Raw genomic sequence first — 41,258 nt, forward strand, 5'->3', positions numbered from 1 at the left:
CAGTACCCAGTCGGGACGCGCCTTGGCGAGGACCGGAGCGAGCCCGGCCAGCATCCGGGAGGTCTGCTCCGCGTGCGGGGCCGAGCCGACTTCCAGGTTCACGTCCGGCGCGGGGAGGCCGAGGTCGTCCAGGAATGCCTGGGACAGCAGGTGGTCATAGTGCTGTCCGGTGTGCACGATCAGGTGGTCGTCGCCGCGCGCGGCCAGCTCCCATGCGATCGGGGCCAGCTTGATGAGCTGTGGACGCGTGCCGACCACGCTGAGCACCTTCACGATGGCTTCTCCCTGTCGCGCCGATCACTTGTGCCGGTGCGCCACCCGGTGGCACACGGCTGTGCCCCGGCTCGCCCGGCAGCCGAAAACAAATGCTACGGTGCGTGTTCGTGCTATGACAGTGTGTACACGCCGAGGGAATACCCGTCGGCTTTCCTGCTCCTGTCCCCGATGACGATTCCGGAGGCCATTTCCTGGTGCGGCGAATCATCGAGAACCTGCGCTGCCGGCTGCCCGGGATGAGCCCCGCCGTGCTCGGCGGTACGCTGACGACCCGTCTGCTGGCCACGGCGATGAGCTTCGCGGCGGGCGTGATCGCCGCCCGGGGCCTGGAGGTGCAGGACCGGGCAATGCTCGCCCTCATGGTCTCCGCTCCGGCCGTTCTCAGCATTCTGACGGTCCTCGGCGTGGACAACGCCAATGCCCGGTTCGCCGGCACCTCGCACACGGCGTTCCGTCAGATCGTCCGGGGGAGCCTGGCGTTCTCCCTGATCGCCGGTTCGGCAGCCGCCGGGCTCTGGCTGCTGCTCGGTCATCGCTGGCCGGTGCTGCTGCTCGGCCTGCCGTTCCGGTTCGCGTTGCTCGCGGCGGCCATGTGCCCGGTGACCCTGCTGACCACGCTGCTCGGCACCGCGGAGATCGGCCGCGGCCGGGTCATGACGTACTACCTCGCGACCGCGCTCCCCTCGCTCTGCTACCTCGCCGGAGTCGTCGGCCTGCGGGCAACCGGATCGCTGACCGTCACCAGCTGCTTCCTGGCGGCACTCGCCGGGCATCTGGTGGCGGCGATCGCGCTCCTGGTCGCCGCCACCGTACGCGTGCACCCCGACGGCGAACGAGTGCCGGCCCGGGCCTTCGGCAGCTTCGCGCTGAGGGCCTATCTGCCGAATCTCATTCACTACGGGATGCTGCGCCTCGACGTGCCGGTGATCCAGCTCCTGGCCGGGTCCACGGCGGTCGCGATGTACGTGGTGGCGTTGCCGGTGGCCGAGGGAATGCTCCTGATGCCGACCACGGTGGCGCTGATGATCTTTCCCCAGGTGACGTCGGGTTCGGTGGACGTGCGCGCGGTGACCCGGATCACCCGGACCGTCCTCGGCGTCGCCGCCGTAACGGCCGCCGCGGCGGCGGTGGCCGCGCCCTTCGTGGTTCCCGCGGTCTACGGGGCACCGTACGCCGCGGCGGTTCCGGTGATCTGGGTCGTCCTGCCCGGGTTGGTGCTGTTCAGCGCGGGTCGCCCACTCCAGGCCTATCTGGCGGCCACGGACCTGCTCCGGCCGGTGATCATCGCGACCGCGCTGGGTGCCGTCGTCAACGTCGTGCTGCTCGGGGCGTTGACCGCCTCCTTCGGTGCGGTGGGTGCCGGTGCCGCCGACTCGGCCGGATTCCTGGTGTTCACCGTGTTGCTCGGCCGCGCCGTGCGGTCGCGAGTCCGCTCCGGGCACGCCGCCGGGAAGCGGCCGGCGGCCGTTCGGACGCCGGCCCCGTCGGTACGGCGAGAACAGCGGGAGCCGAGAACCCGACCGGCTTGGGCCGCGCTGACCGGGCTGGTCGGCGAGGGACGCCGGCGCGCGCACTCGTGGCGGGCGGCGGGCGTCCTGGCCGGCAGGGCGCCGCTGGCCGCGGCGGCGCTGCTGGCCGCGGCGACGGTCGGATATCTGGCGACCGCACCCAGCCCCGTAACCATCGCGAGCGGGCTGACGGTCCTCGTGCTGACCTGCGCGCTGACCCCGAACGTGGGCCTCTACACACTCGCGGCCGCGATCCCGCTGTCGCAGTCCGCCGTCGGGTCTTCGCTCATCACCTCGAACCGGCTGGTCGCGCTGATGCTCGTCTGCCTGCTCAACCGCGCCCTCACGGGCCGGGAGATCGTCAGGCCGAGGCCGGCCGGCGCACTGATCGCCGTCGGCACGGTCGGCTGCCTGGTCGCCGCCACCGCCGTGGCCGGCGGCACCACTCGGTTGGGCACCGGGACCTGGCAGTACCTGCTGCTGGCCTGCGCGCCGCTGCTGCTGCTGCCGCTCGTCGCCGGACCCGGGCCGGCACTCGACCGGGCGCTCTTGGTGTTCTGCGGCGGCAGCGTGGTCCTTGCCGTGATCGAGATCGTACGGACCGACTCCGTCTTCGCGGCCCGCACGGACCTCGCCGCGGCGGACAGCGCCGTCCTGGCCATCACCCAGCCGGGCATCGCCAACCACAACGCCGTGGGCGCGCTGTTCGTCATGGCGGCGGCCGTTCTGCTGGCGCGCTTCCAGACGATCCAGCCGCGCCTGCACAGGTGGGCGATCGGCGGCGGAATCGTCGTGCTCACCATCGGGATCGCGTACTCGTTGAGCCGCGCGGCGTATCTCGCCGGCATTGCGATGATGGTGGTCTACACCTATCGCCGGGCGCTGCGCGGCGTCCTGGCGCTGGGATTCGGCGCGGCCTGCCTGGTACCGCTGATGCCCGCCGCGATCGCGGCCCGGTTCGGCCTGGTGCTCGGTGGCAGCACGCTGGACACCGACTCCGCGGTGCGGCTCGATCTGTGGAGCAGCGCGCTGCGGATGTTCGACGCGCACCCGCTCTTCGGCGTCGGCTATCTGAACTTCGCCGGACAACTACCCGCCTTCTATCACGCTACGGGTCACTACAACGTGATGTTCCTTCAGTTCCCCCTCCTCGACTTCGCCCACAACACCTACCTGACGGTGCTCTCGCAGACCGGACTGGTGGGCGCGGCCGGCTTCGGCTCACTGGTCGCGCTCGGCGTCCGCCGGGCGTGGACCGCGCTCCGATCGGGTGATCATGCGGGTGAGGCGGCGCTCCTGGCCATGGTCGGCACGGGGATCTGCTCGATGTTCGGCGAGGTGTTGCTGGTCCCGACCCTGCTGTCCGGTCTCGTGCTGATCGTCCTCGCCGCGAAGCCGGCAGCGGCCGGCGAACCGGTGACGGCCGGCAGACTGGTGCCGGCCGACAGATCGGCAGCGGCCGGCAGACCGGTGACAGCCGGCAGACCGGTGACGGCCGACGGACTGGTGCCGGCTCCTGGTCAGGTGACGCGATGAGGCGGCCGGAGAGCGGGAAGCCGCCGCTGCGGATCCTGCAGATCACCTCCACGGCGGTCGGCGGCAGCTGGTTTCACGACCAGGTGCGGGGCCTGGCCGAGCTCGGCAACGAGGTGTGCGCGGTGTTGCCGCGCGAGGGTCCGCTCGCCGACCGGCTGCGCGAGATCAGCGGTGTACGGGTGGAAATCATTCCGTTCGGCCTTTCCCGACGGATCAGGCAACTGCCCGGTCTGCTCCGCGCGCAGTGGCAGCTGACGCGATTCGTCAGGGAGTACCGGCCGGACGTCATCCACTCGCATCTGATCATCGCGGTGCTGGCCGGTCGGGTGGCCTCGGTCGGCTGGCGGTCCGCGCTCGTGGTGTCCCAGATCCCGGGCCTGGTGCATCTGCGGATGGCGCCGTTCCGCATCCTGGACCGGCTCTCGCTGCACCGGGACGACCTGGTGCTCGGATCGTGCCAGGAGATCGCACGGCGCTATCGGGCGATGGGCGCGCGGACGGTCGCGGTCAGCTACTACGGCTGCGACGTGCACCGGTTCGATCCGGCCATGCCGCCGGAACCGTTCCGCCGGGAGTTCGAGATCAGCGACGGCACACCGACGGTCGGCATGGTCGCCTACATGTACCCGAGCACGTTCCGGGACTTCCGGGAGATCGGCGTCAAGGGGCACGAGGTCTTCATCGACGCCGTCCCGCTGATTCTCCGTCAGCATCCGGGCGCCAGGTTCTTCGTGGTCGGCGACGAACTGATCGGGGACGGGAAGTACCGGCGAGAGCTGGAGCGCCGCGCCGCCCGGCTCGGCGTCGCCGACCGGATCCGGTTCACCGGCTTCCGTTCCGACGTCAGCTCGGTCATGGCCGGGCTGGACGTACTGGTGAACCCGTCGATGGACGAGTCCGCGTGCTACACGGTGGTGGAGGCGTTGCTGATGCTCAAGGGCGTCGTCGCGACCAATGTCGGCGGCCTGCCGGACACCGTCCGGCACGGGAAGACCGGCCTGCTGGTCCCGCCGGCCGATCCGGTCGCCCTGGCGCAGGCCGTAGGCGAGCTGATCGCCGACCCTGCGGCGCGGCGCCAGCTGGCCGACCGCGGCCGTGAACTCGCACTCCGCCAGTTCGACATCGCCGGGACGGTGAACCAGGTGAACGAGCTCTACCATCGGATGTCGGCCACGCCGGCGGCACGCAGGCGGCTGCGCCGCCCGGAGCACCCGGCATGAGGGGCCCGACGGCGGGGCCGACGCTGGCGGGACTCGCCCGCAAGGCGGCGCGCGACCTGCGACGCCCGAGCTTCCCGGTCGACGCGCCCGCGCGGCCGGGCGGAATGCCGCCGGGCTTGCCGGACAGGTACCCGCTCGACCTGAGGCCGATGACCGCCGGATCCCTGCTCGACCACGAGGGCTTGGTCGTGACGCGCACCGCGACCGGCGATACGTACCGCAACCCCGTCTCGATCAGCCTGTACGCGCTCGGCCGGCACACCGGCGCACTCGCCGCCGACCGGTCCCCCGCCGACCGGTCCCCGGCCCTCCAGCCGCTGCTGACCCAGGCCGCCTGGTTGCGGGCCGCACAGGACGGCAACGGCGGCTGGCGCTACCCGGTACCGGTACCCCGATACGGGGTGCGCCCCGGGTGGTACTCCGCAATGGCCCAAGGCCTGGCGGTATCCGTGCTGCTACGCGCGCACGCGGTCACCGGCGAGCGCTCCCTCCTCGACGCGAGTGAGGGCGCGACAGAGCTGATGCTCCGGCCGCTGGCCGACGGTGGCTGCGCGGACTACGACCGGCAGGGCCGCCCGTTCCCCGAGGAGTGTCCGTCGGACCCGGCCAGCCACATTCTCAACGGCGCCGTCTTCGCGCTCTTCGGCCTCCTCGAACTCGGCCGGGCCCAGCACCGCCACGCCCACCAACCGATGGCCGACCGGCTCCGCGACTCGCTGACCGACTTCGACCTGGGGTACTGGACGAGATACGACCTCCGACACAGTGCGCCCGCCACTCTCGCCTACCACTGCCTGCACGCCGCGCTGCTGACCGCCGCCGGAAGGGTGCTCGCCGACCCGCAATGGCTGACCGTGGCAGCGCGCTGGGATCGCTACACCCGCAGCCCGGCCGGACGGCTACGGGCCGCAATGGGCAAAGGCCGCTTCGTACTGAGGGAGTACCGTGCCGGATCCTGACCGAGGCCGGCAGCGCCCCGGTGGCGGCCCCGCGCCGACCGCACCGCTGCGCATCCTCCTGCTCGCGCCGGCCGCCTCGGCGCACACACGCCGCTGGGCCGACGATCTGGTCGCGCGCGGGCACACGGTGTCCGTGTGCAGCTGGCACGATCCGGGTCCCCGTCCCGCCGGCTGGCGAGTCGCGACGGCACCCGCGGCCGGATCATGGTGGCCGTGGCGGGCGGTGCGCGCGGTCGGCTGGTTGCGCCGCGAGGCGCGCAGGGCGCGTCCGGACGTCATCCACGTGCACTCCCTCGGCATCCACGGCGCGATGTCCCTCGCACTACCCGCACGGACCGCACCGCGCCTGATCACTCCCTGGGGTTCCGAACTCCGCGCAGCGAACCGGCATCCCGGCCGGACGCTCGTGGCCTGGCTGGCCCTTCGCAGGGCCGCCCGGGTCGTGCCGACCTCCCACGAGGTCGCCCGGCACGTGGAGCGCCGGTACCGCATCCCCCGAGCCCGGATCACGACCCTGTCCTGGGGAGTACCAGACGCACTGCTGGACGCCCAGAACGACACCGGCCCGGGACCGGTTCGCGCCAGGTACGGCATTCCAGCAGGTGCCACGGTCGCCCTGTCAATCCGCAGCACGGCCGAGGTCTACCGAACGCACGAGATCGCGGCGGCCTTCACCCGCGCCGCCCGCGTCCGGTCCGACCTCTTCCTCGTGGTGCTCGCCGGTCACCGGCCCGCCGACGCCGAAGCCAGACGCGCACAGCACCACTACCTCGCGAGGGTGCGTAAGCGCATGGCAGAACAGGCCGGCCGGGCCATTCTGATCGAACAGCCGCTCAGTCACGCCGAGATGTTCGGCCTGATGCGCGCAAGCCACTTCGCGATCTCGGTACCCCGGAGCGACCAACGCAGTTCATCGGTCCTGGAAGCGGCGGCTGCCGGCTGCCGCCTGCTGCTCTCCGACATCGCGCCCTACCGCGAACTGGCAGCGGACGGCCTGCTCACGGACCCGCTCCACGACCCGCTGGAAGCCACACTGGCCGACGCGCTGACACATGCACAGCCGCTGACCGCCGACGACCGGCGGGCGAACCGGGAACTGATCGGCCAAACCGAACGCGGCTCAGTGAAGATCGCGCAACTGGAGCGGCTGTACCGCGACTTGGCCCGGCCGTCAACTTGACCCAACCCTGATGTGGAGCGTTTTGCCAAGAGGGCATGCTTGTTCTGTGCTTCCCCTCGTGCGCAGGGTGGTGCCGTCGGGCAGGTCAGTGGTCAGGGTCTTCCCCGCACAGGGGTCGGCGACGAGGACGACCTAGTTGGGGCTGTGCCACGTCTGCGGCAACCAGGGGCGGCTGTGGGGGAGCGGGGTGGGGTCGGCGAGGGTGATGCGGATGCCGACGGTGCCGGCGAGGCCGACCCGGAGGCGGCTGCGGGTGAGGGCGAGCACGGCGGTGAGGCCGTACTTGTCGATCAGGGAGCTGCGGTAGCGGGCGGTGCGGTCGGGGTCGCAGAGCACTGCGCGGGCGGGCAGCCGCAGGCCGGCCGGGCGGCCGTACGGGTCGCAGACGGCGACCAGCACGTGGGACCTGCGGCGGACCTGGCGGACGGCGTCGGAGTCGACGGGTGCCCAGATGCCGAGGGCGGGGCCGTCCGGGACGACCCAGGTGGCGGCGGTGGCGGTGGTGCCGTCCGGGCCGAAGGTGGTGAGCAGGAGGCGCCTGGCGTCGGCGAGGCGGTCGGGCGGGTGGCTCATCGTTCCCCCTTCGTCGCTGCGTGTCGCAGGCTCAGTGCCCGGCGATCTCGCGGTACTCCTCGGCGGTGGGCTTGGTGATCTGGCCGCCGGGCCCGTACCAGCTGCGGGAGAGGGCGGTGCGGAGCCGGGCGGGTGCGCCGGCCCGGCGGGGGAGGCCGTCGGCGTCGGTGCGGGGCGGGAGTTCGGCCGGCCGGTGCTGGTGGTGGGCGGTGAGCCGGTGGCGTTCGGCGGGCGTCAGCGGGGTGTGCGACTCGGTGTACTCGCCGTGCGGCAGCCGTACGACGATGCCGGTCTCCCGGCCGTGCAGCACCTTGTCCCGGTCGCGGCGCTGCAGCCCGAGGCACCAGCGGCGGGTGACGGCGAAGACCGCGACCGGCACCACGAGGACGCCGACCCGCACCGCGTAGGTGATGGTGTTCAGCGACAGGTGGAGGTGGGTGGCGATGAGGTCGTTGCCGCCACCGGCCAGCAGGACCAGGTAGAGGCTGATCCAGGCGGCGCCGAGGGCGGTGCGGACCGGGGCGTTGCGCGGCCGGTCCAGCAGGTGGCGCTCGCGCCGGTCGCGGGTGATCCAGCCCTCGAGGAACGGGTACGCGGCGATCGCGCCGAGCACCACGGGCAGGCCCAGCAGCGGGACGAGGACGCCCGGGTTGAGCGTGTGCCCCCACAGACCGATCTCCCGGCCGGGCATGATGCGGATCAGGCCCTCGGCAAAGCCCATGTACCAGTCGGGCTGGGCGTCGGTGGACACCTGGTCGGGGCGGTACGGGCCGTACGCCCAGATCGGGTTGACGGTGGCGATCGCGGAGACGGCGGCGATGACGCCGAGCACCAGGAAGAAGAACCCGCCGGCCTTGGCCAGGTAGACCGGCATCAGCGGCATGCCGACGACGTTTTGCTCGGTGCGGCCGGGCCCGGCCCACTGGGTGTGCTTGTGGTGGAAGACCAGGATCAGGTGTGCCACCAGCAGCGCCAGCATGATGCCGGGGATCAGCAGCACGTGGAGGGTGAAGAACCGCGGCACGACGTCCGTCCCCGGGAACTCCCCGCCGAACAGGAACATCTGCAGGTACGTGCCGGCCAGCGGGACGGCGAGGACCGCGCCCTCCATGAAGCGGACGCCGGTGCCGGACAGCAGGTCGTCCGGCAGCGAGTAGCCGAAGAAGCCGTCGAACATGCCGAGGGCCAGCAGCAGGAAGCCGAACAGCCAGTTGATCTCGCGCGGCTTGCGGAAGGCGCCGGTGAAGAACACCCGCATCATGTGGACGAACATCGCGGCGACGAACACCAGTGCCGCCCAGTGGTGGATCTGACGGATCAACAGGCCGCCGCGCACCTCGAAGCTGATGTCCAGGGCGGAGGCGTACGCCTCCGACATCCGGACGCCCTGCAGCGGAGCGTACGGGCCCCGGTAGACCGTCTCGGCCATGCTCGGCTCGAAGAACAGCGTCAGGTACACCCCCGTCAGGAGGATCACGACGAAGCTGTAGAGGCATATCTCGCCGAGCATGAACGACCAGTGGTCCGGGAACACCTTGCGGATGTTCGACCGGGCGAGGGCGTAGAGCCCGAGGCGGCCGTCCGCCCAGTCCGTGGCGCGCTGCGCCCGGCCGGGTGCCCCGATGGCGCCGCGCCGGTCGGTGGTCTGAGGGTGGGTCATGGCGTCTCCCCGTGGGCGAGCGGGCGTGGTCCGGCGCTTAAACGGGGAGTGTTCCCCGCTTGGCGGTCACACCATAGCAGTAACGGGGAGTGCTCCCCGTTTCTGCTTGTTAGGGTGGTGCGCATGGCAGACGCAGGGCGGCCGGCGCCGCAGCGGAGGGACGCGCGGCGCAATCGCGAGGCACTGGTCGCAGCCGCCGCCGATGTCTTCGCCGAACTCGGCCTCGACGCCCCGCTCGACGTCATCGCCCGCCGCGCCGGCGTCGGCAACGCCACGCTCTACCGGAACTTCCCGACCCGCGGGGACCTGCTCGGCGAGGTCTTCCGGTCGGCGGCCGCCGTCCTCGTGGAGGCGGGCGACGAGGCCCTGGCGGTCGAGGACGCCTGGACGGCGATCGAGGGCTACTTCACCCGGATCTTCGACCTCGTCGACGCCAATCCCGGCTTCAACGACCTGGTCACGATGGCCATCCCGAGCGTCCCGGTGCTCGCCGAGATGAGCCGCCGCAATGCGGAGACCGTCGGCACCCTGGTCGCCCGGGCCCAGGAACAGGGCACCATGCGGCGCGACGTCGTCCCGATGGACCTGCTCTTCCTGCTCGGCCCGCTCTGCCGCGCCGTGCCCGCCGCCTCGGGCCTCCGTCCGGGCCTGTGGCGGCGCTACCTCGCCCTGCTGCTGGACGGCTTCCGCACTCCCGCCGCCCATCCGCTCCCCGAACCCCCGATCGGCGACGACCGGCTCGACCAGCTCTTCGCCGACCTCTGGGAGGCCGGCGAGGAGGGCTGACCGGCCGCCAGTACGGCGGTCGGGCCCGAACGGCTGACGCCCGGTCATGCGGGAGGGCCGCGGGTGGCAGGCCGTCCCGGAACTCGGGCGCCGCCTGCTAGAATGCTCCCGTTGCCTTCGGCGCACCCAGTGGATGCGTTCGGAGGCTTTTTTCATGCCCACCGACACCCCTGCAACCCTCCCGCCCACCACCCCCGGCTACCGCGCCCTGCTCCGCAACCGCCAATTCGCCGGGCTCTGCACCGGCTTCACCCTCACCGTCGCCGCAAGCACCCTGTCGGGCCTCGCACTCGGCACGCTCGTCCAGCACCGCACCGGCTCCCCGTTCCTGACCGCCGTGAGCATGTACGGCGCCACCTTCGCCACGGTGCTCGGTGCCCTCACGCTGATGTCGCTCGCGGACGGCGCCCGGCCCCGCCGCACCCTGGTCGCACTCCAGGGCGCAGCGGCGGCCGGCGCGGCACTCCAGGCGGCCCCCGGACTGCCGCTGGCGGCCAGGTTCGGCCTGCTCCTGGTGCTGGGACTCCTCCAGTCCCTCGGCACGGGCACCCGGATGGGGCTGCTCGCCGAGACCGTGCCGTCCTCCGCGTACGCGCCCGCGCGGTCGCTGATGAACATCACCTCGGGCGTCACGGCGATCCTCGGCTTCGCCGCCGGCGCCCTGCTGCTGCGCTCCCTGGAGCCGCAGGGCCTCTTCCTCCTCGCCGCCGCCCTCACCGGGCTCGGCGCGGCGGTCACGGCGGCGACCGTCCGCGAGCGCCCGATCCGTCCGACCCGCCGCCCCGGACTCCGCACGACGTGGACCACCAACACCGCACTCCTCGCCGACCCCGCGCGGCGGGTACTGCTGGTCAACCTGTGGGTCCCCAACGGCCTGGTCGTCGGCTGCGAGGCCCTGTTCATCACCTGGGCCCCGGACCACGCCGGCGCGCTGCTGGCCGCCGGATCGGCCGGCATGCTCCTCGGCGACCTCGTGGTCGGCCGGCTGCTCACCGCCGGACAGCGACGCCGCCACGCCTTCGCCCTGCGGCTGCTGCTCGCCGTCCCGTTCCTCCTCTTCGCGGCCCACCCCGCGCTGCCCGTCGCGGCCGCCGCGGTCTTCGTCGCCAGTACCGGCTTCGCGGCGACCCTGCCGCTGCAGGAGCAGTTGCTCGCCCTGACCCCTGCTCAGGTCCGGGGACAGGTCCAGGGCGTCGAGTCCGCGGGCCGCCTGGCCTGGCAGGGCATCGGCGCCGCACTCGCCGGCGCACTCGCCCAGTACCTGACCCCGGGCCCCACGATGGCCGCCCTCGCCGCGGTCTCCGTCCTCCTCACCGTCACCACCCGCCCGTCCGTGGCCCGGGCAGGCGTCGCCCCGGCCGTCACGGTGGAAGCCGGGTGACGGAGGCCCGGGCGGCGGCTCACAGGGCGATCGGACGGTACGCCAGTGCCGCGTCCACGACGGCCTCCGCCGAATCGCCGACCCCGGCGGGCGGATGGAACACCAGGTCGCCGATGCCCGGATGCGGCAGGCTCGCGGACAGCAGTCGGAGGTAGTACTCGGTGTCCGGCCCGCAGACTCGGACACGCCGGACGAGCTCCACCGCCTCGTCCCGGGTGAGGTCCGGCACCCGGGGCCAGGCCGGGCGGGCGGCCTCCCGTGCGAACTCCTCCAGGCTCCGCCACCCCTCGTACTCGGCGAAGTCGGCGGCCCGGTAGGTGTGTCCCGTCCGCTCGTTGAAGGCGGCGATCGCCGCCGCGGCCTCCGCCCGGCGGCCACCGAGCACCAGGTCGCCGATCCGCTCGATCGCTGCCGAGAGCTCGCGCAGGCGCTCGGCCGGGACGGACGGTGGCAGGAGTTCCGGACGGAGTTTCACCCGGTCATCATCCAGTACTCAGGAGGGGCCGGGCAGACCGGTGGAATAACCGATTGCCGGGCGGGGAGTCCGGCCGGGATGATCGTCCGCATGTGTGACCACGACCGGAAGGGCGGCTGCCGCCCCCACCGATGACCGCCGCCGTGCCGCCGCCCCGGAGGGTGGCCGGCACCGCGTGCGACCCGCCGTCGGACCTGCCGTCGGCGTGCCGTCGTGTCCCCGTTCCCGCCGCGAGGCCCACCCCGGCGGGACGGGACGTGCCCGCCCGTCGACCCCGAGGAGCAGCATGAACAAGGAACTGTCCGAGGCCCGGGAGCTGTTCGAGTCCGGCGATGTGCCCGGCGCGATCCGTACGCTCCGCCGCGCCGCCGACTCGCTCGCACCCGCCGAGTACGCACCGCTGACCGGCCGGCTCGCCGAGGCGACCGGCTTCGACGACCTCACCGAGGCGGCGGCCGGTGTCACGGCCTCGCCCGACCGGCCCGAGGCGCTCTACGCCTTCGGCTACGCCTGCATCGAGCGCGGTGTGTCGGCGCTCGCCGTCCCCGCCCTGCGCGAGGCCCTGCGGCTGGCCCTGGTGCCGCGCCGCAGTGGACTGTTCGGCCGGGCGGCCCGCCGCGGCATAGAGCCGCAGCAGGTCCTGCTGGAGCTGGCCGTCGCGCTGGAGGACGAGCAGCGGCACGCCACCGCGGTGGAGCTGCTGGCCGAGCACGACGGCCTGCTGACCGACTGGCCGGGCCGCTACCTGCTGGTGCACAACGCGCTGATGGACGGCCGGACGGACGCCGCCGCACGGGTGTTCGCGGCGCTCGGCGAGCCCTCGGACACCTGGCGCCCCGCCGCGGACCGGGTCCGCCGGACCCTCGACCGTGCCCGGGACGCCGCCCCGGCCGACCGCCGCGACCTCCGCGGCTGGCACTACACGCTGACCGGGGGAGTGCTGGCCACCCTCTCGCCGTACGGCTTCGAGGCCGGCATGACCGGCCGGTGGGCGTACTACGGGGACGGCTTCGACGCCTGCCGCCGCGGGCTGGACCGGCTGGGCGTGATCCTGACGGCGGCCGGACATCGCCCGGGCAGCGTCGCCCTGCTGCCCGACCGCGGCAGCCGCGCGCTCGGCCTCGCCGCCGCCCGGTTGCTCGGCCTGCCCGCCGCGCCCTACCGGCCCGGCACGCCGGATGCCCTGGTGGTGGCGTACGACCTGAACGAGTGCGACCAGGACCTCGCCCGCGGGCTGCGCGAACGCGCCCCGGGCGAGGTGCTGTTCGAGCACGCCACCTGCTGGACGGACACCCCGGCGGTCTCCGCCGACGTGTCGACGCTGCTGGTGCAGCACGTGGTCGCGCCCTGGGAGCCGTCCCTGCGGATCGGTGAGAACGGCACTCCCGAGCGGACCCCGGCCGACGGGCGTTCGGCCGAGGAGCTGGCCGAGGAGATCTGCGCGGCCGACCCGGAGCCGGACGAGGGCGACGGCGAGACCCCGGCCGATCCGGACGAACTGCTCGCGGCCTTCACCGCCAAGGTCCGCGGCAGCTGGCTGAGCGGGGCCCGGGACCGCATCCGCTCGGCGGGCCCGGTGGGCAGCTCGAAGTTCGGCTGACGCCGGGGTCGTACGCAGTCGGGTTCCCCGCGCCCCGGGTGGCCCGACTGCGTCGACGGCACGTCCTGGGTCAGTGCACCGGCTCGTGCGTGCGGGGCGCCGGCCGGGCTTCGGCCGGGGCCGGGTGGCCTTCCTCCCGGCGGGCCGGCCTGCGGGTGCGGAGCAGGATCCAGGAGGTGGCGGCGGCGGTCAGGAGCAGGGCGGCGGCCAGCCAGGCGGCGGTGTTGACGCCGTGGACGAAGGCGAGCTCGGCGCCGTCCAGGAGCCGGGTGCCGAGCGGGCCGGGCAGGGCGGCTGCGACGTCGACGGCGCCGCCGATCGACTCCCGGGCCTGGGCGGCGCCCTCGGCGGACACCCCTTCGGGGACGGTCAGGGCGCCCGCGTAGATGGCGGTGACGGCCGAGCCGACCAGCGCGATGCCGAGGGCGGTGCCGAGTTCGTAGGCGGTCTCGGAGACGGCCGAGGCCGCTCCGGACTTCTCGGCCGGTGCCGAGCCGAGGACGAGGTCGGAGGCGAGCGTGTAGACGACGCCCTCGGCGGTGCCGGCGGCCAGGAACGAGGTGCCCAGCAGCAGGTAGGCGCTGTCCCGGTGCAGTAGGCCGAGGACGGCGATGCCCGCGCCCATGGCGAGCAGGCCGGCCGTGAGGGTGGCCCGGGTGCCGAACCGGCGGGCGGCCCGGGCGGTCAGCAGGCCGCCGGCCACGGCGCCGGCGAAGGCGGGGAGTTCGGCGATGCCGGCGGCCAGCGGCGACATGCCGCGGACCAGCTGCAGGTACTGCGACATGAAGAAGATCACGCCGGAGAGGCCGATCAGCGAGGTCAGGGTGGCCACCACGGCCGCGGTGAACCGCCGGTCGGCGAAGAGCCGGACGTCCAGCAGCGGGGTGTCCAGCCGCAGCTGGCGGCGGACGAAGAGGACGAGTGCGGCGGCGCCGACCGCGAAGGACGCGGGGATGCTCCAGTGCGTGAACGGGCCGTGCGCGGCGGCCTCCTTGACGGCGTAGACCACGCCGATCACACCGGCCATGGAGAGCGCGACGCTCGCCACGTCCCAGCGGCCCGGCCGCGGGTCGCGGGACTCCGGCAGCAGCCATGCACCGAGGGCGAGCAGCAGCGCCAGCACCGGCAGGTTGAGCAGGAAGACCGAGCCCCACCAGAAGTGCTCCAGCAGCACGCCGCCGACCAGCGGGCCGAGGGCGGCGCCGGCGGTGGCGCCCGCGCCCCAGATGCCGATGGCGGTGGCCCGCTCCCGGGCGTCCGGGAAGAGCGCGCGGATCAGGGACAGGGTGGAGGGCATGATGGTGGCGCCGGCGACGCCGAGCAGGGCGCGGGCGAGGATCAGCCAGCCTGGGCTCGGGGCGTAGGCGGCGAGCACCGAGGCGGCGCCGAAGGCGGTGGAGCCGAGCAGCAGCAGGCGCTTGCGGCCGATCCGGTCGCTGAGCGCGCCCATGCTGACCAGCAGCCCGGCGAGGACGAAGGAGTAGGCGTCGCCGATCCACAGCAGCTGGGTGCTGCTCGGGCGGAGCGTCCCGCTGATGGACGGGATGGCGAGGGAGAGCACGGTCGCGTCGAGGGCGACCAGGGTGACGGCGAGGACGAGGACGCCCAGGCCGGCCCAGCGGTGCTGTGCACGGGCCTGGACGTGGGTGCCGGTCATGAGGGTTCCGATCTCCTGAGGGCTCCGCCGAGGAAGAGCTCGGTGAGCGAGTACGCGCCGTCGCGGGGGGCGAGCCGTCCGTCCTGGACGGCCCAGCCGACGCCGGCGACGAGGTCGAAGAAGGCTTCGCTGAGCCAGCCGGCCGAGAGTTCGATCCGGAAGACGCCCTGCTGCTGGCCGCGGAGGAAGAGCGCGCGGACGCGGGCGTCGTGGGTCTCCCAGAGGTCGTTGATCTCGGGGTCGTCGTAGAGCTGGTTCTCGCCGGCGAGGAAGGCGCACAGGGCGGCGTCCGGGACGACCGCGTCGACCAGGCGGCGCAGCGCGGTGTCGGCCGGGCCCTCCTCGATCCGTGCGGTGTCGCAGGCCTCGGAGAACTTGCGCAGGCTCAGCATGCCGACCTCGCGGATCAGCGCCTCGCGGCCCGGGAAGATCCGGTGCAGCGTGGCGCGGCTGATCCCGGCGGCGCGGGCGATCTCGTCGAGGTGGGCCGTGGGGCGGCGCGAGAGCACGCCGACGGCTGCCTCGAGGACGGAGTCGCGGTCGGTAGCCATGAGCCGAGTGTAGACCACCTGAGACATTGATGTCTCAAAAGAATACTGATCATCTTGGATGAGACGCGCCGCGGAGAGTGGGGATCCGGTTCCGGGCAGCACGAAACCGGGGACGGCGAGGCCGCCCCCGGTCGGGGAAGGGGTGGGTCAGCTCTGGTTGTAGAAGCCGCTGTCGTCGAGCGGGCGGTCGATCACCGTCACCTCGACGTCGGCCGGGGTGAGCAGGAAGACCCGGCGGGCGATCCGCTCGATGCCGCCGCGGGTGCCGAAGACCAGGCCGGAGGCGAAGTCGACCATGCGCTTGGCCTCGGGGTCGTCCATCTCGCTGAGGTCCATGACGACGGGCGTGCCGGTGCGCAGGTGCTCGCCGACGGTGCGGGCCGCCTCGAAGCCGGTCGGCTTCAGCGAGACGATCTTCGCCGCGGGCGCCGGCACGGAGGGCAGGGTGTCCTCGGTGTCCCATCCGTCGTCGTAGACCGCAGCGGGGTAGCTGCCGGAGGGCATCAGCCACCCGTTGTGGTGCTCGTCGCGAAGTGCTCCCATTGCCGCGCCTCCCTCTCCCGTCCCGAACGCGTCCCCCGGGTGGGCGTGTCTTTTTGACACGTCATCCACTTGTTGGAACTGTCCGAGTATCGCACTGATCACCGGTTCGGTGCCCGCACGTGACCGCCGTCCGGGTCGTGGCGCGCCCTCTGGTCGGGTGATCCCGACACTCGGTGCGACGCGCCGGGCGGTCGGACGGTTCCGCGCGTAGACCATATGGGGGAGGTGCGTCGGCAAGTTGACGATCCGTCAACGATGCCGTAACGGCGTCAGTCCCCCGTGGCGCCGTCGATCCGCTCCCGGATCAGATCGGCGTGTCCGTTGTGCCGCGCGTACTCCTCGATCATGTGGAGGAGGATCCAGCGCAGCGTGACCTCCTCGCCGCGGCGCAGGCGCTTGCCCACCGTCTCCGGCGGCAGGCCGGCGGCCGCCGCGCGGGCCAGCTCGACCTGGGTGCGGAAGGTGGCGAAGTCGGCCTCCACGTCCGCGGCGTCGACCTGGTTGAAGTCGCCGTCCTCGTCCTCCTTCGACCAGTAGAGGCCCTCCTCGAACTCCTGGCCCTGCAGGATGGCGAGGAACCAGTGCCGCTCCACCTCGGCCATGTGCCGCACCAGGCCGAGCAGGCTGAGCGAGGACGGCGGCACCGACCGCTCGCGCAGTTGCTCGTGGCTCAGGCCCTCGGTCTTGAGCAGCAGCGTGGCGCGATGGAAGTCCAGCCAGGCGTGGAGCATGGCGGTCTCGTCGGCGGCGAGGGGCGGATCGATGCGTTCGGTCGTCGTCATGCCGCACATCCTGATGCAGCGTCGGGAACGCCCGCCACCGATTATCGGGCGTGTTCACGCCCACGGGTGGTCGCCCGGCCGCCGCCGGTCAGGCCGCTGCGGCGGCCCTGCGGGTGCGCCGCAGCGAGAGCAGACTGCCGGCGGCCAGCAGCACGATCACGCCGGTCGACAGCAGGAAGGCCGGCGAGGTGGGCGAGCCTGCGCTGGCCCCGGCGACCACGTACGCGGCCGTCCCCGGCAGCACGCCGATCGCGGTGGCGGCGAGGAACGGGACGGCCCGCACGCCGGACAGCGCACAGGCGTAGTTGGCGGCCTGGAACGGCACCCCCGGGATCAGCCGCAGCAGCAGCACGCTGCGGAAGCCCCGCTCGGTGAGGCGGCGGTCCAGCGCGGTGGCGGCCCGCCCCTTCACCAGCGGGCGCAGCGCGTCGCGGGCGAGGGTGCGGCCGAGCAGGAACGCCCCGGCGGCGCCCAGCGTCGTCCCGGCGACCGCCAGCGGCAGGCCCTGCGCCACACCGAGCAGCAGGCCGGCCGCGGCATTGAGGGCGGGTTTGGGCACGAAGGCGAGCGTGCCCAGCGCGTACACCGCGAGGGCGACCGGCAGCCGCCACGGCCCGCTGCCCCCGCCGAGCGCGGCGGCCGGGCTCCACAGCAGCAGCGAGCCCGCGGCCGCGGCGAGCAGGACCACCAGCAGCACGAGCCGCAGCCGGGCGGAGCCGGCGGCGCTCACGCCGGGACTCCGACCGGCACGCGCAGCTCCTTGAGCAGGGCGATGTCCCGGGCGTGCCGGGCGCCCTCGACGCGGTCCGGGTCGTGCCGGCCGTCGGGCGTCTCGATGATCAGCGGCACGCCGGCGGTGTCCGGGTGGGCGAGGAGTTCCGCGAAAGCCGCTGCGCCGATGTGGCCGGCGCCGATGTTGGCGTGCCGGTCCTTGCGGGCGCCGACCACGTCCTCGGAGTCGTTGGCATGGATGAGCTGCAGCCGGCCGGGGCCGACCGCCGCGGTGAGCTCCGCCATCATGGCGGCGGCGCCGCCGGGGGCGGCGAGGTCGTGCCCGGCGGCGAAGGCGTGGCAGGTGTCCAGGCAGACGCCGAGCAGCGGGTGGCGGTCGAGGACGTCGGCGTAGTCGGCGAGATCACCCATCCGCCCGCAGAGCGAGCTGCCCTGGCCGGCGGTCGGCTCCAGCAGCAGCCACGGCGCGTGGTGGCCCATCGCGTCCAGCTCGTCGAGCAGCGGCATGACGCCCGCCCGGACGTGCGCCAGCGCCTGCGCCCGCGTCCCGCAGAGCGCCGAGCCGGTGTGCACCACCACACCCAGCGCGCCGATCGCCCGCGCCCGGTGCAGCGAGTGCCGCAGCGAGGCGGCCGAGCGCTCCCGGGTGTCGGCCGACTCCGAACCGAAGTTGATCAGATAGGGGGCGTGCACGTACGCCGGGATGCCGGCCTCCGCGCAGGCCGTGCGGAAGATCTCGTCCTGCTGCGGATTGCCGGGCGGGGTCGCCCAGCCGCGCGGGTTGGCGACGAACACCTGGACGGCCTCGGCACCGACCCTGGCCGCATAGGCGAGGCCGGTCCCGGCCAGCCCGCGGCCCGCGACGGGCACATGGGCACCGACCGGATTGCGGTGCGCGGGCACGGCCACGGGGAGGTCCATGGCGGCGAGCATGCCCGATGCGGTGCCGCAGGCGGAAATCGGGTGGCCGGCGCGGGCCCTCCTCCGGTGGAATCGCCGGTGATCACACGGGGGAGGAGGCGGCGATGGGCCTGCTGGAGTCGGCCGCGGACGTCCTGGAGACCGGGACGGTGCTCGGCCTCGACCACGTGTCGAGCCCCGCGCAGGTGGAAGCCGCGCTCGGCCGGACGGACGGCGAGACGGCCATGCCCGGGCAGCTGTTCCGCGACCACGGCCTCGCGGAATTCTGCTGGCAGCGCGACCGACCGGCCGGGCCGTGGCTCGGTTGGGCGTACAGCCTGCAACTGCACCGGGCGAACACGGAGTGGGCCGTGACCGAGCCGGCCCTGGTCGAGCGGTACGGACCGCTCACCGGGCTGCTGCCGTTCGAGGAGCTGGCCGCGGAGGCCGGGCGCCGCGGCCTGCCCCTGGTGGAGCTGCCCGCGGCCTCACCCGGCTGCCGCGAGTACTGGCAGCCGAGCACGAGCGTGTCCGTGCTGGTGATCGGGGGCGGCTACGGCGTCGAACCCGAGGAGATCGGCACCGTGCACCGGATCGGCGGGCCCGTCACCCCGGAGCACCTGCTCCGGCGCGGCGCCCACGAGCGGGTGAAGGCCTTCAAGCAGGCCGCCGACCACCTCGCCGCCGCCCCGCCCGACGGACGCCGACGGTGGCTGGCGAACCGGCCGCCCGAACTGCCCGCCGAAGAACTGTGGTGGCGCCGGATGCTCGCCGCCCTCCGCACGCGGCGGCATGACCGGCCCCAGGACGCCGACGCCCTGGCCGACGCCTACCTGTGGCTGCTGGACGAGGCCCGCGCACGCGGCACTCTGGACGCCCTGCAGACCGCCCTGCTGCGCGCCGACCTCGATCACCCCGCCTCCGCCGACCGCACCGTCCGCGAGTGCCTCGCCCTCCTCACCGACAGCACCCCCACCCGCACCGCCCGCGACCTGCTCGCCGCCGCCCGCCCTCACCTGCCCCGCCTGACGGACCCCGCCCTCGTCGCCGCCCTGCGCTCGCACGCCGCAGCACGGGAGGTGGAGACGGAGTGAGCGCCGGCTCTGCGATCATGCTGCGATGGCTGCCCGCTTCTTCACCGAAGGCCCTGGACGCTGCGGCGTTCGCTGCGCAGCCGCAGCCTGGCCGCACTGCCCGTGACGGTGTGAGGGGGCCCCGGCCCGGGTCAGGCCAGGGTCTGCACCAGCTCGTGGTGGGTCGGGGTGTGGACGAGCCGGGCGAGGGCTCCGTTGACCAGGGGCAGGTAGGGCGGGACGTGGCCGCATTCGACGTCGGCGACGATGGGGATGCCGAGGGGGCCGAGGGCGTCCAGGACGGCCTCGTGCTGGGTCAGGGTGCGGCTGTCGGGGGCCGAGGTGCGGCCGACGAGGACGGCGTTGGCGGAGTCGAAGAAGCCGGCCAGCCGCATGCCGTGCAGGTTGCGGCAGATCGTGTAGGCGTCGTCGCCGGAGGCCTCCACGTACACGAGCAGGCCCTCGGGGGCGTGGGCGCGGGCGAACGCCGGGACGTCGGCGTAGGGCGTGCCGGCCACGTTGCACAGGGTCTCGATGCAGCCGCCGATCAGCCGGCCGCTGACGTCCACGTCGCCCTCGCCGTCCAGCCTGGTCCAGCTGCCGGCGGCGTCCAGGACGAGCTCGCGGACGTCCGGGTGGGTGCGGTAGTCGACCCAGCCGTCGGCCCGGTACCGGCCGGGCGGGGTCTGGGCGAAGCTGCTTCCCCCGGGCATCGCGACCAGGTCCAGCCAGGAGTGGAGGCCGTCGGGGACCAGGTAGGGCGTGTCCATCAGGTTGTTGCCGTGCAGGGTGGCGACGCCGGTCAGCAGGGTGAGCGGGGTGAGGATCGTCGACATGTCGGAGAAGCCGACCAGCCAGGTCGGCTCGGCCGCGCGGATGCGGTCCCAGTCGAGCAGCGGCAGCAGGTCGACGGCGGTCTCGCCGCCCCACGGCGGCACCACGGCCTTGACGGCGGGGTCGGTCAGCAGCTCCGTCAGCTCGGCGGCCCGCTCCGCGGCCGGGGCGCTGACGTGCCCGGAGCCGTCCATGCAGCGGCCGACGACGACCTCGTAGCCGCGCGCCTCGACGGTCTCGACGGCCACGTCCAGCCTGGCGCGCAGGTCCTTGTCGACGCCGCTGGAGGGGGAGGTCACGGCGACGCGGTCGCCGGGGAGCAGGGGCTCGGGGTATCGGATCGGCATGCCCGGCAGCATGGCACGCCGGATTCTCCACGTGCATGCCAATTCGCCGGTGCGGCACTGCAAGGCGCAGGGGCGACCCATGAGGGGCGCGGGGACTGCGCACCTCGGATGCGGGTTGTCGTGCGGATCGGGGCTCGGCCCGTGCCGTCGTGACACCCACCCCCGGATTGCGCAGTTCCTCGCGCCCCTGGGTCGACCGCCGTCGTCCGCCCCGGTCAGTCGACGCGGGCGGGGACGGGCTGCGGGGTGCGGTCCGCGGTGGTCCTGCGGCGCAGGGCGCCGGCGCCGGGGATCAGGGCGGAGGCCAGCAGGGTGACCACGCCGAAGGAGACGGTGAGCGAGGTGGCCTGGGCGATGCCGCCGACGATCGCCGGGGCGATCAGGCCGGAGGTGTAGGTGACGGTGGCGACGCCGGCGATGGCCTGGCTGGCGTTGCCGCCGGACTTGCCGGCCGCGGCGAAGGCGAGCGGGACGACGACGGCGATGCCGATGCCGATCAGGGCGAAGCCGGGGATGGCGAGCCAGGCGGTGCGGCCGAACACCACTAGCAGGCCGCCGAGGGTGGCGACGGCGCCGCCGATCCGGACGGTGCGGACCGGCCCGACCCGCTCCACCACGGTGTCGCCGGCCAGCCGGGCGGCGGCCATGGTGGCGGCGAAGGCGGAGTAGCAGGCGGCCGCGGTGCCGGCCGAGGCGCCGGTGACGTCCCGCAGGTAGACGCCGCCCCAGTCCATGCTGGCGCCCTCGGCGAAGACCGCGCAGAAGCCGACCAGGCCGATCACCAGGGCCGAGCGCGGCGGCAGTGCGAACCGCGGCGGCGCCTCCTGCTCCGGCTCGGGCCGGACGTCCAGCAGCGGCCGGCAGACGATCACCGCGAGGGTGGTGAGGACGGCGGCGGCGACGGCGAACTGCACCCGGGCGTCGACGCCGCGGTGGGCGGCGAGCACGCCGAAGCCCGAGGCGACCAGGCCGCCGACGCACCACATGCCGTGCAGGCCGGACATCACCGAGCGGCCGAGACGTTCCTCGACGGCGACGCCCTGGGCGTTCATCGCCACGTCGGACATGCCGGCGCTGGCGCCGTACACGAACAGGGCGAGCCACAGCACGGCCAGGTCGGGGGCGAGGGCGGGCAGTGCGAGGGCGAGCGTCCAGGCCATCAGCAGGCCGCGGACGGCGGCGCGCTCGCCGTAACGGTGCACGATCCGTCCGGCGAGCGGCATGGCGAGGAAGGAGCCGACGGCGGGGGCGATCAGGGCGAGGCCGAGTTCGCCGGGGCCGAGGTGGAGGTGGTCCTGGATCCAGGGGATGCGGGTGGCGAAGGTGCCGGTCACCGCCCCGTGCACGGCGAAGACCAAGGCGATGCCCACCCTGGCGCGCCGTACGCCGTGCTCAACCGTTGCCATGCGATCGTCCTTCCCGGTTCGGTCCAGCATGCGCCCGATAAACTATCAGGAAGGGACCCTGATAAAAACCTCTGGAAGGATGCGCTTCCATGACCACCGCGCGCACGGCGACGCCCAGCACCGCTCGGGCCATCAACGACCGGCTGGCGCTCGACCTCCTCCTGGAGGGCGGCCCGCTGACCGCCACCGAGCTGCGCGGCCTCACCGGGCTGTCCCGCCCGACCGTCGCCGACCTGCTCGAACGCCTGCAGCGCGCCGGCCTGGTCGCCGTCGTCGGCGAGAGCGGCGAGCAGCGTCGCGGGCCGAACGCCCGCCTCTACGCCCTGGTCGCCGACCGCGCCTTCCTGGCCGGCGTCGACGTCCGCACCACCGGCGTCGACCTGGTGGTGGCCGACCTCACCGGCCGTACCCGCTCCACCGCCCAGGTCCCCAACGAGGGCCCCGGCAGCCTCGCCGACCGGACGGTCCTGGCCCTGGAAGGGGCCGTCCGCGAGGCCGGCGCCGAGCGCCTGCACACCGTCGCCATCGGCGCCCCCGGCCTGTTCGACCCCGCCACCGGCGAGCACCGCAACTCCGGCGCGCTCTCCCGCATGCACACCGACCTCATCACCGCCCTGCGCGGGGACCCGCACACCGACGTCCTCATCGACAACGAGGTCAACCTCGCCGGGATCGCCGAACACCGCATCGGCGCCGCCCGCGACCGCGACACCTTCGTGCTGATCTGGCTCAGCCACGGCGTCGGCGCCTCCGTCGTCCTCGACGGACGGCTGCGCCGCGGCGCCACCGGCGGCACCGGCGAGATCGGCTACCTGCCGGTGCACGGCTCCGGCCTTCCGGACGGCAGCGGGGGCTGCGGCTCCGGCGGCTTCCACACCCTGGTCTCCTCCGCCGCCGTCTGCGAGCTCGCCGCCGCGCACGGCCTGCCCGTCCCCGAGGCGTCCGCCGTCCCGGCGAGCGTCCCGCCCGGCGCCGAGGTGCTCCGTGCGGTGGCCGCCGCCGAGGGGACGGCGGCCGACGCCTTCCTCGACGAGTACGCCCGGCGGATCGCGCTCGGCGCCGCCTCCGTCTGCGCGGTGATCGACCCCGGCTGCGTGGTGCTCGGCGGCGAGATCGGCCTGGCCGGCGGGTCGCGGCTGGCGAGCCGGGTCGAGCGGGAGATCGCGAGGCTGGTCCCGCTGCAGACCGAGGTCCGGGCCGGCACCGCGGGCGGCGGCGCCGTCCTCGCCGGGGCCGTGCTCACCGCGGGCGACGCCGCGCGGCGCGACCTCTTCGGCGGCGGCTGACATCCGGACGTGCGCCTCCGCTTGGCCCGCCGCACAGCGGGTAGGGCAGGATGGCCGCGGACACTCCGGTGCACCCGCACGCACACCCCGCACCCGCGCCGGCGCCCCGCCCGAACCACACGCCAGGAGAGCCCCATGGCCCAGCCCGACCGGCCGGTCCACCCGTACCGCATCGGCGAGGCCGCCGCGATGCTCGGCGTCAGCGCCGACACCATGCGGCGCTGGGTCGACGCCGGCCGGCTCGCCGCCACCAGGGACGACCACGGCCACCGGATCATCCCCGGCGACCGGCTCGCCGCCTTCGCCCGCGAACTCGCCAAGCCCGAGAACGCCGAGGCCGAGGGGCGCCCCTCCTCCGCCCGCAACCGCTTCCCCGGCATCGTCACCGACGTGGTGCTCGGCGACGTCGCCGCCCAGGTGGAGATCCAGGCCGGCCCGTTCCGGGTGGTCTCGCTGATCAGCCGGGAGTCCGCCGAGGAGCTCGCCCTGGTGCCCGGCGCGCCCGCCACGGCCGTCATCAAGTCCACCAACGTGGTCGTCGAACGCCGCTGACCCGCCCCGCCCGCAAAGGCCCGCCGAGCCGACCCGCCCCCGCCCGAGGAAGCCGAGGAAGGACGCCCCGCCCCCATGAGCCGCCCGCCCGTGCTCGCCGTCGCCCACCGCGGCGACCCCTACCGCCACCGCGAGAACACACTGCGCTCCGTCGAGTCCGCCGTCGCGGCCGGCGCCGACGCCGTCGAGGTGGACGTGCGGCTGACCCGCGACGGTGTGCCCGTCCTGCTGCACGACCCGACCCTGGAACGGCTCTGGGGCGACCCCCGTCCGCTGCACCGGCTCACCCTCGACGACCTCGCCGAGGTCGGCGAGCCCGGCGGCCCGCGCGTGCCCACCCTCACCGAGGCGCTCAAGGCCGTCGCCGAATCGCCGCACACCCGGCTGATGATCGACCTGGACGAGCCCGGCCCGGCCGCCGCCGCCCACCGCGCCGTCGCCGACCTCGGCGCCGAACACCGCGTGGCCTGGTGCGGGCCCGCCTCCGCCATGCTCGCCGTCCGCGCCCTCGACCCGGACGCCGAACTCGCCCTGACCTGGCGCCAGCCCCGGCTGCCCGGCCGGCCGCTCCTCGACGACCTGCGGCCGCACTGGTTCAACCCGCCGTTCGGCATGGTCGAGCCCCGTCTCGTCGGTGCCGCCCACGACGCCGGACTCCTGGTCTCCACCTGGACGGTCGACCTCCGCCGCACCATGCGCCGGATGCTGGACGCCGGCGTCGACTCCCTCACCAGCAACCGCATCGACCTGCTGCGCCGGGTGCTCGACGCATGACCGCCCCGCTGACCGCCCGGGCCCTCGGCCGCGCCCTGCTGGCCCGTCAGCACCTGCTGGAGCGCAGCACCCTCGACGCCGCCGCGATGGTCCGCCACCTGGTCGGCCTGCAGGCCCAGGCCGCCCCCGAACCCCCCTACCTCGGGCTGCTCGGCCGGATCGAGGACTTCCGCCCCGAACAGCTCACCGGCCTGCTGGAACGCCGCGAGGCCGTCCGGATCGCGCTGCAGCGCGGCACCATCCACCTGGTCACCGCCGAGGACTGCCTGACGCTCCGTCCGCTGCTCCAGCCCCTCCTCGACCGCCAGCTGCGCACCACCTACGCGGCCCGGCTGCCCGACCTCGACCTCACCGACCGGGCCGGCGACCTCGCCGCGCTGGGCGCCCGGGCCAGGCCACTGGTCGAGGCCGAACCGCGCACCTTCCAGCAGCTCGGCCCGCTGCTCGCCCCGGCCTACCCGGCCAGCGAGCCCGCCGCACTCGCCCAGGCCGCCCGCTGCGCACTGCCGCTCGTCCAGGTGCCGCCGCGCGGCCTGTGGGGCCGCGGCGGCCCGGCCGCACACACCACCGCCGAGCACTGGCTGGGCCGTCCGCTGGAGGCGGCACCCGACCTGGACGGCCTGGTGCTGCGCTACCTCGCCGCGTTCGGCCCGGCGACCGCGGCGGACGTGCAGAAGTGGTCCGGCCTCACCCGGCTCGGCCCCGTGCTGACCCGGCTCGGCGACCGCCTGGTCAAGCTCCGCGACGAGTACGGCCGTACCCTGTACGACCTGCCGGACGCACCGCGCCCCGAGGAGTCGGTGCCCGCGCCGGTACGGCTGCTCGCCCCGTTCGACAACCTGCTGCTCTCGCACGCCGACCGCACCCGGGTGCTGCCGGAGGAGTACCGCAGCCGGGTGATGACGGTCAACGGGATCGTGCTCGGAACCCTCCTGGTGGACGGCCTGGTGGCGGGCAGCTGGAAGACGGAGGAGGGCGTGCTGACGGTCCGTCCGTTCGCGCCGCTGCCCCGCGCCGCACGCCAGGACGCCGAGGCCGAGGGCGCCCGCGTCCTGGCCTTCGCCGGCCACGACACCGGCCGGGTCGTGCTGTCGGCCGAAGCGCACGGGTAACCACCCAGGGGCGCGGGAACTCTGCGCAATTCGAATGCGGGCCACCGTACGGATCACGGCTTGGCCGGTTCCGTAGTGATACCCGCATTCGAATTGCGCAGAGTTCCCGCGCCCCTCGGCGGGCCATGTGTGCTGATATGGGACGAACCGGACGGACCGTCGACCCGGAGGTGCGATGCCTGCCGAGCCCCAGGAGGACGACCGGCCCGCGCCCGCCCTGCCGCCCGTGGTGCGGCTCGCTGCGGCCTGGTCCGCCGCGGTCCTCCTGGTCGTCGCCGTGGCCGCCCTGCTGGTGTGGGCCGCCGTCGCCCTGAAGACGGCCACCATCCCGGTGATCGTCGCCCTGCTCGGCACCTCCCTGCTCGAACCCGTCATGCCCTGGCTGGTCCGCCGGGGGATGGGCCGCGGGGCAGCCGCCGGCCTCACCTGCACCGTCCTGGTGCTCGCCGTCTGCGGCGTCCTCTCCCTGCTGGTCAACTCCCTGGTGCACAGCGCACCCGACATCGCCGCCGCCCTCACCGAGGCCGGCCACCGGATCGCCGACTGGCTCGGCCCGATCGGCACCAAGATCCAGTACGCCCTCGAGCAGAGCTCCGGCTCCGGCAGCTCCATGGTCAACTCGCTGGCCAACGGCGTGCTCTCCGGCCTCGGACTGGCCACCCAGCTGCTCACCGGCGCCGTGCTGACCCTCGCGCTGGTCTTCTTCTTCCTGCGGGACGGGCACCGCACTCCCGGCGCCGTCCGGTCCTGGCTGCCGCCGCGCACCGCCGAGACCGTGATCGCCTGCGGCCGGCAGGCCTTCGCGGCGATGGCCGGCTTCATGCGCGGCACCACCCTGATCGCCCTCATCGACGCGGTGTTCATCACCGTCGGCCTGGTGATCCTCGGCATCCCGGGGGCCGCGGGGCTGGGCGCCCTCGTCTTCATGGGCGCCTACATCCCCTTCGTCGGCGCCTTCCTCTCCGGGACGGTGGCCGTCCTGGTGGCGCTCGCCGACGGAGGTCTGTCCAAGGCCCTGTGGGTGCTCGGCGTGGTGCTCGCCGTCCAGGCGATCGAGGGCAACGTGCTGCAGCCGTTCATCCAGAGCCGCACCGTCGAGCTGCACCCGGCCACCATCATGATCGCGGTGGTGGCCGGGGCCGGCGTCGCCGGGATCATGGGCGCCCTGCTGGCCGTACCGCTCTGCGCGGCCGGGCTCGGCGTGGTCTCCGTACTGCGGACGCCCGCTGCAGCCGCCCGGGGCGAAGGCCCGGAGCAGGGAGGGCCGGAGCAGGACGCGCAGCCCTGACCCCGAGCCCCTCCGCGGCTCAGTCCACCAGCGCCTGGTCCTGCCAGAACGCGAACTGCTGCACCGCGTCGCCGTCCAGCCCCCACGGCCAGATGGTCACCACCCCGTCCAGCGCCCGGAACACCCCGGCCGCCTCGCCCACCCGGCCGGCCTGCCCCAGCGAGTACGCCAGGACGTTCAGGTCCGCCAGCGCCGCCGCGTGCCGCAGGAAGCCCGGCGCCGGCCAGTCGGCCAGCGCCCGCGCCAGCGCCGCCTCCGCGTCCGGCAGGCTCCACCGCCGGCGGGCGCCCAGCGCCGTCACCCCGCCCGCGGCCAGCGCCGAGCGGTAACGGTCCGTCAGCATCGCCAGTTCCAGGCCCGCCACCGGGGAGCCCGGCGGCGCCGCGTCCCGGACGGCCGCCACGAAGTCCAGCACCTGCCCGTGCGAACCGCACTCCTCCGGCGACAGGTAGCGCAGCATCTCCAGGTGCGCGGTGCGGTTCCAGGCGTCCCGGGCGCCGATCTCCCGGCACAGCGGGTACATCTCCTGCTCCGGGCGGCGCAGCATCCGGTGCACCGCCAGCAGCGCCACCCACGGCGTCGGGTCCTCCGGCCGCAGCTCGGCCGCCCGCCGGCAGCGATCCACCGTGCCCTGCGGGTCCTCCAGCGCGCCCGCGAGGCGGGCCTGCGCCACGTCCACCCAGGCGTGCAGCACCAGGGCGTCCGGCTCCTGGGGCCGCTGCCGCCGCCACACCCTGGCCAGCGCCGGGCCGGCCACCTGGGCGAGCACCCCCAGCCGGTGGGTGCGCCGGTCCCAGTCCGTCCCGGCGTCCCGCAGCACCTGCTCCACCAGGCCCGCCGACAGGTCCAGCTGGCCGCCCAGCTGCGGCCCGGCGAGCTGCCGGCGGACCCGCCCGAGGTCGGCGTCGTCGAGCTCAGGAGCCAGGCGCGGTGCGGTACTTCGGCGTCGTCCAAAGATCGGCATGCCCAGGGAGGCTAGCGAACCGGCGCCGCCCGCACCAAAGCCCGTCCAACCCCTCGTGGGCCCTCCGTGCGGCATCCGGCTGCTCGGTGTACACCCTGATCAGGGCACGTCCGGACACCCTTCGGGCGGCCCTCCCGCCCGGCCGGGGCTACCGGGCGGTATGGTCGGGCCGGGAGACGGACGACGAGGGGACAGGGACAGCGGCATGGACTTCCGGACAGACATCCTGGGCGAGCCCTACGAGGCCGTCGAGCTGCCGCTCGCCGCCGACGAGGAGGGCGCCGTCAGCGCCACCCTCGTCCGCCGACTGGTGCCCGGCTCGCAGCGCGCGGTGCTCTACGTGCACGGCTACGTCGACTACTTCTTCCAGACCCACCTCGCCGACCACTACACCGCGGCCGGCTGGTCCTTCTACGCCCTCGACCTGCGCAAGTACGGGCGCTCGCTGCGCCCCCACCAGTCGCCGAACTTCGTCCGCGACCTCTCCGCCTACGACGAGGAGCTCGACGAGGCCGTGCGGATCGTCCGCGAGGTCGACGGGCACACCGAGCTGCTCGTCAACGGGCACTCCACCGGCGGCCTGGTCACCGCCCTCTGGGCGGACCGGCGGGCCGGCCGCGGGCTGGTCGACGGCCTGTTCCTCAACAGCCCGTTCCTCTCCATGCCCGCCGCGGCCGCCGTCCGCACCCTCGGCGCCCCCGCCCTCGAAGCCCTCGGCCGGGTCGCCGCGCTGCGCAAGCTGCCCGCCCCGCTCAACCCGCACTACGTGCACAGCCTGCACCGCGACCACAAGGGCAGCTGGGAGTTCGACCTCTCGCTCAAGCCCGCCGAGGGCTTCCCGCTGTACGCCGGCTGGCTCGCCGCCATCCAGCGCGGCCACCGCGCCGTCCGCCGCGGCCTGGCGATCGACTGCCCCGTCCTGCTGATGGCCTCCACCGCCTCCACCGTCACCAACCGCTGGGACGACGCCCTGCACCGCACCGACGCCGTGCTGCGGGCCGACGACATCGCCGCCCTCGCCCCGCGCCTCGGCGGCCACGTCACCGTCGTCCGCATCGAGGGCGGCGTGCACGACCTGGTGCTCTCCGGCGAACAGGCCCGCGGCCAGGTCTTCGCCGAGCTCGACCGCTGGCTCGCCGCCTACCTGCCCGGCGTGCCGGTCGGCTCCGCATGACCGGCAGCACCCCGCACGACCGTCCCGCCGGCGGCACCCCCGCCGGCGGGGCCCCGGCCGACGAGCCGCTGCCGGTGCAGCGGACGGTCGCCCTCGGCACCGCCAAACTCCTGCCCGACCTCGACCGGCCGCGGGCCTGGCTGCTCACCCTCGACGGCACCCCGCAGTCGTACGTCGACCTCGCCGACCCCACCCACCTGGAGTTCGAGTACATCCGGCGGTTCGGCCACCTCATCGACGCGCTCGCCCCCGCCGGGCAGCCGCTGGACGCCCTGCACCTCGGCGGCGGCGCCCTCACGCTGCCCCGCTACCTGGCGGCCACCCGGCCCGGCTCCCGGCAGCACGTCGTCGAGGCCGACGGCCCGCTGGTGCAGCTGGTCGCCGACCACCTGCCCTGGCCCGACGGCATCGAGGTGACCGTCGGCGACGCCCGTACCGCCCTCGCCGCCGCCCCGACCGGCAGTGCCGATCTCGTCGTCGCCGACGTCTTCCACGGCTCCCGCACCCCCGCCCACCTCACCTCCGTCGAATTCGTCGCCCTCGCGGCCGCCGCGCTGCGCCCCGGCGGCTGCTACGCCGCCAACCTCGCCGACGGCCCGCCGCTCGCCTTCGCCGCCGCCCAGGCCGCCACCGTCCGCGCGGTCTTCCCGCACACCTGCCTGGTCGCCGAACCCGCCGTGCTCCGCGGCCGCCGCTACGGCAACGTCCTGCTGATCGGCTCGCACGCCCCGCTGCCCGCCGACGGACTCGCCCGGCGGCTGGCCGGCGACCCCTTCCCCGCCCGGCTCACCGACGACGCCGCGCTCGACGACCTGATCGGCGGCACGGCGCCCGTCCGCGACACCGAGGCCGTCGACTCCCCGCCGCCACCGGACGGCGCGTTCAGCGTCGGCTGAGCGCCCCGCCGGGGCAGAATGCCAAGCCGGACCCGGCGACGGCCGCCGGGCCACCGGAGGGAGCACGGCGATGACCGCCCAGCAGCCGCAGAAGATCGGCGCCGACCTCGGCGACGTGCCCGAGACCGCCCTGTGGACGCTCTACCACCGGGCCGTCGAGGCCCGCCGGTGGGACACCGTGCTGCCCGACCCCAAGGCCGTGGAGCTCGTCGAGCGGATCGACTACCCGTTCGCCGAGCGGTTCGGCCCCGACGGCGGGATCGTCGGCCAGATCCAGGCCCTGCGGGTCCGCTGCTTCGACCGGGAGGTCTCCGACTTCCTCGTCCGCTGCCCGCGCGGCACCGTGGTCTGCCTCGGCGAAGGCCTGGAGACCCAGTACTGGCGGGTCGACAACGGCCGCGCCCAGTGGCTCTCCATCGACCTGCCCGAGGCCGTCGCCCTGCGCGAACGGCTGCTGCCCGCCGACTCCCGCCAGCGCCTGATCGCCTGCTCCGCCACCGACCCGGCCTGGATGGACGAGGTCGACCCCTCGCACGGCGTCCTGATCACCGCCCAGGGCCTGCTGATGTACCTGCGGCCGACCGAGGTCCGCGACCTGATCGCCCGCTGCGCCGAGCACTTCCCCGACGGCACCTTCGTCTTCGACGCCGTGCCGCGCTGGTTCAGCCGCCTCGCCGTTCGGGGCAAGCTGCACGCCCACGGCTACACCGCCCCGCCGATGCCCTGGGGCATGGACGCCGACGAGCAGGGCAAGCTCGCCACCGCCCACCCCGCCGTCGCCGAGATCCGCGACGTACTGCCGGCCGCCGGCCGCGGTGCGGTCGGTGCCCTGCTGCCCGTCGTCGCCCGCCTCCCGCTGCTCGGGGCGCTCCGGCCGTCCGTGGTCGCCCTGCGCTTCTCCGCCCGCGAGGGGCGCGCCACCGGCTGAGCCGCACCGGCGGGGCACGGGTGCCCGGCGCCGACCGGACGGCCGGGGAACCGCCGTCACCCGGTCGGCGTATAAGGTAAAGGGCGGGTCAACCCGTTACCCTGCCCTGTGGGCGCCAGGGCGTGCCCGCGGCCCAGCAATCGAAGCCGAGACGCGGTCTCGTCCCGCCACGGAGGTAACCGGCCTTGCACATCGACCAGTGGATCGAGAGCGTCCCACCGACCTCGGTGTACGCCCTCGTCGGCCTGATCATCGGTCTGGAGAGCCTCGGTATCCCGCTGCCCGGCGAGATCGCCCTGGTGTCCGCCTCGCTGCTCTCCGCGCGCGGCGTGGTCAGCCCCTGGTGGGTGGCGGCCGTCGCGATCGCCGGCGCCGTCATCGGCGACTCGATCGGGTACTCCATCGGCCGCCGCGGCGGCAAACCGCTCTTCGAGAAGCTCGGTCGGCGCTTCCCCAAGCACTTCGGGCCCGACCACCTGGCGAGCGCCGAACGGTCCTTCCAGAAGTGGGGCATGTGGGCGGTCTTCTTCGGCCGGTTCATCGCCCTGCTGCGGATCTTCGCCGGCCCGCTCGCCGGCGCCCTGCGCATGCCGTACTGGAAGTTCCTGATCGCCAACGTGCTCGGCGGCATCGTCTGGGCCGGCGGCACCACGCTGCTGATCTACCAGGTCGGCAAGGTCGCCGAGCAGTGGCTGAAGGGCTTCTCCTGGGCCGGCCTCGTCGTGGCCGCGCTCGCCGGCGCAGGCTCGGCCTGGCTGCTGAAGCGCCGCGCCGCCAAGTCCCGCGCCGAGCACCCCGAGCAGTCCGGCGGCAAGGGGCCGGACGCCGCCGCCAAGCCGCTGGAAACGGCGGAGTCCGTGGCCGACTGACCGGCCGCCGCCGCACCCGGCACCGGGGTGCGGGGCACTGCACGAGGCGGAAGGTACGAAACCGCACCTTCCGAAGCGCGCAGTGCCCCGCACCCTTTTTTCGTGCCCCGACCGGACCCGCCCTATAGGCTCGGTGCGCGAACTACGGACTGGGAGGCGGGCTTGAGCCAGCAGGTGTGGACGGCGGTCGACGACTACTTCACCGAGACCCTGATCGGGGACGACCCGGTGCTGGCGGCCGCCCAGCAGGCCGCCGACGCGGCCGGGCTGCCCCGGATCGCCGTCTCCGCGCCGCAGGGCAAGCAGCTCCAGCTGCTCGCCCAGACGCTCGGCGCCAAGCGCGTCCTGGAGGTCGGCACGCTCGGCGGGTACAGCGCGATCTGGATGGCTCGCGCGCTGCCCGCCGACGGCCACCTGGTCACCCTGGAGATCGACCCGGTGCACGCCGAGGTCGCTCGCGGCAACCTCAAGCACGCCGGATTCGCCGAGATCGCCGAGGTCCGCGTCGGCCCCGCCGCCGAGAGCCTCCAGCAGCTCGCCGACGAGGGCGCAGTCCCGTTCGACATGGTCTTCATCGACGCCGACAAGCCGAGCAACCCGGTGTACTTCGCCTGGGCGCTGCGGCTCACCCGGCCCGGCTCGCTGATCATCGTCGACAACACCGTCCGCGGCGGCAAGGTCGCCGAGGCCGACTCCACCGACCCGGCCATTGTCGGCACCCGCCGCCTGCACGACGCGATCGCCGCCGAGCCGCGGGTCTCCGCGACCTCGATCCAGACCGTCGGCGCCAAGGGCTACGACGGCTTCACCATGATCCGCGTCCAGGCCTGAACGGGGGCGGCATGAGGATAGGACTGCTCGGCACCGGCCCCTGGGCCCGTGGTGTCCACGCGCCCGCCCTGGCGGGCCACCCCGGCGTGGAGTTCGCCGGGGTCTGGGGCCGCCGCCCCGAGGCCGCGGCGGCGATCGCCGCGGAGCACGGCGTCCCCGCCTACGAGGACGCCGACAAGCTGATCGCGGACGTCGACGCGGTGGCCGTCGCCCTCGCCCCGCAGGCCCAGGCCGAGGTGGCCCTGCGCGCCGCCGAGGCCGGCCGGCACCTGCTGCTCGACAAGCCGGTGGCGCTCACCGTGCCGGAGGCCCGCCGGATCGCCGACGCGGTCGCCGCGGGCCGGCTCGCCTCGGTGGTCTTCTTCACCCTCCGCTTCGGCGGCGAGCGGGTCGGCTGGCTCGCCGAGCAGGCCGGCCGGGGCGGCTGGTTCACCGCCCGCTGCGACTGGCTCGGAGCCGTCTTCACCACCGACAGCCCGTACGCCGCCTCGCCCTGGCGGCGCGAGAAGGGCGCCCTGTGGGACATCGGCCCGCACGCGCTCTCCCTGCTGCTGCCGGTGCTCGGCGACGCCGCCACCGTCACCGCGGCCCCCGGGCCCGCCGACACCGCGCACCTGGTGATCGGCCACACCGGCGGCGCCTCCAGCACCGTCTCGGTCAGCCTGACCGCACCCCCGGAGGCCGCCGGCGTCGTCCTGGAACTGCGCGGCGAGGCCGGTGTGCACCGGCTCCCCGAGCAGGGCGTCCCGCCCGTGGACGCCTTCGGCAAGGCCGTCGACGCCCTGCTCGCCGCAGCCGACAGCGGCACCCCGCACCCGTGCGACGCCGCCTTCGGCCTGCGCGTGGTCGAGATCCTCGCCGCCGCCGAACGGTCCCTGGCGGGCGGCGGCACGGTCCGGCTCCCCGCCGCAGCCGACCCGGTGCCCGTCCCGGGGGCATGATCACCGGCGTCGCCCTGGACTCCGTGCCCGATCAGGGGTACTGCCGACACGCACACCGGTCGTGGTCCCGGCTGCCGCCCGCCCGCCGGGACCAGCCTGCAGAGGCTCGGCACCGACGGCGAAACACCGGGACGGAGCGGGCCGACCGAGGACGGGCTGGTCTGCCGCCGCCGCGTGAGCTACGCGGCACGCCGTGGTCAGTGCAGACTCGGTGTACGGGTGCCGGCGCACCGGACCGGCGAGTGAGGCGCGGTGACGAGTCGGCTCAGACCGATCGGGATGCGCGACGATGAGCGGGCAGGCACGGTTCTTCCTTGCGGTGGTCAGGGCTTCGGCACCACGTGATCACCTGGAGGCCGTACCTGTCTCCGTCTGTTCCGCTCAGCGAAAGCGGTAGCCATATGGGCCACCTGAACCAGCATCAACCCGGACGGATCCTCTGGATGACGCCGCACCGACTTCATGCTGGACAAGTCAACCGCCCTCCGTCCGGATCGGCGGCTGCCGCCTTCGCAGCATCGACTTCCGCCGCCAGGGAGTCGCAGCGACGGCTCCCGCGCCGAGGCCCAGAGAGACGCCGGCGGCGGACCAGCTGAGCAGGTCTCCGGCAGGGGCGGCCGTCCAGTCCCACCAGCCGGTCGGGTACCAGGCGAGCAGCAGCGCGGACGCCAGCGGCAGAGCCCAGACGAGCTGGAGCCCCAGCAGACTGCCGGACAGCAGGGCCAGGCCCAGCCAGAGCAGCACGGAGCGGACGAACACCACCCCGGCCCCTGTCCCGACTGCGAGCGCCTCGGTGGTGAAGGAGAACGCACACACCGTCAGCGCCAGCACCGTGCAGTAGGCGGTGCGCAGGCGGTGCATCGTGGACCCGCCCATCGCCTCGTGGGCCGACATCGGCCCGTCGAGCGCGGCGGTGAGGAACACTGCCGACAGTAGCGGGAGTTCCTGCCGGTAGGGCACGCCCGTGGTGAGCTCCCCGCTACCGATCGAAGGAAGCGCGATCCGGGCACCGCCGAAGAACGCCGACAGCAGGGCGACCACGGCCGTCCCGGCGAGGATGGTCGCGCCCCGGTGGACCCTCGCGTAGCGGAGCAGGTCAGTGAAGGTCATAGGGCTTGCACCAGGAGGTCTGGAATTCGGCACGTTCCCGTTCCACCCAGGCCTGCTGCTCGGCGGCCGGCAGTCGCGCCGCCGCGGACGCCTCGCGCCGGGCGGCAGAGACGCTTTCCACGTGGAGTCCCTGGTCGGCGGCGGTCGGGTCTTCGCCCATGGCCTGGTACTCGAGCCACAGGTGGATGCTGTCGATGGCCTGCCACGCGCGGCGCTCGCTCTGCGGCGGCATACAACGGCCGAAGGACGTGGTGAACACCTGGTGGGCCATGGCGATCGCCGCGGTGCGTACGTGGCCTTCGGTGATGTCGAACCCCCGGTCACCCCACTGGGTCCGATGCAGGCCGAACTCGTCGAACTCCTTGGGTACCTCGGCCCGGGGCTGTGTGGTCCGGCCGAGGCGCTGAGCCATCAGGACCAGCTCGGGCAGGTACTTGCGATGTTCCGGCCAGACGCACACGCGCGGGGCGCCCTCCTCGGCGCGGTCGCACAGCGGCGTGGTCCCCGAGGCCGGGCGCTCCGTGCGCAGTTCGCCGGCGGCCGGAACCGCGGCGAGTGCGACGAGGGAGCAGGCTGCCGCCGTGATCGCCGCACCGCGGATGCGCCGCGACAAGCCCTGACGGGGCAGTTCACGCTCCGCACGGCTCCTGCGCGGCGGCGCGGTGACCGCCAGCACAGTGAGGGCCAGTGCCCAGAGCAGGCGGAGTGCGACCGGAAGCGGGCGCAGGTGGGTGTCCGGCGGTCCCGCGAGGACGTTGAACTTGAACGGCAGGGCAAGGAGGCTGATGAAGCAGCTCAAGGCGCAGACCACCGGGGTGAATGCGGAAGAGGGCCACCAGCGTCCGGCCAGATGCCCCACGGACGCGAACACGACCAGCGTCGAGGCCCCCAGCAACAGATAGGACGGCCACAGGAAGCCCGGCCCTGCCTCCCCGAACGAAACGGCCGCGGCGGTCAGGCATCCGATCCCGTAAGCGAGGAACCCGAGTGTGAGGGTCGCGGCCAGCCGCGCGCTCTCCACCCGCCAACCGGGCCGGGCCGCCGCGAGCAGCACCTCGGGCATCCCCGCCCGGGAGGCACGACCGGCCTGCCAGGCGGAGACCCCGCCCAGCACAGGCCCCAGGAACAGCGTGACGACCTGCGCCGCCACGCTCGCCTCGGGCCACACGCCGATCCAGTACCGGGACCGCCCGAACAGCACCAGCAGGTCCACGGCGATCATCACGGGGAAGGCGGTCAGCAGTGGCGAGCGCCGCAACTCGATGCGGTAGGCGCTCAGCATGCGGACTCCTCGGTCGGCCGGAGTTCGCCCAGAACGGTCATGTAGCCGCGTTCCAGTGGGCTGTCCCCGGGAGCCGTCGGAGCGGCCAGTTCGGCCAACTGCTGCGGCGTGCCGTGGTGGACGACCTCGCCGTCCCTCAGCACCAGCACGGTGTCGCATGCCGCGCCCACGTCCTCCACCAGGTGCGTACTGAGCACCACGGCCGCCCCTGCACGGGCCAGGGAGCGGATCAGGTCACGGAAGTCGAGGCGCTGCGCGGGATCGAGGCCGACCGTCGGCTCGTCGAGCAGCAGCAGGGAGGGTGAACCGACGATGGCCGCGGCGATCCCGGCCCGGCGCAGCATGCCGCCCGACAGCGACTTCATCCGGTCCCGGGCACGGTCCGCCAACCCGACGGCGGACAGTGCCGCCTCGGTCGCCGACGAGGCCTGAGCGGACGGGACTTCGCGCAGCCAGGCGCAGTACTGGACGAAATCGTGAACGGAGAACGCCGGGTAGTAGCCGAAGTCCTGCGGGAGGTAGCCGATGCGGCGGCGCACCTCGCGGACGTCCCGTTCGCCGGCGACGGGTTTGCCGAACAGCTCGAGCACCCCGTCCCGGGGTGGCGCGATCGTGGCAAGGGTGCGGAACAGTGTCGTCTTGCCGGCTCCGTTGGGGCCCAGCAGTCCGGTGACACCGGGCTGGATCGACAGGTCGAGACCCTTGATGATGCGCCGGCTGCCGTACCCCTGGGTGAGGCCGGCCAGTCGGGCGACGGGAGTGGTTGCCATAGGTGAAATCCCTAAACTGCGGGAGTGGGCCCGCCGAAACGGCGGCCCCACTCCCGCAGCGCTGGTAATTACCGGGAGACGTGCGTCTTGTTGATCTTGAATGTGCACTCGTAACTGTCGAACTTGCCCTCGTGGCCGCGGCAACCCGCCTTCCAGTCCGCCTCGTTGGATGCGCTCGACATCGGGGCCGTGAGGGCGATGGCTGCGGTCGTCAGTGCAGCGACGACAGCTCCCTTCGCGACCTTGCGCAGCGGAATCCTGGAAGACGTGCGGCGCATCGCGATTTTGGCGACTGGTTCCGATCGCTTTGGCGCGGCGATCACAACTGTCATGGGGACAATAGTAGATGACGATTCATCAGTTCAACTCGATGGTTTGAGTGCTTTCGAGTGACAAGGGGTCACAGTTGGGGCATGTCGGATATTGACGCATTTATGGCCTGGGTGGAACGGGGTCCACGCCATCTGCATCCCCGGCAGGTGCGCCGTGCTGCAGGCCCCGTGAGCCCCGGTCCCGGCGCTCTCTCTCACGCTGCGTGTCGTCATTGCGTCGGGCCGGGCGAGTGATATTGGGTTAATTCCCTCAGGTGGCGGCGGGGGTTCGTGATTGCGGCGCATTTCAGCCGGGCGTACCGGGCCGCGTACGACTCCACGCGAATGGCGCATCCTCGAACCGCGGCCTGAACCAGCGGCACCGGCCCGGTTCCGCCGATGCCGTGGCCACCGGCGCCCTCCTCGGCTGCGCCGCGGCCGGATCAGGCCTCCCGCCGGCGGGCCTGCTTCACCTCGCGGTCGACGGCCCAGGCGTCGGCGACCGGGCCGAGGTGGCGGAGCTTGTCGGGGTTGATCATGCCGCGTACGGCCTGGATCCGGCCGTCGAGCACATCCAGGGCCAGGACGTTCAGGACGCGGCCGTCGCGGTCGCGGAAGACCGCGCCGGGCTGGCCGTTGACCTCGTGCGGCTCGAAGGTCACGCCGATCCGGAGCATCAGGGGGAAGGCCGTGCCCAGGACCCGGGCCACGTTCTCCGCGCCCACGACGGTCCTGGCCAGCTGCGGGGCGTTCCCGCCGCCGTCGGAGACCAGTTGGGCGTCGGCGGCCAGCAGGTGCTGCAGCCCGCCCACGTCGCCGTTGGCCAGCGCGTCGAAGAACCGCGTCGCGAGCTCCTGCCGCTCCAGGCTGTCCGCGGCGAACCGCGGACGCCCCTCCCGCATGTGGCGCCGCGCCCTCACCAGCAGCTGCCGGCACGCCGCCTCCGAACGTCCCACCGCCGCCGCGACCTCGTCGAACCCGAAGGCGAACACCTCACGTAGCACGAACACCGCCCGCTCCAGCGGGCTCAGCCGCTCCAGCAGGAGCAGCGCCGCCGTCGACACCGAGTCGGCCAGCTCCACCGACCGCGCCGGATCCTGATAGGGGTCGTCCAGCAGCGGTTCGGGGAACCACGGCCCGACGTACGCCTCCCGCCGCACCCGGGCGGAACGCAGCACGTCGATCGAGATCCGGGTCACCGCGGCCGACAGGTAGGCCTTGGTCGACGCGGGCAGGGTCGCCGAGGCGTCGTAGCGCAGCCACGTCTCCTGCACCGCGTCCTCGGCCTCGCCCACGCTGCCCAGGATCCGGTACGCGATCGAGAACAGCAGCGGCCGCAGCTCCTCGAACTCTTCGACCTTGCCCACGCCGACTCCCCTTCCCCCGTGCGGTACTCGTCCCTGTCCGTCCGTCAGTGGAACTGCCCGGCCACGTAGTTCCCGGCCGGCTGCCGGGTGATGGCGTTCAGCCGGTTGGCCAGGTTCATGAAGGAGACCAGGAGGGTCAGGGCGGCCAGCTGCTCCTCGTCGTAGTGCTCGGCGGCAGCCTCCCACACCTCGTCGCCGACCCCGCCGGCCCCGTCCGCGATCCTGGTGCCCTGCTCCGCGAACTCCAGCGCGGCGCGCTCGGCCTCGGTGAAGACGGTGGCCTCGCGCCATGCGGCCACCAGGTGCAGCCGCACCGCATCCTCGCCTGCCGCGACGGCCTCCTTGGTGTGCATGTCGATGCAGACGGCGCAGCCGTTGATCTGGCTCACCCGCAGCGCCACCAGCTCCTGCGTCGCGGCCGGCAGGGCCGACTCCTTCACCGTCCGGCCCGCCGCCATGATGTGCTTGAGGGCCTTGCCGGCGGTCGGGACGGCGAGGAAGTCCAGTCGTGCGTCCATGGTGTGCTCCTCCGTGGTGGTCCGTGCTTGCACACCCTGGGACGGGACAGCCCGGTCCCCTGTGACACGAACGGATGTGACCTGCGCCACCCCGCGTGCCGGACGCCCCTCCCGCGCCCGCATCCGGCCGTGGCACGATGGCAGGACCAGCCGCCGCCCTCACCCCGGAGCCGCCCGTGCAGCCCGAACCCGCCTTCCGCGCCGCCGGACCGGCCGACGTGTCCGCCGTCGTCGCCCTGGTCGAGTCCGCCTACCGCGGCGAGGCCAGCCGGGCCGGCTGGACCACCGAGGCCGACCTGCTCGACGGGCAGCGCACCGACGAGGCCGGCGTCGCCGAGGTGATCTCCCGTCCCGACTCCGTGCTGCTCCTCGCCGAGTCCGGCGGCGACCTGCTCGCCTGCTGCCACATCGAGCGCCGCCCCGACGCCGCCTACTTCGGCATGTTCTCCGTCCGCCCCGGCCTGCAGGGCGCCGGCCTCGGCCGCACCGTGCTCGAGTACGCCGAGCGGCACGCCCGCGAGCAGTGGGGCATCGACCGCATGGAGATGACCGTCATCGAGCAGCGCGCCGACCTGATCGCCTGGTACGAGCGCCGCGGCTACCGGCGCAGCGGCGAGTACCAGCCCTTCCCGTACGGCGACGAGCGCTTCGGCATCCCGCTCCGCCCCGACCTCCGCTTCGAGCGCCTGGTCAAGGCGCTGTAGCCGGTCCCGGGCGGCTCAGTCGGACTCCGTCCGTCCCTGCGCCCACTCCAGGTACCGGCCGGACTCGCGGGTCAGGCCGGCCAGGAACCACACCAGCACGGCCGTGTCGTCCGTCCAGCCGACGAACGGGATGAAGTCCGGCAGCGCGTCCACCGGGCTCAGCAGGTACACCGCCGACAGCACCGCGAGGGCGGCCAGCTTGCCCGGCCCCACCCCCGGGTAGCGCCCGCCGAGGGCGTCCCGCAGCAGCCGCGGCGTCGCCAGCACCCGGGCGCCGAGCCCCGGCGCCCCTGGCCGCTGCGTCTCCCGGTACAGGCTCCAGGCCGACCGCGTGACCGCGGCCCGGTCGAGCCCACGCATCCGCTTCGGGACGGGCTTGGCCACGGCGTCCTCCTCGCTGCCCGGTGGGGCGCCCGCTGCGCCCGCCGCTCCACGGTAAGGGACGGCACCCCTTCTTTCGTAGAGGCCGACGGCCCACGGTCCTGCCGTCGCACGCCGCCCCGGGCCCGGGCTGCCGGATCGGCCGCGGGTTCAGCCGCCGTAGAGGTTGCGGCAGATCCGTGCCTGTTCCGAACCGGGCTGCCACCGGCCCTGGCGCTCCGCCTCCGCACAGACCTTGATCGCGGGAGGCGCCGGCACGGCGGGGGTCGTCCTCGGCCGGTCGGCGGGACGGGGTCTGTGCGGGGTACGGGCAGGCGCGGAGCGGCTCGGGGCGCCGTCCGGTTCGGCCTCCTCCCCGCTGCCGCCGGGGCTCGCGGAGTCCGTCGGCGAGGCCGCGGAGGTGTCGGCGGCGGCACCGCCGGAGGACGTGCCGGGGGCGGACAGCCAGGGCGGCGCCGGCAGGGCGCCGCGGTCTCCGGTCGCGGGGGAGGCCCCGGGTGCGGTGGCCAGGACCCCGGTCATCTCACCCGGCCGGGACGGTCCGCAGGTCGCCAGCAGCCCGCCGAGCAGTGCTACACCGCCGAGGAGGGCGACGGCCGTGCCGACCGTCCGGGGGCCGCGCCCCGCGGGCGGGGGAGAGGGTGGCGGCGGTGGCGGCGGCGCGGGATCGGCCGTCTCCCATCCGTACGTCCACGGCGCCTTCCACTGCTCCTCCATGCCCCGGCCTCCCGTGCCTCCGGCGGGCCCCGGGCCGCGGTCGCGGCGGGGCCGGCCTGCCCAACGAGCGGGGCGCCGGCGCGGAACGGCACCGGGCGGCGCACACCGTGGTGCGGTGGGGGTGCGCGCCCCCGGGGCCCGGACGATGCTTGGGCACATGAACAGCAACAGCACCACCGAACCCCTGGTCGAGGTCGCCGAGTTCCGCACCGACAGCCGCTACCGGCTGGTGCACTTCAAGGGCGCCGGCTGGAAGCCGCTGGCCCCCGAGGAGTTCGAGCCGGAGGTCAAGCACGCCTTCCCCGACCTCGACCCGCACGACCCCGTCCTCGTCCAGTGGGCCGACCGCCCCTGGGAGTGGCCCGCCTGGCACCCCGGCGAAGCCTGACCGGCCCCGAGCCGTCGGGTCGGCACGGGGACCCGCGTGGGGGGGGGGGGGGGGGGGCCCCCCGCCCCCCCCCCCCCCGGCGAGCGCAACCCCGGCGACGGAGGGGGCGGCGGCGG

General features: G+C 74.1%; 42 protein-coding genes (1 of these 42 only partly in view). 21 read left to right on the forward strand and 21 right to left on the reverse strand.

What is annotated here, in order from left to right:
- Positions 1-273, reverse strand: partial view of a UDP-N-acetylglucosamine 2-epimerase (non-hydrolyzing) gene (gene wecB / locus AB0M03_RS22150; RefSeq protein WP_363493417.1) — the beginning only. It extends 846 nt beyond the left edge of the window; only the first 273 of its 1,119 coding nucleotides appear in the window; it begins with the start codon at positions 271-273; its stop codon lies beyond the left edge, outside the window.
- A gap of 197 nt (positions 274-470) precedes the next feature.
- Between wecB and AB0M03_RS22155 the strand changes: the two genes are divergently transcribed.
- From AB0M03_RS22155 to AB0M03_RS22170, 4 genes are all read left to right on the forward strand, one after another.
- The gene (locus tag AB0M03_RS22155; protein WP_363493419.1) at positions 471-3,320 is read left to right on the forward strand and encodes an O-antigen ligase family protein; all 2,850 of its coding nucleotides are present in this window, start codon (positions 471-473) and stop codon (positions 3,318-3,320) included.
- Positions 3,317-4,540 carry a glycosyltransferase gene (locus AB0M03_RS22160; RefSeq protein ID WP_363493420.1) on the forward strand — a complete coding sequence of 408 codons (1,224 nt, stop codon included), beginning with the start codon at positions 3,317-3,319 and terminating at the stop codon, positions 4,538-4,540. The genes AB0M03_RS22155 and AB0M03_RS22160 overlap by 4 nt, the downstream gene beginning before the upstream one ends.
- A 149-nt stretch (positions 4,541-4,689) precedes the next feature.
- Entirely contained in the window at positions 4,690-5,499 is an 810-nt protein-coding gene (locus AB0M03_RS22165; protein ID WP_363493422.1) for a D-glucuronyl C5-epimerase family protein, read from the forward strand.
- Positions 5,486-6,679, forward strand: coding sequence for a glycosyltransferase family 4 protein (locus AB0M03_RS22170; protein ID WP_363493424.1), 1,194 nt, complete (start codon positions 5,486-5,488; stop codon positions 6,677-6,679). Before AB0M03_RS22165 ends, AB0M03_RS22170 begins: the two co-directional genes overlap by 14 nt.
- Positions 6,680-6,811: 132 nt before the next feature.
- On the opposite strand, the gene AB0M03_RS22175 is transcribed toward AB0M03_RS22170, so the two are convergent.
- Both AB0M03_RS22175 and AB0M03_RS22180 read right to left on the reverse strand, forming a co-directional pair.
- Positions 6,812-7,252, reverse strand: a complete 441-nt coding sequence (locus tag AB0M03_RS22175) for a PPOX class F420-dependent oxidoreductase (protein WP_363493426.1) — start codon at positions 7,250-7,252, stop codon at positions 6,812-6,814.
- A gap of 31 nt (positions 7,253-7,283) precedes the next feature.
- The gene (locus AB0M03_RS22180; RefSeq protein ID WP_363493428.1) at positions 7,284-8,912 is read right to left on the reverse strand and encodes a ubiquinol-cytochrome c reductase cytochrome b subunit; all 1,629 of its coding nucleotides are present in this window, start codon (positions 8,910-8,912) and stop codon (positions 7,284-7,286) included.
- 123 nt (positions 8,913-9,035) lie between these two features.
- Between AB0M03_RS22180 and AB0M03_RS22185 the strand changes: the two genes are divergently transcribed.
- On the forward strand, positions 9,036-9,698 hold the full coding sequence (locus AB0M03_RS22185; RefSeq protein ID WP_363493430.1) for a TetR/AcrR family transcriptional regulator: 663 nt from the start codon (positions 9,036-9,038) through the stop codon (positions 9,696-9,698).
- Between the two features lie 154 nt (positions 9,699-9,852).
- Entirely contained in the window at positions 9,853-11,079 is a 1,227-nt protein-coding gene (locus AB0M03_RS22190; RefSeq protein ID WP_363493432.1) for an MFS transporter, read from the forward strand.
- A 19-nt stretch (positions 11,080-11,098) separates the two neighbouring features.
- Here the strand turns inward: AB0M03_RS22190 and AB0M03_RS22195 are convergent, their stop codons facing one another.
- A complete protein-coding gene (locus tag AB0M03_RS22195; protein WP_363493434.1) occupies positions 11,099-11,554 on the reverse strand; it encodes a hypothetical protein in 456 nt (151 codons plus the stop codon).
- Positions 11,555-11,840: 286 nt separating this feature from the next.
- On the opposite strand from AB0M03_RS22195, the gene AB0M03_RS22200 reads away from it, so the two are divergent.
- Positions 11,841-13,154: a hypothetical protein gene (locus AB0M03_RS22200; RefSeq protein ID WP_363493436.1), complete on the forward strand. Its 1,314-nt coding sequence runs from the start codon at positions 11,841-11,843 to the stop codon at positions 13,152-13,154.
- Positions 13,155-13,224: 70 nt separating this feature from the next.
- Here AB0M03_RS22200 and AB0M03_RS22205 read toward each other — a convergent pair whose 3' ends face one another.
- From AB0M03_RS22205 to AB0M03_RS22230, 6 genes are all read right to left on the reverse strand, one after another.
- Positions 13,225-14,811, reverse strand: a complete 1,587-nt coding sequence (locus AB0M03_RS22205) for an MFS transporter (RefSeq protein ID WP_363493438.1) — start codon at positions 14,809-14,811, stop codon at positions 13,225-13,227.
- Positions 14,808-15,362 carry a helix-turn-helix domain-containing protein gene (locus tag AB0M03_RS22210; protein ID WP_363493439.1) on the reverse strand — a complete coding sequence of 185 codons (555 nt, stop codon included), beginning with the start codon at positions 15,360-15,362 and terminating at the stop codon, positions 14,808-14,810. Before AB0M03_RS22210 ends, AB0M03_RS22205 begins: the two co-directional genes overlap by 4 nt.
- A 147-nt stretch (positions 15,363-15,509) precedes the next feature.
- Complete coding sequence (gene sepF, locus AB0M03_RS22215; protein WP_363493441.1) at positions 15,510-15,905, reverse strand: cell division protein SepF; 396 nt, start codon at positions 15,903-15,905, stop codon at positions 15,510-15,512.
- Positions 15,906-16,174: 269 nt separating this feature from the next.
- Entirely contained in the window at positions 16,175-16,687 is a 513-nt protein-coding gene (locus tag AB0M03_RS22220; RefSeq protein ID WP_363493443.1) for a DinB family protein, read from the reverse strand.
- Between the two features lie 88 nt (positions 16,688-16,775).
- Entirely contained in the window at positions 16,776-17,417 is a 642-nt protein-coding gene (locus tag AB0M03_RS22225) for a VTT domain-containing protein (RefSeq protein WP_363493445.1), read from the reverse strand.
- Entirely contained in the window at positions 17,414-18,340 is a 927-nt protein-coding gene (locus AB0M03_RS22230) for a deoxyribonuclease IV (RefSeq protein WP_363493447.1), read from the reverse strand. Before AB0M03_RS22230 ends, AB0M03_RS22225 begins: the two co-directional genes overlap by 4 nt.
- Before the next feature lie 104 nt (positions 18,341-18,444).
- On the opposite strand from AB0M03_RS22230, the gene AB0M03_RS22235 reads away from it, so the two are divergent.
- Positions 18,445-19,413 carry a hypothetical protein gene (locus AB0M03_RS22235; protein WP_363493449.1) on the forward strand — a complete coding sequence of 323 codons (969 nt, stop codon included), beginning with the start codon at positions 18,445-18,447 and terminating at the stop codon, positions 19,411-19,413.
- Between the two features lie 131 nt (positions 19,414-19,544).
- On the opposite strand, the gene AB0M03_RS22240 is transcribed toward AB0M03_RS22235, so the two are convergent.
- Both AB0M03_RS22240 and AB0M03_RS22245 read right to left on the reverse strand, forming a co-directional pair.
- Complete coding sequence (locus AB0M03_RS22240; RefSeq protein WP_363493451.1) at positions 19,545-20,573, reverse strand: S66 peptidase family protein; 1,029 nt, start codon at positions 20,571-20,573, stop codon at positions 19,545-19,547.
- A 215-nt stretch (positions 20,574-20,788) separates the two neighbouring features.
- On the reverse strand, positions 20,789-21,979 hold the full coding sequence (locus AB0M03_RS22245; RefSeq protein WP_363493453.1) for an MFS transporter: 1,191 nt from the start codon (positions 21,977-21,979) through the stop codon (positions 20,789-20,791).
- An 89-nt stretch (positions 21,980-22,068) separates the two neighbouring features.
- Between AB0M03_RS22245 and AB0M03_RS22250 the strand changes: the two genes are divergently transcribed.
- The 5 genes from AB0M03_RS22250 (at position 22,069) to AB0M03_RS22270 (ending at position 26,991) form a co-directional block, all read left to right on the forward strand.
- Positions 22,069-23,265, forward strand: a complete 1,197-nt coding sequence (locus tag AB0M03_RS22250; protein WP_363493455.1) for an ROK family transcriptional regulator — start codon at positions 22,069-22,071, stop codon at positions 23,263-23,265.
- A 135-nt stretch (positions 23,266-23,400) separates the two neighbouring features.
- Entirely contained in the window at positions 23,401-23,817 is a 417-nt protein-coding gene (locus tag AB0M03_RS22255) for a TOBE domain-containing protein (RefSeq protein WP_363493457.1), read from the forward strand.
- A gap of 75 nt (positions 23,818-23,892) precedes the next feature.
- On the forward strand, positions 23,893-24,591 hold the full coding sequence (locus AB0M03_RS22260) for a glycerophosphodiester phosphodiesterase (RefSeq protein WP_363493459.1): 699 nt from the start codon (positions 23,893-23,895) through the stop codon (positions 24,589-24,591).
- Positions 24,588-25,703, forward strand: coding sequence for a winged helix DNA-binding domain-containing protein (locus tag AB0M03_RS22265; protein WP_363493461.1), 1,116 nt, complete (start codon positions 24,588-24,590; stop codon positions 25,701-25,703). The genes AB0M03_RS22260 and AB0M03_RS22265 overlap by 4 nt, the downstream gene beginning before the upstream one ends.
- Positions 25,704-25,878: 175 nt before the next feature.
- The gene (locus AB0M03_RS22270) at positions 25,879-26,991 is read left to right on the forward strand and encodes an AI-2E family transporter (protein WP_363493463.1); all 1,113 of its coding nucleotides are present in this window, start codon (positions 25,879-25,881) and stop codon (positions 26,989-26,991) included.
- A gap of 19 nt (positions 26,992-27,010) precedes the next feature.
- On the opposite strand, the gene AB0M03_RS22275 is transcribed toward AB0M03_RS22270, so the two are convergent.
- Positions 27,011-27,955 (reverse strand): hypothetical protein, encoded by a 945-nt coding sequence (locus tag AB0M03_RS22275; protein WP_363493465.1) that lies wholly within the window; start codon positions 27,953-27,955, stop codon positions 27,011-27,013.
- Between the two features lie 205 nt (positions 27,956-28,160).
- Here AB0M03_RS22275 and AB0M03_RS22280 point away from each other — a divergent pair, with 205 nt between their 5' ends.
- The 6 genes from AB0M03_RS22280 to AB0M03_RS22305 all read left to right on the forward strand — a co-directional run bounded on the left by AB0M03_RS22280 (position 28,161) and on the right by AB0M03_RS22305 (position 33,594).
- Positions 28,161-29,129 carry an alpha/beta hydrolase gene (locus AB0M03_RS22280; RefSeq protein ID WP_363493467.1) on the forward strand — a complete coding sequence of 323 codons (969 nt, stop codon included), beginning with the start codon at positions 28,161-28,163 and terminating at the stop codon, positions 29,127-29,129.
- On the forward strand, positions 29,126-30,025 hold the full coding sequence (locus AB0M03_RS22285) for a fused MFS/spermidine synthase (RefSeq protein WP_363493469.1): 900 nt from the start codon (positions 29,126-29,128) through the stop codon (positions 30,023-30,025). Before AB0M03_RS22280 ends, AB0M03_RS22285 begins: the two co-directional genes overlap by 4 nt.
- Positions 30,026-30,095: 70 nt before the next feature.
- Positions 30,096-30,953, forward strand: a complete 858-nt coding sequence (locus AB0M03_RS22290) for a class I SAM-dependent methyltransferase (protein ID WP_363493471.1) — start codon at positions 30,096-30,098, stop codon at positions 30,951-30,953.
- Positions 30,954-31,138: 185 nt separating this feature from the next.
- Positions 31,139-31,822 (forward strand): DedA family protein, encoded by a 684-nt coding sequence (locus AB0M03_RS22295; RefSeq protein ID WP_363493473.1) that lies wholly within the window; start codon positions 31,139-31,141, stop codon positions 31,820-31,822.
- Positions 31,823-31,984: 162 nt separating this feature from the next.
- Entirely contained in the window at positions 31,985-32,653 is a 669-nt protein-coding gene (locus tag AB0M03_RS22300) for an O-methyltransferase (RefSeq protein ID WP_363493475.1), read from the forward strand.
- Between the two features lie 11 nt (positions 32,654-32,664).
- A complete protein-coding gene (locus AB0M03_RS22305; RefSeq protein ID WP_363493477.1) occupies positions 32,665-33,594 on the forward strand; it encodes a Gfo/Idh/MocA family oxidoreductase in 930 nt (309 codons plus the stop codon).
- A gap of 474 nt (positions 33,595-34,068) precedes the next feature.
- On the opposite strand, the gene AB0M03_RS22310 is transcribed toward AB0M03_RS22305, so the two are convergent.
- From AB0M03_RS22310 to AB0M03_RS22335, 6 genes are all read right to left on the reverse strand, one after another.
- Positions 34,069-34,704: a hypothetical protein gene (locus tag AB0M03_RS22310; RefSeq protein WP_363493479.1), complete on the reverse strand. Its 636-nt coding sequence runs from the start codon at positions 34,702-34,704 to the stop codon at positions 34,069-34,071.
- Positions 34,691-35,986: an ABC transporter permease gene (locus AB0M03_RS22315; RefSeq protein ID WP_363493481.1), complete on the reverse strand. Its 1,296-nt coding sequence runs from the start codon at positions 35,984-35,986 to the stop codon at positions 34,691-34,693. Before AB0M03_RS22315 ends, AB0M03_RS22310 begins: the two co-directional genes overlap by 14 nt.
- The gene (locus AB0M03_RS22320; RefSeq protein ID WP_363493482.1) at positions 35,980-36,756 is read right to left on the reverse strand and encodes an ATP-binding cassette domain-containing protein; all 777 of its coding nucleotides are present in this window, start codon (positions 36,754-36,756) and stop codon (positions 35,980-35,982) included. Before AB0M03_RS22320 ends, AB0M03_RS22315 begins: the two co-directional genes overlap by 7 nt.
- 68 nt (positions 36,757-36,824) lie before the next feature.
- Positions 36,825-37,088, reverse strand: a complete 264-nt coding sequence (locus tag AB0M03_RS22325) for a hypothetical protein (RefSeq protein WP_363493484.1) — start codon at positions 37,086-37,088, stop codon at positions 36,825-36,827.
- 422 nt (positions 37,089-37,510) lie between these two features.
- Entirely contained in the window at positions 37,511-38,434 is a 924-nt protein-coding gene (locus AB0M03_RS22330) for an RNA polymerase sigma-70 factor (protein ID WP_363493486.1), read from the reverse strand.
- Positions 38,435-38,478: 44 nt separating this feature from the next.
- Positions 38,479-38,952, reverse strand: coding sequence for a carboxymuconolactone decarboxylase family protein (locus tag AB0M03_RS22335; protein WP_363493488.1), 474 nt, complete (start codon positions 38,950-38,952; stop codon positions 38,479-38,481).
- Between the two features lie 137 nt (positions 38,953-39,089).
- On the opposite strand from AB0M03_RS22335, the gene AB0M03_RS22340 reads away from it, so the two are divergent.
- Entirely contained in the window at positions 39,090-39,656 is a 567-nt protein-coding gene (locus AB0M03_RS22340; RefSeq protein ID WP_363493490.1) for a GNAT family N-acetyltransferase, read from the forward strand.
- A gap of 15 nt (positions 39,657-39,671) precedes the next feature.
- Here AB0M03_RS22340 and AB0M03_RS22345 read toward each other — a convergent pair whose 3' ends face one another.
- Both AB0M03_RS22345 and AB0M03_RS22350 read right to left on the reverse strand, forming a co-directional pair.
- Positions 39,672-40,040 carry a YkvA family protein gene (locus tag AB0M03_RS22345; protein ID WP_363493492.1) on the reverse strand — a complete coding sequence of 123 codons (369 nt, stop codon included), beginning with the start codon at positions 40,038-40,040 and terminating at the stop codon, positions 39,672-39,674.
- Positions 40,041-40,187: 147 nt separating this feature from the next.
- On the reverse strand, positions 40,188-40,754 hold the full coding sequence (locus tag AB0M03_RS22350) for a hypothetical protein (protein ID WP_363493494.1): 567 nt from the start codon (positions 40,752-40,754) through the stop codon (positions 40,188-40,190).
- A gap of 157 nt (positions 40,755-40,911) precedes the next feature.
- Between AB0M03_RS22350 and AB0M03_RS22355 the strand changes: the two genes are divergently transcribed.
- Positions 40,912-41,142: a hypothetical protein gene (locus AB0M03_RS22355; RefSeq protein ID WP_363493496.1), complete on the forward strand. Its 231-nt coding sequence runs from the start codon at positions 40,912-40,914 to the stop codon at positions 41,140-41,142.
- Positions 41,143-41,258 lie beyond the last annotated feature (116 nt).

It is taken from the genome of Kitasatospora sp. NPDC051914 (assembly GCF_040680995.1).
Taxonomy (GTDB): Bacteria; Actinomycetota; Actinomycetes; order Streptomycetales; family Streptomycetaceae; genus Kitasatospora.

What these genes read in the sequence shown, in the direction of transcription:
- AB0M03_RS22160 (WP_363493420.1), top strand. Translation starts at nt 3,317, where the DNA reads ATGAGGCGGCCGGAGAGCGGGAAGCCGCCGCTGCGGATCCTGCAGATC.
- AB0M03_RS22165 (WP_363493422.1), top strand. Translation starts at nt 4,690, where the DNA reads ATGACCGCCGGATCCCTGCTCGACCACGAGGGCTTGGTCGTGACGCGC.
- AB0M03_RS22175 (WP_363493426.1), bottom strand. Translation starts at nt 7,252, where the DNA reads ATGAGCCACCCGCCCGACCGCCTCGCCGACGCCAGGCGCCTCCTGCTC.
- AB0M03_RS22180 (WP_363493428.1), bottom strand. Translation starts at nt 8,912, where the DNA reads ATGACCCACCCTCAGACCACCGACCGGCGCGGCGCCATCGGGGCACCC.
- AB0M03_RS22185 (WP_363493430.1), top strand. Translation starts at nt 9,036, where the DNA reads ATGGCAGACGCAGGGCGGCCGGCGCCGCAGCGGAGGGACGCGCGGCGC.
- AB0M03_RS22190 (WP_363493432.1), top strand. Translation starts at nt 9,853, where the DNA reads ATGCCCACCGACACCCCTGCAACCCTCCCGCCCACCACCCCCGGCTAC.
- AB0M03_RS22200 (WP_363493436.1), top strand. Translation starts at nt 11,841, where the DNA reads ATGAACAAGGAACTGTCCGAGGCCCGGGAGCTGTTCGAGTCCGGCGAT.
- AB0M03_RS22205 (WP_363493438.1), bottom strand. Translation starts at nt 14,811, where the DNA reads ATGACCGGCACCCACGTCCAGGCCCGTGCACAGCACCGCTGGGCCGGC.
- AB0M03_RS22210 (WP_363493439.1), bottom strand. Translation starts at nt 15,362, where the DNA reads ATGGCTACCGACCGCGACTCCGTCCTCGAGGCAGCCGTCGGCGTGCTC.
- sepF (WP_363493441.1), bottom strand. Translation starts at nt 15,905, where the DNA reads ATGGGAGCACTTCGCGACGAGCACCACAACGGGTGGCTGATGCCCTCC.
- AB0M03_RS22220 (WP_363493443.1), bottom strand. Translation starts at nt 16,687, where the DNA reads ATGACGACGACCGAACGCATCGATCCGCCCCTCGCCGCCGACGAGACC.
- AB0M03_RS22230 (WP_363493447.1), bottom strand. Translation starts at nt 18,340, where the DNA reads ATGGACCTCCCCGTGGCCGTGCCCGCGCACCGCAATCCGGTCGGTGCC.
- AB0M03_RS22235 (WP_363493449.1), top strand. Translation starts at nt 18,445, where the DNA reads ATGGGCCTGCTGGAGTCGGCCGCGGACGTCCTGGAGACCGGGACGGTG.
- AB0M03_RS22240 (WP_363493451.1), bottom strand. Translation starts at nt 20,573, where the DNA reads ATGCCGATCCGATACCCCGAGCCCCTGCTCCCCGGCGACCGCGTCGCC.
- AB0M03_RS22245 (WP_363493453.1), bottom strand. Translation starts at nt 21,979, where the DNA reads ATGGCAACGGTTGAGCACGGCGTACGGCGCGCCAGGGTGGGCATCGCC.
- AB0M03_RS22250 (WP_363493455.1), top strand. Translation starts at nt 22,069, where the DNA reads ATGACCACCGCGCGCACGGCGACGCCCAGCACCGCTCGGGCCATCAAC.
- AB0M03_RS22255 (WP_363493457.1), top strand. Translation starts at nt 23,401, where the DNA reads ATGGCCCAGCCCGACCGGCCGGTCCACCCGTACCGCATCGGCGAGGCC.
- AB0M03_RS22260 (WP_363493459.1), top strand. Translation starts at nt 23,893, where the DNA reads ATGAGCCGCCCGCCCGTGCTCGCCGTCGCCCACCGCGGCGACCCCTAC.
- AB0M03_RS22265 (WP_363493461.1), top strand. Translation starts at nt 24,588, where the DNA reads ATGACCGCCCCGCTGACCGCCCGGGCCCTCGGCCGCGCCCTGCTGGCC.
- AB0M03_RS22270 (WP_363493463.1), top strand. Translation starts at nt 25,879, where the DNA reads ATGCCTGCCGAGCCCCAGGAGGACGACCGGCCCGCGCCCGCCCTGCCG.
- AB0M03_RS22275 (WP_363493465.1), bottom strand. Translation starts at nt 27,955, where the DNA reads ATGCCGATCTTTGGACGACGCCGAAGTACCGCACCGCGCCTGGCTCCT.
- AB0M03_RS22280 (WP_363493467.1), top strand. Translation starts at nt 28,161, where the DNA reads ATGGACTTCCGGACAGACATCCTGGGCGAGCCCTACGAGGCCGTCGAG.
- AB0M03_RS22285 (WP_363493469.1), top strand. Translation starts at nt 29,126, where the DNA reads ATGACCGGCAGCACCCCGCACGACCGTCCCGCCGGCGGCACCCCCGCC.
- AB0M03_RS22290 (WP_363493471.1), top strand. Translation starts at nt 30,096, where the DNA reads ATGACCGCCCAGCAGCCGCAGAAGATCGGCGCCGACCTCGGCGACGTG.
- AB0M03_RS22305 (WP_363493477.1), top strand. Translation starts at nt 32,665, where the DNA reads ATGAGGATAGGACTGCTCGGCACCGGCCCCTGGGCCCGTGGTGTCCAC.
- AB0M03_RS22310 (WP_363493479.1), bottom strand. Translation starts at nt 34,704, where the DNA reads ATGACCTTCACTGACCTGCTCCGCTACGCGAGGGTCCACCGGGGCGCG.
- AB0M03_RS22315 (WP_363493481.1), bottom strand. Translation starts at nt 35,986, where the DNA reads ATGCTGAGCGCCTACCGCATCGAGTTGCGGCGCTCGCCACTGCTGACC.
- AB0M03_RS22320 (WP_363493482.1), bottom strand. Translation starts at nt 36,756, where the DNA reads ATGGCAACCACTCCCGTCGCCCGACTGGCCGGCCTCACCCAGGGGTAC.
- AB0M03_RS22325 (WP_363493484.1), bottom strand. Translation starts at nt 37,088, where the DNA reads ATGACAGTTGTGATCGCCGCGCCAAAGCGATCGGAACCAGTCGCCAAA.
- AB0M03_RS22335 (WP_363493488.1), bottom strand. Translation starts at nt 38,952, where the DNA reads ATGGACGCACGACTGGACTTCCTCGCCGTCCCGACCGCCGGCAAGGCC.
- AB0M03_RS22340 (WP_363493490.1), top strand. Translation starts at nt 39,090, where the DNA reads ATGGCAGGACCAGCCGCCGCCCTCACCCCGGAGCCGCCCGTGCAGCCC.
- AB0M03_RS22350 (WP_363493494.1), bottom strand. Translation starts at nt 40,754, where the DNA reads ATGGAGGAGCAGTGGAAGGCGCCGTGGACGTACGGATGGGAGACGGCC.
- AB0M03_RS22355 (WP_363493496.1), top strand. Translation starts at nt 40,912, where the DNA reads ATGAACAGCAACAGCACCACCGAACCCCTGGTCGAGGTCGCCGAGTTC.